The sequence below is a fragment of the Cytophaga sp. FL35 genome (assembly GCF_014349235.1).
In the GTDB taxonomy this organism is placed as follows: Bacteria; Bacteroidota; Bacteroidia; order Flavobacteriales; family Flavobacteriaceae; genus Euzebyella.
In genome coordinates this window covers 57,672-115,342 of the sequence record NZ_JACSOH010000012.1, presented here as the reverse complement: position 1 = coordinate 115,342, position 57,671 = coordinate 57,672, and the positions used below count along the sequence as shown (strand labels likewise).

Annotated in this window: 50 protein-coding genes (2 of these 50 cut by a window edge); 31 read left to right on the top strand and 19 right to left on the bottom strand. The window is 40.7% G+C overall.

Features of this window, described 5'->3' with window-relative positions; all coding sequences use genetic code 11:
- On the bottom strand, nt 1-1,299 hold the 5' portion of the coding sequence (locus tag BIZ36_RS11575; protein ID WP_187458067.1) for a cation:proton antiporter. 555 nt of this gene lie to the left of the window's left edge; 1,299 of the gene's 1,854 nt are visible here — the first part of the coding sequence; it begins with the start codon at nt 1,297-1,299; its stop codon lies beyond the left edge, outside the window.
- A gap of 206 nt (nt 1,300-1,505) precedes the next feature.
- On the opposite strand from BIZ36_RS11575, the gene BIZ36_RS11570 reads away from it, so the two are divergent.
- The 6 genes from BIZ36_RS11570 (at nt 1,506) to BIZ36_RS11545 (ending at nt 8,990) form a co-directional block, all read left to right on the top strand.
- Complete coding sequence (locus BIZ36_RS11570) at nt 1,506-2,369, top strand: MBL fold metallo-hydrolase (protein ID WP_187458066.1); 864 nt, start codon at nt 1,506-1,508, stop codon at nt 2,367-2,369.
- A complete protein-coding gene (locus BIZ36_RS11565) occupies nt 2,350-3,252 on the top strand; it encodes an SMP-30/gluconolactonase/LRE family protein (RefSeq protein ID WP_187458065.1) in 903 nt (300 codons plus the stop codon). The genes BIZ36_RS11570 and BIZ36_RS11565 overlap by 20 nt, the downstream gene beginning before the upstream one ends.
- Nucleotides 3,253-3,267: 15 nt before the next feature.
- Nucleotides 3,268-4,899 carry a S8 family peptidase gene (locus BIZ36_RS11560; RefSeq protein WP_187458064.1) on the top strand — a complete coding sequence of 544 codons (1,632 nt, stop codon included), beginning with the start codon at nt 3,268-3,270 and terminating at the stop codon, nt 4,897-4,899.
- Nucleotides 4,900-4,943: 44 nt separating this feature from the next.
- Entirely contained in the window at nt 4,944-6,803 is a 1,860-nt protein-coding gene (locus BIZ36_RS11555; protein WP_187458063.1) for a M1 family metallopeptidase, read from the top strand.
- A gap of 86 nt (nt 6,804-6,889) precedes the next feature.
- Nucleotides 6,890-7,282 (top strand): ribonuclease P protein component, encoded by a 393-nt coding sequence (gene rnpA / locus BIZ36_RS11550; RefSeq protein WP_187458062.1) that lies wholly within the window; start codon nt 6,890-6,892, stop codon nt 7,280-7,282.
- Nucleotides 7,283-7,358: 76 nt separating this feature from the next.
- Entirely contained in the window at nt 7,359-8,990 is a 1,632-nt protein-coding gene (locus BIZ36_RS11545; protein WP_187458061.1) for a S41 family peptidase, read from the top strand.
- A gap of 74 nt (nt 8,991-9,064) precedes the next feature.
- On the opposite strand, the gene BIZ36_RS11540 is transcribed toward BIZ36_RS11545, so the two are convergent.
- Nucleotides 9,065-11,692 carry an MGH1-like glycoside hydrolase domain-containing protein gene (locus tag BIZ36_RS11540; RefSeq protein ID WP_187458060.1) on the bottom strand — a complete coding sequence of 876 codons (2,628 nt, stop codon included), beginning with the start codon at nt 11,690-11,692 and terminating at the stop codon, nt 9,065-9,067.
- A gap of 400 nt (nt 11,693-12,092) precedes the next feature.
- On the opposite strand from BIZ36_RS11540, the gene BIZ36_RS11535 reads away from it, so the two are divergent.
- The 4 genes from BIZ36_RS11535 to gloA2 are packed head-to-tail and all read left to right on the top strand — an operon-like array spanning nt 12,093 to nt 15,584.
- On the top strand, nt 12,093-13,475 hold the full coding sequence (locus tag BIZ36_RS11535) for a purple acid phosphatase family protein (RefSeq protein WP_187458059.1): 1,383 nt from the start codon (nt 12,093-12,095) through the stop codon (nt 13,473-13,475).
- A 42-nt stretch (nt 13,476-13,517) separates the two neighbouring features.
- Nucleotides 13,518-14,411, top strand: coding sequence for an SMP-30/gluconolactonase/LRE family protein (locus BIZ36_RS11530; protein ID WP_187458058.1), 894 nt, complete (start codon nt 13,518-13,520; stop codon nt 14,409-14,411).
- Complete coding sequence (locus BIZ36_RS11525) at nt 14,411-15,193, top strand: SDR family NAD(P)-dependent oxidoreductase (protein WP_187458057.1); 783 nt, start codon at nt 14,411-14,413, stop codon at nt 15,191-15,193. The genes BIZ36_RS11530 and BIZ36_RS11525 overlap by 1 nt, the downstream gene beginning before the upstream one ends.
- Nucleotides 15,194-15,197: 4 nt before the next feature.
- On the top strand, nt 15,198-15,584 hold the full coding sequence (gene gloA2, locus BIZ36_RS11520) for an SMU1112c/YaeR family gloxylase I-like metalloprotein (protein ID WP_187458056.1): 387 nt from the start codon (nt 15,198-15,200) through the stop codon (nt 15,582-15,584).
- 86 nt (nt 15,585-15,670) lie between these two features.
- Here the strand turns inward: gloA2 and BIZ36_RS11515 are convergent, their stop codons facing one another.
- The 5 genes from BIZ36_RS11515 to BIZ36_RS11495 all read right to left on the bottom strand — a co-directional run bounded on the left by BIZ36_RS11515 (nt 15,671) and on the right by BIZ36_RS11495 (nt 19,941).
- Complete coding sequence (locus BIZ36_RS11515; RefSeq protein WP_187458055.1) at nt 15,671-16,759, bottom strand: alpha/beta hydrolase; 1,089 nt, start codon at nt 16,757-16,759, stop codon at nt 15,671-15,673.
- A 269-nt stretch (nt 16,760-17,028) separates the two neighbouring features.
- Nucleotides 17,029-17,490, bottom strand: coding sequence for an RES family NAD+ phosphorylase (locus BIZ36_RS11510; RefSeq protein ID WP_187458054.1), 462 nt, complete (start codon nt 17,488-17,490; stop codon nt 17,029-17,031).
- The gene (locus BIZ36_RS11505) at nt 17,487-17,927 is read right to left on the bottom strand and encodes an Xre family toxin-antitoxin system antitoxin (protein WP_187458053.1); all 441 of its coding nucleotides are present in this window, start codon (nt 17,925-17,927) and stop codon (nt 17,487-17,489) included. The genes BIZ36_RS11510 and BIZ36_RS11505 overlap by 4 nt, the downstream gene beginning before the upstream one ends.
- A 78-nt stretch (nt 17,928-18,005) precedes the next feature.
- On the bottom strand, nt 18,006-18,806 hold the full coding sequence (locus BIZ36_RS11500; RefSeq protein WP_187458052.1) for a 3-keto-disaccharide hydrolase: 801 nt from the start codon (nt 18,804-18,806) through the stop codon (nt 18,006-18,008).
- A 28-nt stretch (nt 18,807-18,834) separates the two neighbouring features.
- Nucleotides 18,835-19,941 (bottom strand): acyltransferase family protein, encoded by a 1,107-nt coding sequence (locus BIZ36_RS11495; protein ID WP_187458051.1) that lies wholly within the window; start codon nt 19,939-19,941, stop codon nt 18,835-18,837.
- Nucleotides 19,942-20,001: 60 nt separating this feature from the next.
- Here BIZ36_RS11495 and BIZ36_RS11490 point away from each other — a divergent pair, with 60 nt between their 5' ends.
- The 3 genes from BIZ36_RS11490 to BIZ36_RS11480 all read left to right on the top strand — a co-directional run bounded on the left by BIZ36_RS11490 (nt 20,002) and on the right by BIZ36_RS11480 (nt 23,520).
- Complete coding sequence (locus BIZ36_RS11490; protein WP_222937359.1) at nt 20,002-20,898, top strand: fructosamine kinase family protein; 897 nt, start codon at nt 20,002-20,004, stop codon at nt 20,896-20,898.
- Nucleotides 20,899-20,981: 83 nt separating this feature from the next.
- Nucleotides 20,982-21,326: a pyruvate kinase gene (locus BIZ36_RS11485; RefSeq protein WP_187458050.1), complete on the top strand. Its 345-nt coding sequence runs from the start codon at nt 20,982-20,984 to the stop codon at nt 21,324-21,326.
- Between the two features lie 58 nt (nt 21,327-21,384).
- Nucleotides 21,385-23,520 (top strand): outer membrane protein assembly factor BamB family protein, encoded by a 2,136-nt coding sequence (locus tag BIZ36_RS11480; RefSeq protein WP_187458049.1) that lies wholly within the window; start codon nt 21,385-21,387, stop codon nt 23,518-23,520.
- 6 nt (nt 23,521-23,526) lie between these two features.
- On the opposite strand, the gene BIZ36_RS11475 is transcribed toward BIZ36_RS11480, so the two are convergent.
- Nucleotides 23,527-24,267: an SOS response-associated peptidase gene (locus BIZ36_RS11475; protein WP_187458048.1), complete on the bottom strand. Its 741-nt coding sequence runs from the start codon at nt 24,265-24,267 to the stop codon at nt 23,527-23,529.
- A gap of 79 nt (nt 24,268-24,346) precedes the next feature.
- On the opposite strand from BIZ36_RS11475, the gene BIZ36_RS11470 reads away from it, so the two are divergent.
- On the top strand, nt 24,347-25,885 hold the full coding sequence (locus BIZ36_RS11470) for a carboxylesterase/lipase family protein (RefSeq protein ID WP_187458047.1): 1,539 nt from the start codon (nt 24,347-24,349) through the stop codon (nt 25,883-25,885).
- A 651-nt stretch (nt 25,886-26,536) separates the two neighbouring features.
- On the opposite strand, the gene BIZ36_RS11465 is transcribed toward BIZ36_RS11470, so the two are convergent.
- From BIZ36_RS11465 to BIZ36_RS11450, 4 genes are all read right to left on the bottom strand, one after another.
- Nucleotides 26,537-28,768: a GH92 family glycosyl hydrolase gene (locus BIZ36_RS11465; RefSeq protein ID WP_187458046.1), complete on the bottom strand. Its 2,232-nt coding sequence runs from the start codon at nt 28,766-28,768 to the stop codon at nt 26,537-26,539.
- A gap of 251 nt (nt 28,769-29,019) precedes the next feature.
- The gene (locus BIZ36_RS11460) at nt 29,020-31,410 is read right to left on the bottom strand and encodes a TonB-dependent receptor (protein ID WP_187458045.1); all 2,391 of its coding nucleotides are present in this window, start codon (nt 31,408-31,410) and stop codon (nt 29,020-29,022) included.
- 110 nt (nt 31,411-31,520) lie between these two features.
- Nucleotides 31,521-32,165, bottom strand: a complete 645-nt coding sequence (locus BIZ36_RS11455) for a bifunctional 4-hydroxy-2-oxoglutarate aldolase/2-dehydro-3-deoxy-phosphogluconate aldolase (protein ID WP_187458044.1) — start codon at nt 32,163-32,165, stop codon at nt 31,521-31,523.
- Entirely contained in the window at nt 32,158-33,108 is a 951-nt protein-coding gene (locus BIZ36_RS11450; protein WP_187458043.1) for a 2-dehydro-3-deoxygalactonokinase, read from the bottom strand. The genes BIZ36_RS11455 and BIZ36_RS11450 overlap by 8 nt, the downstream gene beginning before the upstream one ends.
- Before the next feature lie 164 nt (nt 33,109-33,272).
- Here BIZ36_RS11450 and BIZ36_RS11445 point away from each other — a divergent pair, with 164 nt between their 5' ends.
- From BIZ36_RS11445 to BIZ36_RS11430, 4 genes are all read left to right on the top strand, one after another.
- Nucleotides 33,273-34,298, top strand: coding sequence for a Kelch repeat-containing protein (locus BIZ36_RS11445; protein ID WP_187458042.1), 1,026 nt, complete (start codon nt 33,273-33,275; stop codon nt 34,296-34,298).
- Between the two features lie 93 nt (nt 34,299-34,391).
- Entirely contained in the window at nt 34,392-35,453 is a 1,062-nt protein-coding gene (locus tag BIZ36_RS11440) for a pyridoxal-phosphate dependent enzyme (RefSeq protein WP_187458041.1), read from the top strand.
- A 10-nt stretch (nt 35,454-35,463) separates the two neighbouring features.
- The gene (locus tag BIZ36_RS11435) at nt 35,464-36,537 is read left to right on the top strand and encodes an N-acetyltransferase DgcN family protein (RefSeq protein WP_187458040.1); all 1,074 of its coding nucleotides are present in this window, start codon (nt 35,464-35,466) and stop codon (nt 36,535-36,537) included.
- Nucleotides 36,534-37,595 (top strand): mandelate racemase/muconate lactonizing enzyme family protein, encoded by a 1,062-nt coding sequence (locus tag BIZ36_RS11430; protein ID WP_187458039.1) that lies wholly within the window; start codon nt 36,534-36,536, stop codon nt 37,593-37,595. The genes BIZ36_RS11435 and BIZ36_RS11430 overlap by 4 nt, the downstream gene beginning before the upstream one ends.
- Nucleotide 37,596: 1 nt before the next feature.
- On the opposite strand, the gene BIZ36_RS11425 is transcribed toward BIZ36_RS11430, so the two are convergent.
- The 3 genes from BIZ36_RS11425 to BIZ36_RS11415 all read right to left on the bottom strand — a co-directional run bounded on the left by BIZ36_RS11425 (nt 37,597) and on the right by BIZ36_RS11415 (nt 42,653).
- The gene (locus BIZ36_RS11425; protein WP_187458038.1) at nt 37,597-40,161 is read right to left on the bottom strand and encodes a zinc-dependent metalloprotease; all 2,565 of its coding nucleotides are present in this window, start codon (nt 40,159-40,161) and stop codon (nt 37,597-37,599) included.
- Nucleotides 40,162-40,462: 301 nt separating this feature from the next.
- A complete protein-coding gene (locus tag BIZ36_RS11420; RefSeq protein WP_222937358.1) occupies nt 40,463-41,839 on the bottom strand; it encodes an AGE family epimerase/isomerase in 1,377 nt (458 codons plus the stop codon).
- A 58-nt stretch (nt 41,840-41,897) separates the two neighbouring features.
- Nucleotides 41,898-42,653: a sulfite exporter TauE/SafE family protein gene (locus tag BIZ36_RS11415; protein WP_187458037.1), complete on the bottom strand. Its 756-nt coding sequence runs from the start codon at nt 42,651-42,653 to the stop codon at nt 41,898-41,900.
- A gap of 84 nt (nt 42,654-42,737) precedes the next feature.
- Here BIZ36_RS11415 and BIZ36_RS11410 point away from each other — a divergent pair, with 84 nt between their 5' ends.
- On the top strand, nt 42,738-44,549 hold the full coding sequence (locus tag BIZ36_RS11410; protein WP_187458036.1) for a sodium:solute symporter family protein: 1,812 nt from the start codon (nt 42,738-42,740) through the stop codon (nt 44,547-44,549).
- 3 nt (nt 44,550-44,552) lie between these two features.
- On the opposite strand, the gene BIZ36_RS11405 is transcribed toward BIZ36_RS11410, so the two are convergent.
- The gene (locus tag BIZ36_RS11405; protein WP_187458035.1) at nt 44,553-44,966 is read right to left on the bottom strand and encodes a hypothetical protein; all 414 of its coding nucleotides are present in this window, start codon (nt 44,964-44,966) and stop codon (nt 44,553-44,555) included.
- Nucleotides 44,967-45,149: 183 nt separating this feature from the next.
- Here BIZ36_RS11405 and BIZ36_RS11400 point away from each other — a divergent pair, with 183 nt between their 5' ends.
- Nucleotides 45,150-46,235 carry an acyltransferase family protein gene (locus tag BIZ36_RS11400; RefSeq protein ID WP_187458034.1) on the top strand — a complete coding sequence of 362 codons (1,086 nt, stop codon included), beginning with the start codon at nt 45,150-45,152 and terminating at the stop codon, nt 46,233-46,235.
- A 2-nt stretch (nt 46,236-46,237) separates the two neighbouring features.
- Here BIZ36_RS11400 and BIZ36_RS11395 read toward each other — a convergent pair whose 3' ends face one another.
- Nucleotides 46,238-46,828, bottom strand: a complete 591-nt coding sequence (locus BIZ36_RS11395; RefSeq protein ID WP_187458033.1) for a riboflavin synthase — start codon at nt 46,826-46,828, stop codon at nt 46,238-46,240.
- A 24-nt stretch (nt 46,829-46,852) separates the two neighbouring features.
- Between BIZ36_RS11395 and pdxA the strand changes: the two genes are divergently transcribed.
- The 9 genes from pdxA (at nt 46,853) to BIZ36_RS11350 (ending at nt 55,486) form a co-directional block, all read left to right on the top strand.
- On the top strand, nt 46,853-47,935 hold the full coding sequence (pdxA, locus tag BIZ36_RS11390; RefSeq protein WP_353616838.1) for a 4-hydroxythreonine-4-phosphate dehydrogenase PdxA: 1,083 nt from the start codon (nt 46,853-46,855) through the stop codon (nt 47,933-47,935).
- Between the two features lie 130 nt (nt 47,936-48,065).
- A complete protein-coding gene (locus tag BIZ36_RS11385) occupies nt 48,066-48,599 on the top strand; it encodes a YceD family protein (protein ID WP_187458032.1) in 534 nt (177 codons plus the stop codon).
- 6 nt (nt 48,600-48,605) lie between these two features.
- Entirely contained in the window at nt 48,606-48,803 is a 198-nt protein-coding gene (gene rpmF, locus BIZ36_RS11380; protein WP_072987484.1) for a 50S ribosomal protein L32, read from the top strand.
- 285 nt (nt 48,804-49,088) lie between these two features.
- Nucleotides 49,089-50,084 (top strand): beta-ketoacyl-ACP synthase III, encoded by a 996-nt coding sequence (locus BIZ36_RS11375; protein ID WP_187458031.1) that lies wholly within the window; start codon nt 49,089-49,091, stop codon nt 50,082-50,084.
- A gap of 30 nt (nt 50,085-50,114) precedes the next feature.
- On the top strand, nt 50,115-50,612 hold the full coding sequence (gene accB, locus BIZ36_RS11370; protein WP_187458030.1) for an acetyl-CoA carboxylase biotin carboxyl carrier protein: 498 nt from the start codon (nt 50,115-50,117) through the stop codon (nt 50,610-50,612).
- A gap of 85 nt (nt 50,613-50,697) precedes the next feature.
- Nucleotides 50,698-52,050: an acetyl-CoA carboxylase biotin carboxylase subunit gene (gene accC, locus BIZ36_RS11365; protein WP_187458029.1), complete on the top strand. Its 1,353-nt coding sequence runs from the start codon at nt 50,698-50,700 to the stop codon at nt 52,048-52,050.
- 75 nt (nt 52,051-52,125) lie between these two features.
- A complete protein-coding gene (locus BIZ36_RS11360; RefSeq protein ID WP_187458028.1) occupies nt 52,126-53,238 on the top strand; it encodes an NAD(P)/FAD-dependent oxidoreductase in 1,113 nt (370 codons plus the stop codon).
- 67 nt (nt 53,239-53,305) lie between these two features.
- Nucleotides 53,306-55,030 (top strand): IlvD/Edd family dehydratase, encoded by a 1,725-nt coding sequence (locus BIZ36_RS11355; RefSeq protein ID WP_187458027.1) that lies wholly within the window; start codon nt 53,306-53,308, stop codon nt 55,028-55,030.
- 3 nt (nt 55,031-55,033) lie between these two features.
- Nucleotides 55,034-55,486: a 3-oxoacyl-ACP synthase gene (locus tag BIZ36_RS11350; protein WP_187458026.1), complete on the top strand. Its 453-nt coding sequence runs from the start codon at nt 55,034-55,036 to the stop codon at nt 55,484-55,486.
- A gap of 5 nt (nt 55,487-55,491) precedes the next feature.
- Here the strand turns inward: BIZ36_RS11350 and BIZ36_RS11345 are convergent, their stop codons facing one another.
- Nucleotides 55,492-56,010, bottom strand: a complete 519-nt coding sequence (locus BIZ36_RS11345) for a COG2426 family protein (RefSeq protein ID WP_286174706.1) — start codon at nt 56,008-56,010, stop codon at nt 55,492-55,494.
- 143 nt (nt 56,011-56,153) lie between these two features.
- On the opposite strand from BIZ36_RS11345, the gene BIZ36_RS11340 reads away from it, so the two are divergent.
- Both BIZ36_RS11340 and BIZ36_RS11335 read left to right on the top strand, forming a co-directional pair.
- The gene (locus BIZ36_RS11340) at nt 56,154-56,303 is read left to right on the top strand and encodes a hypothetical protein (protein ID WP_187458025.1); all 150 of its coding nucleotides are present in this window, start codon (nt 56,154-56,156) and stop codon (nt 56,301-56,303) included.
- A gap of 115 nt (nt 56,304-56,418) precedes the next feature.
- Nucleotides 56,419-56,940, top strand: coding sequence for a PAS domain-containing protein (locus BIZ36_RS11335; protein WP_187458024.1), 522 nt, complete (start codon nt 56,419-56,421; stop codon nt 56,938-56,940).
- A gap of 6 nt (nt 56,941-56,946) precedes the next feature.
- Here BIZ36_RS11335 and pyk read toward each other — a convergent pair whose 3' ends face one another.
- Nucleotides 56,947-57,671: the 3' portion of a pyruvate kinase gene (gene pyk, locus BIZ36_RS11330; protein WP_187458023.1), read on the bottom strand. 718 nt of this gene lie beyond the right edge of the window; only the last 725 of its 1,443 coding nucleotides appear in the window; its start codon lies off the right edge, out of view — the gene reads right to left on this strand; its stop codon occupies nt 56,947-56,949.

Sequence of the window (57,671 nt, the reverse complement as noted above, 5' to 3'; positions counted from 1 at the left end):
ACGTTTGTTTTTCCTCAGATAATCGGCAATAATTCTGGAAACCTTGCTCGCTCCAATGATGACGATACCTTCGGACTTTGTCAAAAAGACTCCTATGGCCTTTGCGAACATACGGGCAGTGGTAGCATTCAACAAAACCGTACCCAAAACAATAACGAAAACCAAGGGAGTGATATATTCTGCGCCCTCTTCGCCCTTGGCCAATAATTTTGACCCAAATAGCGAGGCAATACCTGCGGCAACAATACCTCGTGGCCCAACCCAACCTATGAACAGCTTTTCATTAAATTTTAAATTGGAGCCTGTTGAACTCAAAAAAACACCAATGGGCCTGATTACAAAGACAATAATCAAGAAAAGTATAGCGGTATTCCAATTATAAATCAATTGTAGATCGGCCATATTAATATTGGCCGCCAACAAAATAAAAAGAATGGAAATTAAAAGTACACTTAAGGACTCTTTGAAATAGAGCAGTTCTTTAATATTGGGCAAATCTGTATTTCCCATTACCATTCCCATAATTACTACTGCCAAAAGGCCCGATTCGTGTGCAAAAACATCGCTCATTACAAATACTAGAAGCACTACGGATAAGGACACTACATTTAATAAATAATGTGGAATAAAGTTTCTTTTAATAACAAATGTAAGGGCATGGGCAAAGGTGAAGCCAAACGTAAAACCGAAAAGTAGTATTTTCCCGAATTCAATGAGGGCGGTCAAGGTGTAAGCTTGCCCCTCTCCAACACTTATAAATTCAAAGACCAAAACCGCGGCCAATGCCCCAATAGGATCAATAAGGATACCTTCCCATTTCAATACGGCAGAAAGATCTTTTTTCAAGGGAATGTTTCTTAAGATGGGAGTAATAACGGTGGGGCCTGTTACAATGATCAAGGATGAAAACAGAAAACAAATTTGCCAACTCAATCCAAAAATAAAATGGGCCGTGATTGCGGCACCAAAGAAAGTTACCAAACTACCCAATGTTATTAGTTTGGTAATTACGGGGCCCACGTTTCTAATTTCAGCACGTTTTAGGGTAAGTCCGCCTTCAAAAAGAATGATACTGATTGCTAGGGAAACAAAATAATAAAGTCCCTCCCCAGGAAAAAGTCCTTTTTGGCCGTTCCAGATAGGTTCAATTAATTTACTGCCGTCCTCTGTATAGAGCGTTGCAAAGGGCCCAACCAGCAACCCAATTAAAATTAAGGGTAAAATTGCAGGCAGTTTAAATCTCCATGCGACCCACTGCGCTATAATGCCCAAAATTATAATTCCTGCTAATTCAACCATGCCTTGCAATTTATCCAAAAATAGTAATTTTTGTTTCAGAAGGGAGGTGGTGGAATTATCTTATTAAAATTTTGTTTCGTACGTGTCAAAATGCATTTGTTGCTGGCTGAATCGGTATTTATTTGAACCCAATAACTGCAATGGTAGGAGTTGTTTGTTTGTGCTATGGCCTTTTCTTAATTTGCAATGCACGTTAATAACTAAATATGACGATATATCCCATAGAAACAGGAAATTTTAAGTTGGATGGAGGGGCCATGTTCGGTGTGGTACCCAAGACTATTTGGCAAAGAACCAACCCTGCTGATAACAAAAATCTAATAGATATTGCGGCAAGAAGTTTGTTAATTGAAGATGGTGATCGCTTAATCTTAGTAGATACAGGTTTAGGTAATAAACAATCGGATAAATTTTTTGGCTATTACTATCGATGGGGAGATTTTTCCTTGGATAGCTCTTTGGCCAGCCACGGCTTTCATAGAGATGATATTACCGATGTTTTTATGACACATCTCCATTTTGATCATTGCGGCGGTAGTATACAATGGAACAGGGATAGGACTGGCTATGAACCTGCGTTTAAAAATGCAAAATTTTGGACCAATAAGGAGCACTGGAAATGGGCCACCGAGCCCAATGCGCGCGAAAAGGCATCTTTTCTCAAGGAAAACTTACTGCCAATGCAAGAAAGTGGCCAGTTACACTTTATTGACAGACAGGATGAAAAGTTTATAAAAAACAGTGAATTAGGTTTTGATATACTTTTTGTAGATGGCCATACAGATAAGCAAATGCTTCCTTTTATTAAATATCAAGGAAAGACTTTAGTGTTTATGGCAGACCTGATACCTACGGTAGGGCATATTCCACTTCCTTACGTAATAGGTTATGATACAAGACCTTTGCTAACATTAGAAGAAAAGAAACTATTTTTGGACCAGGCCCTTGAAAATGAGTTTTACCTATTTTTTGAGCATGATGCACATAACGAAATTTGTACCTTGCAACAGACCGAAAAAGGGGCCAGATTAGACCAAATTTATTCATTTCATGAGCTTTTCAATTCATAGGATTCGTTTAGTACCGTGTGGTATTTTATTTATTGCCTTATTTTCCTGCAAAAACCAACAACTGAAGAGCACGGACTATACAAAAGAAGGGTCTTTTACCAAAGGAGTGGAAGGTCCTGCCGTTGATGCCGGTGGTGCAGTTTATGCAGTCAACTTTCAAAAAGAGGGAACTATTGGTGTTATAAATGACGTAGGCCAAGGGAAAATATTCTGCGAGCTTCCCGGAAACAGCGTAGGAAATGGCATTCGGTTTGATGTTCAAGGAAATATGTACGTGGCAGATTACGTAAACCATAATGTTCTAATCATAAAAAAAGGAAGCAGAACGTCTCAAGTACATGCGCACAATGCGAAAATGAATCAGCCCAATGATTTGGCTATTTCGCCTAGTGGAACCATTTTTTTAAGTGACCCAAATTGGGCAGAAAGTACGGGTAGCATTTGGAAAGTAAATTCAAACCGTGATATTGAATTGTTGGAAGATGGGATGGGTACCACAAATGGTATAGAAGTGAGTCCTGATGGCGCTTACCTGTATGTAAACGAGTCTGTGCAGAGAACGGTTTGGAGGTATAATCTGGACAAGGAAGGTAATATCAGCAACAAGACCATGTTCGCATCTTTTGATGATTATGGAATGGATGGCATGCGTTGTGATGAAAAAGGCAACCTCTACATTACCAGATACGATAAAGGCACTGTCGTCATCCTAAACCCCGATAAAAAAATCATAAAAGAGGTGCAATTGAAGGGAAAAAAGCCCTCAAACATTACCTTTGGGGGCAAAAATGGCAAAACCTGCTATGTAACTATGGCAGACCGTGGTAATTTAGAGACATTTCCGGCCTTGCATGCAGGTGCTTTTTATAAGCGAATACACTAATCTCAATTTATCTATATGACTAGAGTTTTATCAAAATCCGTACTAGGATTTACCATGGCATCCTTACTAGTAGGATGCGGAGCTACCAATTTGGTTTCCACCCCTATTGAAAATATAGACACTACTCCCCTTAAAATTTCGGATTTATCCGATGCGGAAAAAAGGAATTGGGGGCATCTGGATTTGGTTTCAGATACCATTCCCGGTATGAGTGTTGATAAGGCCTACGCCGAAATCATAAAAAACAAAAAAGGAGAAACTGTCATTGTTGCCGTGTTAGATTCAGGAATGGATTTGGAACATGAGGACCTTGACGGTGTACTTTGGACCAATAAAGATGAAAAGCCAGGTGATGGTATTGACAACGATAAAAATGGTTATATAGATGACATTCACGGCTACAACTTCCTAGGAGATTCTTACAATGAACAACTGGAGGTAGCTAGAATTGTTCGATTAAAATTGGGAGATGCTGCTTTGCAGTCTAAGGCAAAGGCCGAAGTAGAAGGGGAATATAACAAGGCACTACAGCAGAAACAGCAGTATGAGCAAATATTCCAAGCTGTAAAAAATGCCGATGCAGCGGTGAAAAAGGAATTGGGCAAAGAATCGTACAATGCAAAGGATTTGGCAAGTATAAAATCCACGGATCCAAATATGCAGCAAAATGTTGGTATCCTTACCCAAATGCTGACCTATGAAGATTCCATTCCAGAGGTAATGGAGCAAATTGAGGAAGGCATCAACTATTTTTCAGATCAGGCCAATTATAACTACAACGTTGATTTTAACGGTAGGGAAATTGTAGGTGATGACCCATATGATATCAATGATACGGATTATGGTGATGGCAACCCTCAAAGTCGTTCCAAGGACGAAAGTCACGGTACACATGTTGCAGGAATCATTGCTGCGGAAAGAAACAATGGATTAGGAGCCAATGGTGTGGCGAACAATGTACAGATTATGAGCATTCGTGCGGTACCTAACGGTGACGAATATGATAAGGATATTGCTTTGGGTATCAGATATGCGGTTGATAACGGAGCAAAGATTATCAATGGTAGTTTTGGTAAAAGCTACTCCCCAAACGCACAATGGGTGTATGACGCTATTAAATACGCCGCAGACAAGGACGTGCTTTTCGTGCATGCAGCGGGTAACTCTGGCGAGGATTTGGATGACCCTGCCAACCCTAACTTTCCTAATGACCAGGTCAACAATGGCCCAGAAATGTCAGATAATGTGATTACGGTGGGAGCCTTGGCCCCAAAATACGGTTCCGAGATGGTAGCAACCTTTTCCAACTATGGAAAAGTAAATGTAGATGTCTTTGCCCCTGGCGACGAGATTTATTCTACCATGCCCGGTGATGAATACGACTTTCAAGGAGGAACCTCAATGGCTGCACCAGCAGTTGCCGGTGTTGCGGCTTTGATTCGTTCACAATACCCTAAACTAACGGCCCCTCAGGTAAAGAAAATTATCTTGGAATCTGGATTGACCCCCAGAGCAAAAGTTATTCTTGCGGGAGACAGCGCAAAGACGGGTAACTTGGAGGAAATCTCAAAGGCCGGTACCATGGTTAATGCCTATAATGCATTGATTATGGCAGACAAGGTGGCTTCCGGAAAATTAAAACTTTAATAACAAGGCCCCAGGATGTGCTGGGGCAATTTTATACTTTTTATATGCATTCGATTTTAAAAATTCTTAGTGCCTTCTGTTTGCTAGTTACCTCCATTGTTGCCGCGCAAAGTTCTTCCTATTGGCAACAACATGTAGACTATACCATGGAGGTCACCATGAATGTAGATAACTATCAATACACCGGTACACAGAAACTGGTTTACACCAATAACTCACCGGAGGAACTTTCTAGAGTATATTACCACCTTTATTTTAATGCTTTTCAGCCAGGAAGCGAGATGGATATTAGACTACAAAATATTCAAGATCCAGACGGCAGGATGATGACGCAAGAAAAGAAGAGTAGGATAGCATCGCTTTCCGATGAGGAAATGGGTTACTTGCACGCTACTTCCTTGCTTCAGGACGGCGAGAAAGTAGATTTTCAAGAAGAAGGTACGGTTTTGGTAGTTGAGTTGGCCAAGCCTATACCTCCTGGAGGAAAGACCACTTTTGATATGGTATTTAGGGGGCAGGTTCCCTTACAGGTGCGTAGGTCCGGTAGAAATAGTGAAGAAGGGGTTGCACTCTCTATGAGCCAATGGTATCCAAAATTGGCGGAGTATGATTTTGAAGGCTGGCATGCAGACCCCTATATTGCTAGGGAGTTTCATGGAGTTTGGGGAGATTTTGATGTTAAATTGACCATAGACAAAAATTATACTGTAGGCGGTAGCGGTTATTTACAAAACCCACAAGAGGTAGGTCATGGGTATGAGACTCCGGGGACCAAAGTGAAAAAGCAAAAAGGAAAAACCTTGACATGGCATTTTAAGGCCCCCAAGGTTCATGATTTTATGTGGGCGGCAGATCCGGATTATTTACATGATACCCTACAAGTGGAGAACGGACCTATGCTCCACTTTTTATATAAGGACAATAAGGATATTATTGACAATTGGAAGAAGCTTCAGCCAAAAACGGCCGAGTTGATGAAATTTTTCAGTAAGAATATTGGAGAATATCCCTATGATCAATACTCCGTAATTCAAGGAGGAGACGGAGGTATGGAATATGCCATGTCTACATTGATTACCGGTGAGCGAAAATTTGGAAGTTTAGTAGGCGTAACCGCCCATGAAATGGCCCACTCGTGGTTTCAGCATGTTTTGGCAACCAACGAATCTAAACATGAATGGATGGATGAAGGCTTTACTACCTTTATTTCAAGTTTGGCAATGAACGAGGTTATGAAGGAAAACAAGCAAAACCCGTTTGAAGGCTCCTATAGAGGTTATTACAACTTAGTAGGTTCTGGAAAAGAGCAACCACAAACAACCCATGCCGATCGTTATCATTTAAATTTCGCATATGGAATTGCCGCCTATAGTAAAGGTTCTATTTTCCTTTCTCAATTGGGTTATATTATTGGGCAGGATAAATTGATGGAGACGGTGCGAAAATACTATGAAGAATTTAAGTTCAAGCATCCTACTCCCAACGATGTTAAGCGTATTGCAGAGAAGGTATCTGGTATGGAACTGGATTGGTATTTAACGGATTGGACCCAAACAACCAATACCATCGATTATGCCATTACCGGATTGGAGGGCGTAGACGGCAAAACAGAGGTAAACTTGGAAAGAAAAGGTTTAATGCCAATGCCATTGGATATTTTGGTAGTTTTTGAAGACGGTTCCCAAGAAACTTTTTATGCGCCCCTTCGTATGATGAGGGGAGAAAAGGAAAACCCCTACCCTCAATTTACCAGAACGATACTGGAGGACTGGCCTTGGGCATACCCAACCTATAGTTTTACCATTAACAAGCCTATGGAAAACATAAAAGCGGTTATGATAGACCCATCACAGTTAATGGCAGATATTGACCAAGAAAACAACGTTTGGCAAAAAGGGGAGTAAGCGCTGCTTTTTTACCATCGAACCATAATTAAAAAGCCATTGTTTCCTTTACAGGTGAACAGTGGCTTTACTGAATAAGATAACCATTGAGCCAAAAGGATTTTAAATATCCCAGAACCGAAAAGCTTAAAAGCAAAAAGTTAATTGAAGAGCTTTTTGCCAATGGCAGGTCTATCACCAATTTTCCCATTAAACTTTTCTATTACAAGACAGCACTGCCAAAAAACGTCAAATTTCAGGCGACCGTGGCGGTTTCAAAAAGGAATATAAAATCGGCCGTCGAACGCAATAGGGTAAAAAGGTTAATGCGGGAAGGCTACCGTTTAAACAAACACCAAGTTTTTAACAATAGTGAAGGGTCTTTTGCGTTTCTATTTTTATACCTTGGGAAAAAGATGCCTAACTTTAAGGAAACTGAGCATGCCATGAAAAAGATATTGGTCAAATTTCTGGATGCAGAAGGTAGAATCAAAGGTTAATTAATAGGTGTAAAAAAGTGGCATTTCAAGGGCAGTAAGGAACCAAACATAATTTCTTCAAAATACCATTTTAAGAATGAAGGCTTCAACAAAAAAAAGAATACTCATTCCCCTATTCGCTTTATCCGTATTTGTAGTGGGAACAGGATTTGTAAAAAGCGATTTTTTTGAAATTGCCAAGCAGATTGAGATTTTCACCACCTTGTTCAAGGAGTTGAACATGAATTATGTAGATGAGACCAATCCCGCAGAATTAATGGATACAGCCATTAAGAACATGTTGGATGATTTGGATCCCTACACCAAGTTTTTGAACGAACAGGATGTGGAGACCTACAGAATCAACAATGCCGGTGAGTACTCTGGTATTGGGGCATTGGTGCGTTCTTTTGACGACAAATTGCTGATAGTTGAGCCTTATAAGGGCTACCCCGCAGATAAGGCCGGTCTAAAGGCCGGAGATGAGATTTTAAAAATTGGCGACATAGATGTTGCCAAATTTCACGATAACGCCAGTGAGTTGCTTAAAGGAGCCAATGATACATCTGTTGAGGTAACGTTCAATAGACAGGGCGAAACAAAAACTGCGGTGATCACACGTGGTGCCGTTGAGGTGGATGCTGTTCCCTATTACAAGATGATAAACGATAAAACGGGATACATAGTCTTGGCTAAGTTCAATGCTAAGGCATCTAGCCAAACAGAATCCGCTTTGGAAGACTTAAAAGCGAAAGGGGCGGAGAAAATCATTCTAGATTTACGCAGCAATCCAGGTGGCTTACTCTCTGAAGCTATCAATGTTACCAATCTATTTGTGGAAAAAGGGGAGTTGATCGTAACGACAAAATCCAAGGTTAAAAAATTCAATAGGGAATACCGCACAAAAAATCAGCCTGTAGATACAGAAATACCGTTGGTAGTTCTTGTAAATGGCAGCAGTGCATCGGCCAGTGAAATTGTATCCGGGGGATTACAAGACTTAGATCGGGCGGTAATCATGGGTGCCAGAAGTTTTGGTAAAGGGTTGGTGCAAAGGCCCTTAAAACTTACTTATGGTACACAGTTAAAGGTGACCATTAGCCGTTATTACACACCTTCCGGTAGGTGTATACAATCCTTGGACTATTGGAATAGGGATGAAGACGGCAATGCGGTGAAGAAAACTAAATTCAACGATTTTACCACGCGCAACGGCCGCAAAGTTCAAGATGGTGGAGGTGTTCTACCAGATGTGGAGATTACATCGGCGAAAGCAAATGAATTGACCATTGCCCTTTTGAACAACCATATTATTTTCGATTATGCAACGGATTATTATTACAATCATTCGGTAGCAAATATGGAGGATTTTACTTTTTCCGAGGCGGACTATCAAGATTTTAAAAACTATGTTTCCAAAAGTGATTTTTCCTTTGAGACTAAAACGGAAAAAACGCTAAAGGCTGCTATGACCGATCGTGAGGAGGTAATCTTTAATCCCACCATAGAAAGCGATTTTGTAGCCCTTCTCCAAGATATAGAGCAAAGCAAAATCGCTGCTTTGGAGGACTATAAAAAGGAAATAAAAAGTAAGTTGGAAGATGAAATCGTCAAGCGTTATTTCTACAGGGAAGGATTGTATGATTACTATCTAAACAATGACGAAGCCATTACTTCTGCCACAGAATTATTGGCCAATGAAAATGATTATTTCAATATTTTGAAATAAACTTCGCTATTTGGATTATTGGTAACAAACGCAATTGTAAAGCAGGTTCATGGTTCAAACCATCAACTGATACGCTACTCGTTTTCTTCCATTTCCATGATTAAATTGGCAATCAGGGCCGTCCATCCCGTTTGATGGGAAGCCCCTAAACCTTTGCCGGAATCCCCATCAAAAAACTCATAAAAGAGATGTTCATCTTTAAAATGGGGGTCTTTGGTATAAAGGTGAAGTGGGTCACTTGAATGGTATTGGTATTTACCTTCTTCATTTCGTTCAAAAAGACGTACCAAGCGCTGGGTAATCTCATTGGCAATTTGGTTCAGGTTCAGTTTTTTACCGGATCCTGTTGGAAATTCGTAAACATAGGTAGGCCCGTAGAAGGTGTAGTATTTTCTAAGGGACTGTACGATCATATAATTGAGGGGCATCCAAATAGGTCCTCTCCAGTTACTATTGCCTCCAAACATATTGGAGCGGCTTTCACCAGATTCATAGGAGATGGTATGATGGCCATGATGGTCAAAAACATAGGGGTTTTCTTTATGGTATTTGGATAGGGATCTAATACCATAATCGGAGAGGAATTCATTCTCGTCCAAAAGGCGCTTGAGTAAATGCTCCAACCTAAAACCTCGCATAATGGCAAAAAGGTAATTGCCGTTTTCGTTCATTTCTTCAATCCTTGATATGAGCGAAGCCAGATCGGGCCTGGTGAGCACAATTTTTGCCACTCTGGCATTAAATTCCTTAAGGTTTTTAAAAAGATCCTTATGTATTACTTCTACAGCGAACATAGGAATGATTCCCACTAGGGACCTAACTTTTAAGCGATGCGAGGTTCCGCTGGACATTTCTACCACATCGTAATAAAAATTATCCTTATCGTCCCAAAGGGAAATATCCTTTTGCCCAATGTGGTGCATGGCCCAGGCAATGTTTAGGAAATGCCTGAAAAATTTTGCAGCAGCCTCTTCATAAGCATCGTTTTCTTCCGCTAGTTCCAAAGACATGCGCAACATATTGATGGTAAACATGGCCATCCAGCTAGTGGCATCTGCCTGTTGCATTCTGGTAATCCCTGGGGGCATATGGTTTCGGTCAAAAACCCCAATGTTGTCCAAACCTAAAAAACCGCCCTCAAACAAATCGGTTCCGTGCTTGTCCTTTTGGTTTACCCACCAAGTGAAATTCACCATTAACTTCTGAAAGGCCTTTTCCAAAAATTTAAAGTCGCCCTTCCCCTTTAGTTTTTTTTCTTTTTCATAGACCGTCCAAACTGCCCAAGAGTGAACAGGAGGGTTTACATCACTAAAATTCCATTCATATGCGGGAATTTGTCCATTAGGGTGCATATAGCTTTCCCTAAGTACCAATAATAGCTGTTCCTTGGCAAAATAGGGGTCTATTTCCGCAAAGGCCGCAGTGTGAAAAGCAAGGTCCCATGCGGCGTACCAAGGATATTCCCACTTGTCTGGCATAGAGATAACGTGCCTGTTGGTCAAGTGCTGCCAGCTGAAATTTCTGGGGTTTGAGCGATAGGGTTTTAATTCTCCCGGCCCGCCAAATAGCCATTTATAAACATCATAGTAGTAAAACTGTTTGGTCCACAGAAGCCCGGAAAAAGCTCTTTGGGCAATGTGCTTGTGTGCTACAGGGAGGTGAGACTGCAAGGTTTCATTATAGAATTCTTGGCACTCCCGCTGTCTTTGATTTACAATGTCGTCAAAATCTTCCCAAGGCTTTAGCACCTTCTTTTTTGAAAGTCTCACCTTAATGGATTTTTCTTGTCCCGGCCGCAGCCTTAGTTTATGCCAAACGGCGAATTTAGAACCGGTTTTATCCTGGTTCACCGTTTTTCTCTTTCTATTGACTACGCGGTCATTAATACCATCCTTTACAAAGGGCGTTTCGTTTTCTGAATCATAGATCTTTTTATTGTTGGTTTCGTTTTCACAAAAAAGCTGCTTCCCTCCTTGATGATACAAATAATACCTACCATTTCTGGTGCTTCTGGATTCAACGCTATTGGAACCAGAAGAGGTAATAGCTGGCCTAGAAAATCTATTGTTGTGTTTCCAAAAATTACGGAACCAGAGGTGTGGCAATACATGAATATTTGCAGGTTTCTTTCCGCGATTTATCACGGTTATTTTCATGAGGATGTCGTTTACATCTGCCTTCGCATATTCTATATAGCAATCAAAATAAGCATTGTCCTTAAATATGGCTGAATCTAATAGTTCATATTCAGGTTCTTCCCTACTTCGCTGGTTCTTTTTTATTAGTTCTTCATAGGGAAATTCATTTTGCGGATACTTATACAAAAACTTACAATAAGAATGGGTGGGAGTGGATTCTTGGTGATAATAGAGTTCCTTTACATCCTCTCCGTGGTTTCCCTGATTGTTGGTGAGGCCGTACAAACGTTCCTTTAAAATTGGGTCCTTGCCATTCCAAAAAGCGGGCGCCAAACACAGAATTTCGCGAGAATCACAAAATCCAGCTATTCCTTCCTCTCCCCAGCGGTATGCATTACTACGCGCTTTTTCATGGTTAATAAAATCCCAGGCATGCCCGTATTCACTATAATCTTCACGTACGGTTCCCCACTGCCTGTCCGCCAAATAGGGTCCCCATTTTTTCCAATTTCGATAGTTGTCAGGTACGGCTAATCTTTGTGCCTCAATGCCCTTTTGAACCATGTAGTGCGCTTAATTTAAATTAATATACCTAGGAGCGGTATGATAAATAGTGAATAAGTTACGGTAAAATTAGTTCATAAATTAAAGGACCCTAAAATAGTAGACCTTAAGTTTTTATTAATTATCAAATCCCAAAAACTCTATTTTAAAATTTAAATAATAAGGATTTATAAATAGGGCTTTTTGTAATTTTTACAATCAACTCTTTAGTTAGCAAGCAAATACTTCTTGATTCGCCCTGTTTTTCACAGTTCAAAGGTCAAATCCCCCAATTGATAAATTTCTTTACAATAAAATCAATATTCCATAACCCCTTGCTTTGCGAACTTTGTAGTTTTACCAAATGTCAAGATACTAAACCAAAAGACAACAGCTGTTTACCAAAACCTATAAAATAGAAATGAAAAATTTTGTTTTCCTCTTTTTCGCATTATTGGCGCAACTAACTATACATTCTCAAGAACACGACCACGGAATGGGAGTTCATAGTCATTACGGACAGACAGATACCATTTTGGACCATAAATTACTTTTTCCCTCAAGAACACCAGATCGTATCATTACCAATTTATCTGTAGACCCTTCAAGTAGCTTTGGGGTCAATTGGAGAACCAATCAGGAAATATCAAAAGGACTGGTTGAAATTGCGAAAGCTACCGATGGCCCTGAGTTTCTTTTAGGCGACATCAAGACCATTACGGCCAACACTCAAATTTTTGAAAACCAAAATAGGAGGGAGCCGCTTGTTAAAGCCAATTTTCACTCTGCTTTGGTGACAGGTCTGGAGCCCGAAACCGTTTATATATATCGAGTGGGAAGCGGAGATCAAGAAAACGGCTATTGGAGCGAGTGGTTCCAGTTTAGCACTGCCAGTGCGAAAGGAGACAGACCTTTTAGTTTTATCTATTTTGGGGATGCACAGAACAATGTGAAATCACTATGGTCAAGGGTAATCCGTAATTCATACAAACAATATCCAAATGTGGATTTTATGCTCCATGCCGGGGACCTCATTAATGACCGCGATGCGAACATGGAATGGGGGGAGTGGTTTTATGCGGGAGGATTTATTCATGCGACCGTACCTAGTATCATGACTCCCGGTAACCATGAATATAGGGATGGAGAGCTTTCTTCGCTGTGGAGGCCACAATTTACACTGCCGGAAAACGGACCAACAGAAGCCTTGAAGGAAACATGTTATGCAGTAGAGTATGAAAACATGAAACTTATTTCCATTGATGCCGAAGGTTTTGACGAACATGAAGAAGCTAGATTGTCTCAAGTAAAATGGTTGGACTCTGTTTTAAAAAACAACAAAAAGAAATGGACGGCCATTACCATGCACTACCCTATATTTTCAACTGCTAAAGGCCGCGATAACAAAGAGTTAAGGGAAGCTCTAAAACCTTTGATTGACAAATATGGAGTGGATTTGGTGCTACAAGGCCATGACCACACCTATGCTCGGGGTTATGAAAAAAATGAGGGACAGGGCCTAACGGTGGTTAAAGACGCCGGAACGGTTTATGCCGTATCAGTAAGTGGGCCAAAAATGTATGAATCCCAAGATCAAGGTTGGATGGTTCGCCGTGGCGAGTTCACGCAGTTGTTTCAGATAATTTCCGTTTCCCAAGATACGATCACTTATGGCGCCTATACTCCTATGGGCTCTTTGTACGATGCTTTTGACCTTATTAAAAAAGATGGTAAAAAAACTTTAATCAATAAGGTGCCCGATAGTAATATCAGATTGCGAAAGGATTTCGTAAAGGAAAAGTAGTTTGGTCTAAATTTCCGTAACTTTCTCAAGGAATACATCGGAATGAAAACTACTAAAACCAACAAAGCCCAGCTCCTATTGGATTCGCAGTGTACCCTGGGCGAAGGTCCTATTTGGGATGCCGAATGCCAAACTTTGTATTGGGTGGATATTGAAGGAAAAAAACTTCATAACTATAACCCTAAAAGGAAGAATCATCAGATGTGGGAACTAGCGTCCATGGCCGGAGCTGCCGTACTTAAAGCGGATGGTAACCTTTTATTGGCTTTGGAGGAGGGACTGTCAACCTTTGACATTCAATCGGGAAACATCACTTCTCATAAAGTGTTGAAGAATACCAATCCAAAAATGCGTTATAATGATGGTAAAGTGGGGCCCAATGGACATTTTTACATCGGGAGTATGCACAAAGAGTTCGAGCCGGGAAGCGGAAATTTGTATCGGATATCTAGTAACTGGGAAACTGACACCCAGGTGCCAAACACCACTATTTCCAACGGAATGGCATGGACCAAGGACCAAAAAACCTTCTATTTCAGCGATACGGAGGAATATCGTATTTATCGCTTCGATTTTGATATGGCATCCGGCAATTTGCTTAACCGTACTATCGCCTTTGAAGTCCCGAAGGAAATGGGCGGTGCCGATGGAATGTGTATAGACGAAGAAGACATGCTGTGGATTGCCCATTGGGGAGGAAATTGTATTAGACGTTGGAATCCAAAAGATGGAGAGGTTTTGGAAGAAATAGAAGTGGATGCCCCTCAAGTGACTTCCTGTTGTTTTGGAGGAGAAAACTTGGATACCCTTTTTATCACCACGGCCCGAAGTGGCATGACTGTAGAGGAGCTCGATAAATACCCTAAAAGTGGCGGGCTATTTACATTTAGGACTAAAGTAAAAGGAACATCCATTAACCTATTTAAAACAGAATAATGGCCTACACGGGAATTAAAGGTAAGACAGCAATTGTGACCGGTGCAGGAGAAGGTATAGGTTTTGCCATTTCTAAAGCTTTGGTCAAACAAGGGGCGAATGTTGTTCTCAATGATTTGGATACGGAGACAAGTAAAAAAGCAGCTGCGGAGATAAACAACATCGGGCCTGGAAAATGTAGTCCCTTTGCTGGGGATGCGGGAGATGTAAACTTTTTGGATCAACTCATCGATTATACCGTTTCCGAATTCGGGAGCATTCACTTTGTGGTGCCCAATGCCGGAATTACGCTTTTTGGTGATTTTTTGGAGTTTTCTCCAGAGTCTTTCAATAAAGTGGTTCAACTGAATTTACAGGGCGCCTTTTTCTTGGTTCAAAAAGCTGTCAAAAAAATGATTGCCCATAAACATACGGGAAAGGTAGTGCTTATTTCCTCTCAAGTAGGAATTAGGGCTTATCGAAATTTGACGACCTATGCCATGACCAAAGCGGCATTGCGAATGATGGCCGTTAACTTGGCTTATGAATTGGATACGTATAGAGTGAATATAAATGTGGTAGCTCCCGGTGCTACCCTCACGGAGCGCACCCAACAGGAACAACCGGATTATGAAGGTATTTGGGGGCAACTGAATCCAAATGGGCGTGTGGGGAAACCTGAAGATATTGCCAATACCTGCCTCTTTCTACTATCTGAGGAAGCGGATCACATTAACGGGCAAACCATTCCTGTGGATGGTGGGTGGACTACGGCTGGAAAATATCCCGAAGATTTAAAATAAAAGGATGGGACTGAAAAAAGTACACCACATCGCTATTATTTGTTCCGATTATGAGAAATCAAAGGCTTTCTATACTGAGGTGCTAGGTTTAGATATCATTCGGGAAGTCTATCGTGAGGAACGCCAATCTTTCAAGTTGGATTTAGCGCTTAACGGGGAATACATCATAGAACTGTTTTCTTTTCCAAATCCACCAAAAAGACCTTCAAGGCCTGAAGCAATGGGCTTGCGGCATTTGGCTTTTGGAGTGGAAGATGTTGAGAAAGAAAAGTCGCGCTTGGAAAAACTAGAGGTGGAAGTTGAGGACATTCGTACGGATGAATTTACGGGCAAGCGATTTACCTTTTTTGCAGACCCCGATGATTTGCCTATTGAGCTGTATGAGGAGTAGTCGTTTATCCTTCATTCCAAATAATGTACAAAGTGGTTTGAACTTTCCTAAATCGGTTAAAAAATGGCCGTTTTGCATCCCTATTTTTAATCTTTCAATTGCTTTAATATTTGCTTTCCGTTTTCATTATTGGGGTTCAGTTCAATAGATTTCTCATACATCTCTATGGCCTCCGATTTTCGATTTGATTTCATTAGGGCTTCGCCGTAGCTATCATATGTATTGAAGCTTTCTGGAAATAGAATGGTAGCTATTTTAAAAACTTCTAAAGCCTTATCCAATTCTTCATTTCCCAGAAGCGTATACCCTAAATTGTTCAAATCCTGCTCTGAACGATTTTTTGTCCTAGTTTCAATAGATGATACGATGGCGTTATCCAGAACGTTTTGTAACAGGGCATTTTGTTTCTCTTTGCTCAGTGTTTTTGAATACGCTTTTGCAATTGCGTTAACCACTAAATCCAGATTATCTTGAAATACGGCATGACCGCTTCCGCGAGCCACTATATTGGTTACATAATCCTTTTGAGTGCCAAGCTCATCGTGAAGTTTTCTCCATCTATTTGAAAGCATCTCGGGAAAGCCCGGGAAGGAATTTTCTGGAAAAATGTTTAAAATAGGGATGTCTTCTGGGAAATTCATGCCCCTTACATAGCGCATGGTTTCGTTGTAATTGGTATTCAAGTAATAATCACCTGAAGGTTTTGGTATGGAACTTATGTCTACGTTTTGATTCCTTATAGCAAGCAATTCTTCGTTCCAAAAATCGCTAGGCGTGGCATCTATTAAAATAATTGATTTTACTTTTTGGGGATATTTGCGGGCGTATAGCAAATTATATAATCCTCCATAAGAATGTGAAACCAGAATTATTTCCTTATCGAACCCTAATTTTGAAAGGCCTACTTCCAATTCCTTTATTCCATTTTGTATACCAAAATCCGCATCTTTACTTAGGTTGGGGTTTAATTCACTTTGCCCAAAACCAGACCTGTCATAAGAAAGTAATGTGGTTCCGGTAACTTTATAGGTTTTTTCCAAAACTTCGTTCCAAACGGAAGCATCATTGCCGGCCCCAGCCTCAAAAAGAATAGGGGTTCCCTCCCCCAGCATTATTTTAAAGTGCATTTTATATCCTCCAATGTCTACCAAAGTGTCCAGTTTTTGAGAATACATGGAGATAGTTGAAAATAAAAAAACTGAAAATCTTAAGATGTGTCGCATTTGAATTTGGAATATAGTTTAAAAAAGAAGCTGGCCTAAAAATTTATGGGATACTGTAAATTCTAACTGTTTTCGGACCGCGTGTTAAGAAAAGTAAAGTCAGGGATTACAAAACGTAATATAAATGTATTGAAAACCAATCAAATATTGTTCCACAAAATACAAATAGCTTGGTTTGCAAATTCAAATTTATCCATCAAGGTAAATTTTAAATCCACCATTTATGGCCTAAATAAGCGCTTATCAAAAGAAAACAGTTCGGAGGAAAGCACTTTGATTTTATGGATGTCTGAATGTAACGGATTGATCAAAAAATTATAATCCCCTTGTACAATGGCCGAGGGTACTTTCATGGCCAGTATGTTACCAGTCCTTATAAATTTATCCCCTTCTAGTTGTGTAAATGAAGATGGTGGGTGGGTTTTCCAGTTTTTACCTTGAAGTTTTTTTTCTGGATAGTCATGTATAAGCTCATCAGGAATTTCTATGGAAGTCAAATAATAATCCTTGGGAACCAGTTTTAAAGTTAAATGTACCGCGACCTCCAAATTGGCCAAGGCCCTTGATTGCGAAGTATAAACCATTCGTACCCCTTTGCTGTTCCAACGGCCGCCAAATTTTTCGGCGCCAATGCCAGAAAGGTCATTTTTGTACTTCTCCTTGCCCAGCCTATAGACTATCATGCCAATACTCCATGTTCAAGACGGCCCAGTTCATCTTTTACCATGTGAATACCAATACTGGTATCTAAAAGTTCTTTGGGTTTGATACCGCCGAGCGCAATACTTTCAGAGCCCAGCCATTCAAAAAAGTTTTCTTGGTGACCAAAGACCGCCTTGCCATAATTAAGTAATTGATATATGGAAAGTATTCTTTCGCTTTGTTCTTGACGGAAAATCTTGTTTTCTTCTCGGTGTCTTTCCAAGGTCCTAACGGATATATTCAGGAAATTGGCCCACTCTTGCGAACCAAAAGGAGCCATATTTAAAACCTTGTTGAAATCACTGTAAGGAATGCCCTCCCTAACCAATTTGATAAGCAAATAAGACCGCTTATCATCATTCCAGTCATAAGAAAAATCCCCGTTTTTAGATTCAAATAATTTAAACGCCGTTGCCATAAGGAACTTTTAAATAAAATTACAACATTTGTCGTAAACGTAACGACAAAATTACGTTAAAATTATTTCTCTTCTTTTTTACTTTTTAAGGTTCTTGATCTTAATATTTCTGAAATCTATAGGCTGTCCTTCACTCTGTAGGGCAATCATACCTTGTGTAAGAGGCGTACCGTCAATTTTATATTTTGGGTCGTAACGGTTGGCTACATCGCCACCCACCCTAGGTTTGGTGTATTCCAACACTTTTTTTCCGTTGATGATATGTTGAACTAGGGAGTCGCCATAAACTATTAATTCCGCTTTCACCCATTGGTCCCCATACAAAGTCTCCGAAGTAGAATTTAAACAGTGGCCTGGATATTGTTCCCCTTGAAAATCTATGTCCGTTCCTGGGCTGCACATATTTCCTGTTGGTCGGTCCACTCCTTCCTCTATACCTGCTAAAAATTGCATTTCTACGGATATTGGCCAGTCCTGTTCTTTCAGCATGGTTCGGGGATCTTGTGAATGGTACATAACCCCGCTATTTAATAGTGTATAGGAGGGCGCTCCTGGATGTAATTCGCCCACAAATCGGTATTCCATCGAAAGATGAAAATGGGAGTAGGGCGTATCAAAATATAAATGCCCAAAACGGTCGTTAAAATCCCCTTCGTATTGATCATAACGAACTTTAATGATTCCGTCTTCCGCTCGAAAAGTATCGCCATGATTGTCCCCGGTTTCGTAATGGTGGATTTTAGTGGTCCAACCATCCAGATTTTTCCCATTAAAAAGATGAACCCATCCATCTTCAGTGGTATTGGATTTTTGAACGCCACAGGCAATCAAGATTAAAGTAAAAAACGATAAAAGAATAAGACCGGATTTGATTTTCATGAATTTGATATTGATTGGGTTGCAGGTGCTACACCTTAAAATAGATTTTGTGTTGGTCTAAAAAGTAGGTAATGTACCAAAAGATAAAGAGTACCGCAAGTGAACTCCAAACCATTATGGCAGGTTCAGGCACTCCCAAAGGAGATAAAAGCCCGCTGACCCAAATCTTGCCGAAACCCCTGAACCATTGTGCACCTACAGTTTCGGCGAACAAATAGATAAAAATGGAGTTGGTACCTACCACCGAAAATATTCTGAGCCATTTCGGGTGATGGTTACGAACATCAATGGCCCAGTAAAAAAAGGCCAACGTAAGAATGGCAATACCACCAGAAGCCAATGTGAAAGAAGTGGTAGCAATTCGCTTTACGATGGGAGTAATTCCTAATAAATCCAAAGCAAATCCTAACACTAAAACAATACTTCCCCAAATAACGAATTGTCTTATTTTTTCTTTTTCAGGAAGATGTTCCAACAACAATTTTCCACAGACCACCCCCCAAATGGTATGTGCAGCTGTAGGAATAAAATTGACGAACACCCAGTACCCGCCGTTTACTTGGCCCATAACCAATTGATCCACAAAAGACCCAAAACTGTCATGACCTTGGGCATAGGGCGCCTCAGGATTGTAAGCCCGGTAAAGCACTTCCGTCAGTAATAAAAGCCCAACAGAAATCCCTATTTGGGTTTTATTGGGCAGATGCATGATAGCGTAGGCAATTAAAATGGTAAAGGCCAATTGCACTAGTACGTTCCAAAGCTCCCACACCAGTTCATAGCTGTACACACAATGTAGGAGCGCCCCAAAAGCGAACAACAGAAAACAGCGTCTAAGGATGTGTTTGTTTACACTTTTACGGTCTCCTTTAGCCAATCGTTTTCTTAGGGAAAATGGCATGGCAACACCCACTATAAACATAAAAAAGGGCTGTATCAGGTCCCAAAACCGGAGCCCGTTCCATGGGTGATGGTGCAATTGATGGGCAATTCCTTCGAAAATGCCACCCTCTGCCCATTCCGAAAAATAATGGTGAAAACCGGCCGCTTCTGCGATGAGCAAAAACATGGTGAGTCCGCGAAATACATCAAGGGAAAATAAGCGTTTGGAGACGTTATCTGCTAGTTGAGACATGGTTGGTAGTTATGGGTTGATTCTTCTAAAATAGCGAAAAAACACGTATAATTTTTTCCTATGAAGACCGATGCCTATCTTTCTTTTCGTATGGATAATGCCCTAAAAGAACAAATTGAATACCTCCTCTGTATTAAGATTTTAACTACTCGAGCTATTTCGGGTGGAGATATTTCACAAGCTTACCTTATTGAAACCGAAAGCGAACGCTTTTTTTGCAAAGTACAACGGTCCAAGAACGCTTTTGATATGTTCCAGGCAGAAATAGAAGGGTTGAAGGCCCTCAAAGCAAGCAACACTATTGGCGTTCCTCAAGTTTTGACCTGCAACAGAACCGATAACGGAGCCCTTTTGATCCTGGAATATATTGACCGAAAAACGCCCAATATCGTTGACTTTGAAAATTTAGGATTTCAATTGGCCGCACTGCATAAGATGGGTGACAACAAGACCTTTGGTTTTGAACGGGATAATTTTATTGGTAGTTTACCACAATTCAACAAAAAGTCTGATAATTGGGTGGATTTTTATGTGCAGGAAAGGTTACAACCACAATTAAAAATGGCCATGGATTCTGGTAGATTGAATGCGGCTGAAATTCCGGCAGAATCGAAGCTTTTTAGCAGGTGTACTAATTTATTTCCCAATATCAAACCTTCCCTATTACATGGGGATTTGTGGAGCGGCAATTTTTTAATTGCTTCCAATGGGCAACCGTATCTCATTGACCCGGCCGTCTATGCAGGTCACAATGAGGTGGATTTGGCCATGACCAGATTGTTTGGCGGATTTGAAGAACGGTTCTATGATGCTTATCATGAAATAATTCCGAAAGAAACAGGCGAAAAAGAGCGTTGCGAAATATATCAACTGTATTATCTCTTGGTGCACCTTAATTTGTTCGGTACTTCTTATAAATCATCCGTTAACCACATACTTCAGCGGTACTTTCATTAGTTTTAAAATGTATTTGTTAATAAGAAAAGCAACAAAACTTAGCGAAAAAAAGAAGCCTTTTTAATTTTGTGGGTCTTTAGCCTATGAGACCTTTAGAAGTTGGAGATAAAGTTTACAATGTAACCCAAGACGGGTTTGATGACTTTAAACGTTACACTTTTTCCGTGGTGGTAAAATTGACCAAAACCTTGGCCATTTTAAAAAATGATGTGCGCCTGGTAAACGACCCCAAACCATCTTATATTATGGAAGATGTGGGCTATTCGGTCTATAGACAGCGCGGAATCCATTGGCACTTGGTTTCTCTGGACGCCATTCGGCAAGCGCAAATTGAGAACAAAAAGATTGAAGCTCACGATTGGTTTCAGCATAAGAAATTCACGCTTAAGGAAAAGCAATACATCTACGAGCTTTTTACCAAGAATTAAAATAGACTAATTCAATTTTTAATTTTTTAGTTACTTTTAAGAATACTACAACTCAACCATGTATTCTAGAAAAATAAGTATTCCATTGGCTTTAGGCTCGTGCTTTTTGCTGCTGTTCACCTCATGTAAAAAACCAGCTTCAAAGGAAGTTTCAAAAGAACACTACCAAACATGGTCTTCTTATCTTGGGGATCCCGGAAGGAACCATTTTACCACCCTATCCCAGATTACCCCAAAAAATGTTCATGAATTGAAAGTGGCCTGGACCTACGAGGCACAGGATTGGGGGCAAATGCAAATGAATCCGTTGGTCGTAGATAGTATGGTCTATGGGGTAACCGCTGCCTTGCGCGTCGTAGCCTTACATGCGGGAACCGGAAAAGAAATTTGGCAATATGGAGATTCAGTAAAAGTCTGGCATTCTACCAGTCGGGGCCTTTCCTATTGGAAAAAGGACACTGATCAACGCATTCTTTGTACGAGAGGTTCTGACCTCATCGCCCTCAACGCCTTGACAGGTGAACCGATTTTAACCTTTGGCAATAACGGCAAAGTTGACATGCGTAAGGGACTTCCGGAGAGTGAACAAAGCAAGTTTTTGATATCCAATACCCCGGGAACGATCTACAAAGACCTTATTATAATGTCTTTAAGGGTTTCTGAGGGAGCCGGTGCCGCTTTGGGAGACGTAATGGCTTTTAATGTTGTGACGGGAAAGCATGAGTGGAGTTTTAAAACCATACCAGATGTAGGTGAAGAGGGTTCGGAAACATGGGGAAATACCCGAATAAGAGAAAGCGAAATCGTAGGTGCCGCCAACAATTGGTCAGGAATGGCGGTTGATGAAGAATTGGAGATCATATATGTGCCTACCGGTTCCGCTGCACCAGATTTTTACGGCGGTGTAAGGCCGGGAAACAATCTTTTTGCAAATTCTCTAGTGGCATTAAATGCCAATACAGGTGAAAAATTATGGCACTTTCAGTTTACCCATCACGATATTTGGGATCGTGACCCACCAGCGCCCCCCAATCTAATTACGGTAGAAAGGGATGGTGAAAAAATTCCGGCGGTGGCGCAAGTGACCAAACAGGGTTATGTGTTTGTTTTTGACCGAAGAACTGGCGATTCACTTTTTGAGATTGAAGAGCGACCCGTTCCCGCTTCCACCCTGGAGGGTGAAAAAACGTCGCCCACCCAACCCTTTCCTGTAAAACCGAAGCCTTTCGCGCGACGATCAAATTCGCTCACGGAGGACGATATGAGTCCGTTTTCGGAAAATAAGGAAGAGTTATTAGAGGTTTTTAAAGAGGCGAACACCCAAGTGTATGCCCCTCCCAGTTTGGATCCCGTACTTTTATTGCCCGGTTATGATGGTGCTGCGGAGTGGGGCGGAGCCGGTGCCGACCCTGAAAATGGCATTATCTATGTAAATTCCAATGAAATGCCCTGGATTCTTAGAATGGGAGAGTCAGATAACAATACTTCCGGATTGCCCAAAGGGCAGGCAATCTACCAGCAAAATTGTGCAACCTGCCACCAAACCGATCGTAGCGGCGCTGCCGCAAGTGGTTTTCCTTCCCTCATCGACCTACAGTTTAGAAAGGACAAAGATGAGGTAACTTCCATTATTACCCAGGGAAAAGGAATGATGACGGGCTTTCCACAAATAAAAGGTGATGATATGGAGGCGCTATTACGTTTTTTATACGACCAAGAAGTTCAGCACTCCGTGGAGGAGGAAATTGTTAAAAAGGACAGCCTCCCCCCAGTTCCCTATAAGCATTTGGGATATAATAAGTTTTTGGATTCAAAGGGATTGCCGGCAATTGCTCCTCCATGGGGTACATTACATGCCATTGATTTAAATTCGGGCGATTTTCTCTGGAGCGTTCCTTTCGGGAATACCCCGGAATTCGGGGAAGATGGAATTGGTACGGGGACCGAAAGTTATGGCGGACCCATTGTAACCGAAAACGGACTCCTGCTCATTGCCGGTACCAGAGATGGGTTTTTTAGGGCCTTTGATCGTTATACCGGGAAGATACTTTGGGAATACCAGTTGCCTGCTCCAGCTTTTGCCACTCCGGCAACCTATGAATTTGAAGGAAAACAGTATATAGTTTTGGCCTGTGGGGGTGAAAAGCTGGGAACTCCAAAGGGAAATAAGATAATGGCATTTGCCTTGGAATAGCAGAAATTAATAATCTATCTCCATTTCGGCATAGTCCACTCGATCAACGATATTTTCCCGATTGGAATCCACTTTTGGACTGTAAAGGTCCTTGCTAATGGGGTAGGCGTTAAAATGATAATCCTGTAGGTCGTTTTGAATAACATCCAAAATATCTTCTTGCTCCAAGTTGTTATCCAGCCAATACGCCACTTCCTCCTCGGCTAAAATTACCGGTCTTCTGTTTTTGGTGTTATGAATTTCAGAAAACATTGGAGTTGCTTCTTGGGTCAATACCGTAAATGTTACAAAGCCGTCTTTGCTAATATTATATAGACCGGCCAAGTTCATGATTTCATGGTCTTTCAATTCAAAATAAAAGGGAATCTTAAATTTTTTAGGCGCTGTATGAGGTTCGTAAAATCCGTTTACGGGAATGATACAACGCCGGGTGTACACCTGATGCTTGTAAATAAAATGGTCAAAAAGTTTCTCGCTTTTGGCATTAAGTCCCGCGCCAAAACGAACCGCCTCTTTGTAGTATTCCTTACGGTCCGCACCTAATTTATTACTGGGCATAATGCCCCACATGGCCGGGGTAAAAGTCTCGGGTTCTTCTTGGGGTATGATCCACATGAGCGGGTGTGCGAAACCATTGGCATGATGGTGAATGAGTTCCCCAGGGTCTCTTGGCCCAACATTCTTGGTTTTTTGGTAATGTTCTTGAAGCTTATCCGCTTTTTCCTTCATTCTGGCACTAAAACACATGGCAGTCACTTATTTAGGTGAACATACACAAGGTACTAACAAATTTTTATACCTATTTTCATAGGAAATATAAAGAGCCATGAAATCAATGCTTCCGGTATTAATTGTGTTGTTTATTGCTTGCACAAAACCTGAAACTCCAAGAACAATAGTGCATACAGATAAGGGAATGGTTGAAGGATATAAAAATGCCGATGGAAATATCAGGATTTTCAAGGGGATTCCTTTTGCAGCGCCTCCGGTAGGCGATCTACGATGGAAAGCTCCGCAGCCAGCATCTTCATGGGAAGGAGTAAAAAAAGCGACGGAATTTGGCCCAAGCCCTATTCAGAACCCTCCGAAACCTTTTTACTGCTGGACGGAAGAATTTATAGCCCAACCCGATCCTCTAAGTGAAGATTGCCTTTATTTGAACGTATGGTCCGGTGTGCAAGAGGCGGAAGAAAAGCAACCGGTTTTTGTTTGGATATATGGGGGCGGACTCTCAAGCGGTTCTGCCAATTGTGCCATTTACGATGGTGAGGAAATGGCCAAAAAAGGTGTTGTATTCGTTAGTCTCAATTACAGGGTGGGCGCACTTGGCTTTATGGCACACGAGGAATTAAGCTCTGAAGCCGATAGTGGTACTTCCGGCAATTACGGTTTTTTAGACCAGATTGCCGCTTTAGAGTGGGTACAAAAAAACATTGATCGGTTTGGGGGTGACCCAAAAAACATAACCATTGCCGGTCAATCTGCAGGAGCCTATAGCGTGAACACCTTGATCTCATCGCCATTGGCAAAGGGGTTGTTCCATAAGGCTATATTACAAAGTGGCGGATTGTTCAACGGGTCTTTGCAAAAAGGTTTGGAAGAGGCAGAGCAGCAAGGAAAGTCATTTATGGATTTGGCCGGAGTGACTTCGCTTACTGAACTAAGGGCGCTTCCAACGGAAAAAATTCTGGAATTGAGTAAGCAAGAAAGTATAGGAAGGTTTGAAGTGACCAGAGATGGATATGTACTTCCAAGAGATATACATAAGGCCACTGCCAGCGGAAAATTTAACCAAGTGCCCATAATGGCCGGTTGGGTAACCGGAGACGGCTCCTTTATGGGAGAGTTTAATCAAACAGTGAAAGAATACAAGAAGGAGGCTGATTCTCTTTATGGAAAGGAGGCACCCACGTTTTTAGAGCTTTTTCCTGTAGCAGCAGAGGAAGATGTAAAAAAACAAAAGGCCAAATTGACCATGTTACGATTTGCCGGAATGACACCCCACATGTTAGCTGGGTACAATGCTAAGCCCACCTATGTTTACGAATTTGCCCATGTACCACCGGATAAACCCAATTTCCCCAACTACGGTGCTTTTCATACTTCGGAAGTTCCTTTTGTCCTGCATACCCTGCATACCTGGGAGCGTCCATGGAGACCTGAGGATAGGGATATAGAAAAAATGATGGCCACCTATTGGACCAATTTTGCAAAAACAGGGGACCCCAATGGTTTGGGTGTACCGCTTTGGGAACCCTATAAAAAGACAGCCGGAAATGTGCTGCGTATTTCAGACGCTACCCAAATGCAAAAGGAATACGTAAAGGCAGAACTGGATTTTTTGGAAAACCATATTACCTTTTAATAAGGCCAAAGAAAAAAATAGCCCAGAGCTAAAAGTATGGCAATGGTAACTCCAAAACAGCCCACAAAAAAACAACTTTTAAAAACATCCTTGGAACGGACAACTTCTTCTTTCATAGGTGGAAGATAATGCAACCGAATCAATTATAGATTGGGAGAATAAACAATTTAGGGATGTTTTTTTGGAAGCTTTCGGAATTTTTTTCCAAAGAATTCTCCAGGAAGCAAACCTTCCCGGAAAACCTTTGGTGACTAAAAAGAAATACTAACAAATTATGGTAAGATCATTTAAATTATAGGTTGCCTGAATTTGGGGGAAAGGCACCTTTTGATGATCTGTATGTTTCTTTTTTTGACTAAAAGATAATTGCGTAGCTGATTTCAACATCAACGTTTCAATTTCTTCTTGTAATATCCATTACGAACATTGCAAATTTACCAATAGTAAATCTTAGGAAGTTAAGCGAAGGTTATACTAACTTTATCAAATCTAATACAGCAGGCTTGAAGACAAAATAATAGTAGTAAATGCCCATATAATAGGGGTTATTTTCAATTGGGACAGTGAAAATTTACAAACCAAAAGGTTTTTACTATTTGTAAAAGGAAGATACGCTCCGGTTACCTTACTTATCTTTAAAAAATCACCTTTTTATTTGATGATAGTTAAGCGCTTGCCATTGATTAAGTCCTCATGTGAGATAAATGGTGTTTTCATCTTTTTTCCGTTTAGGAAAACCTCCCTTTCTAGGTTCACAGCTTTTGAAGATTCCTTTGTAATTACCAATTCTCCACCTCCATAATAGGATGGGTCCAGTTTTATGGTAACGGTATCAAAGGTTGGTATGGTAATGGTGTAAATGGGTGTGGCCGGACTCACAGGATAAATTCCCATCATACTAAAAACCGCCCATGCACTCATAGTTCCCGTATCGTCATTTCCGGGCAGACCTGCTGGTTCATTTTTAAAATACGTTTCTAAAAGCTTACTGACCAATTGGTCCGTTCGCTGGGTTTCTCCTTTTACATAATTGAACAAATAGGGATAAGCGATATCTGGCTCATTGGCCATATCGAACTGATTTTTGTCAAAAACCTGCTGTAATTTATTCGTGAACGATTTTGAACCTCCCATTAAATTCATAAGACCTTTTACATCATGGGCCACCATAAAGGAGTATTGCCAAGCATTTCCTTCTATGAACCCAAGGTTTTTTACAAAATTAGCTCCGGTCTCCGGGTTGTATGGGGTAAGCCAACTACCATCATCGTTTTTAGGGCGAAGTAAATTAAACTCCTTGTCAAACAACTTTCTATAGGAAATGGAACGCTTGGAAAAACGTTTGTAATCTTCTTTTTTACCTAAGGCTTTGGCCAATTGCGCAATGGCATGATCAGAAATATTATATTCCTGCGTGGTTGACACGGAACCACTTTTGGTAGTTTTAGTAGTGAGGTAGCCTTTTTCAATATAATCCTTAAGACCTGGCCGTAACGGATTCCCTTCTAACTGTTCCGCACTTTTTAACATGGCCTCGTAGGCAAGTTCTATATCAAAATCCTGAATTCCCTTAAGGTAGGTATCTGCCAGAACAATACCCGCCGGATCACCTACCATGGTGGTTGTTTCCGTAGCATTGAGTTCCCATTTGGGCAGCCAACCAGACTCATCATACACTTGTAACATACTTTTTACCATATCTGATTGCTGTTTTGGATACACCAAACTCATTAATTGATGGTAATTCCGGTAAGTATCCCAAAGTGAAAAGGCAGTATACCGCGTGTCTTTGGTCTTTAGGGTTTCCCTGGTTTGCATTTTAGGATATTCCCCATTGGCATCGTTCAGCGTACTTGGGTGGATCTGGGTATGGTATAATGCCGTGTAGAAAATGGTTTTATCCTCTTCTGTTCCGCCCTCAACTGTTATCGTAGACAACTGTTTGTTCCATTTATCATGGGCTTCTGCCAATAGGGTTTCAAAATCTTTATCCTGCGTTTCTACCTTTAAATTTTCACGTGCATTTTCAATGCTTACATAGGACACCCCCACTTTAACGGATACCGTTTTGGGTTGTTTAAAATTATATCGCATATACGCACCTATACTGTCTCCTACTACAGCCTGCCTAAAACCTTTTTTGACACGGGTTTCGCCATTGGTTACCATCCATTGTGACTCCAGACCGTTATATTTACGGGGCTTTTTCCAAACACCGTATTCTTCTGCAGGCTCTGAGAATTGTGCCACAAAATAGATGGGGTAGCTTTCTTCTGATTTGTAATAACAAAAAGAACCAACCATGCGCATACCTTCTATTTCGGTTGGGGAAACAACCTTTACTTGGGCGCCTTCTTCATTGGTCAATCCAAGGCCTAAATTCAACAGAACATTAGCCTCCCCTGCGGGGAAATGGTATTTACTTACCCCCGTTCTTGTAGTTGCCGTAGCCTCTACCTTTACCCCGTACTTATCTAAGGTATTGGTATAATAACCTGGTTTTGCAGCCTCATTACTATAAGTAGATCCGTATTGCTCGTGATCGGTAACCAAAGCTCCAGTTGTTGGCATGGTAATGATTACTCCCAATTCCGGACAACCAACCCCACTAAGGTTTACATGACTAAACCCCGTTAAATAGGGATTCTCATTTACGTAGGGTGTAGAAAACCATCGGCTATCCTTCTCCATAGGTAAATTTTGTGGCCCGGCCACATTAAAGGGAGAGACGTTGGCCATTCCCCTAACAGCAATAGGCCCCGGGTTAGTGGTGCCAAAATTAGAGGTGCCAATAAACGGATTTACATAGTCTACTGGTTTTTTTTGTGCTATGGAAACGGTTGTTATAAGACAGGATATGACAAGAAAAAATCTAATTTTCATTAACTAAGATATAAGGGTGTTCAACTATACGTGAATTGGCAAATATAGTAGATTGAAGGAGAATTCATTTTTGTCCAAAGTATATGAAACCCTTTAAAACCCTTATAACCTTTGTTGATTTATGGTTTACGAATAAATCAGCACCACATTAAGTAGCAATGAAAAAATAGTTAGCTAATAAATGCTAAATTTTTAATTGACTAGGTACTCAAAACCGTATGTAATAACTCTCTATTAGTTAGTAAAATTGATTAAAATCGCTTTTGCCCTGAAAACTCCATTGCCTCCCCTTTTCCAAACCCAAAGCTGATTCCAAAAGTGATAAAACGCCCTTGCTGGCTAAAATCACGACGGTAAAAAGCATCATTAAAGGTTTGTGACTCCCTAATTCTCGAAGCGAAGACATCGCGCACGCTTAAATTTAAAATAGCCTTACCCTTGAAAATCTTTTTTCGTGCACCAAAGTCCATAAAAAGGTTTTCGGTAACTTCTTGCTGTAGGGTTCTATAGTCCGATTGATAATTACCAACTAATTCAATATCCACATCGGCAGGTAACTTTATTTTGGTCATTAGCCTATTGGTCCATTGATTGCCCGAAAAGTCGAAAGAACTTCCATCAAATTCACCTTCCCTAGAAAAGTGGCTGTAGTTAAAGTCATTGGTAAAAGAAAGCCAGCGCACTGGAATATACTTGGCGTTGAACTCCACCCCTGTTGTGTTGTTGGTGCCAATGTTCTCCGGTCTTGAAAGGGTTGCATCCTTTCCATCTTCCAAGACTATGTTTTCTACAATGGTCTCTACTACATCTTCCGTTACCCTATAAAAAGCTCCTATATTCATGTTTAAGTTGCCAATTTTATAGATACTGGTTACCTCAAAACTGTCTGTATATTCCGGTAAAAGATCAGGGTTACCAGACCGTCTGTTAATATTGTTCCTAATATTGATAAATGGATTTAAATCCCACAATCTGGGTCTAAATATCCGCTTGGAATACCCTGCTTGCAACGAAAGGTTGTCACTGAATTTGTAGGATGTATGACCGCTTGGGAAAAAGTTGTTGTAATTCTGGTCATTGCGCTCATTGGTATTCTCGAGTAAGGTGTTTACTTGAGTGTCCTCAAAACGCATTCCCATTTTTAGGCCCCATTTTTCACCTTCGTAGGCCGCGGTTCCATATAGGCCCAGAACTTTTTGTGTCCATTCAAAAACATTGGTCAGATCCGGGTCTTCAGTATAGGAGGAACCATTAAAATTACTGATGGCAAAATCATTCTCCACGTCATTGATTTGATATTGAGAACCTGTTTCAATGGTATACTTTTCTGCCCAAGGGTGCGTATAATCTATTTTAAAAATATAGTCCGCCTGCCCAAAATCGGTTCTACTACGCTGTAATTCATCCGCTAGGCCATCGGTAACATACAGGTTTTCAAAATCAGAAGTCTGGTCTTTTGCAAAGAGGTTTCCTGTGGCGCTCACCAATAACATTTGATCTTCATTACCTTCAAAATCTTTTTTGTACTGTAGCTCATAGGCATACTTAGGATTGGTAGCCTCCGTTTTCTCGTTACGATCATAGGCTTGGGTAAGGCTGTTACTGGAGTCAAAAGTGCTAAAGAGGGCAGCTGCGTTCTCCGTTTCCCATTCATAGGCGAAATTTCCGGAAAGTGTGAGCACATTGTATTCGTTTATGTGGTAATCCGTACCCAATATTAGATTAAAAAAGGTTTCGTTTTTGTCGCTTTCCCCAAAACTATTGGTGTAATTTCCGGTTTCCAAATTGCGGTTTTCGCTTTCGTTATCGCTGGGAAAAGTTCGGTGTCCAAAACCAATCTGACTAAAAAGATTGAATTTTTCGGTACGGCTATTTAGGCTAAAACCAACACTATGGTTATTTGGGGTTCCGGTATTAAGGGTAACAGCGCCGTTCAATCCCCGCTTTTCCTCCTTTTTTAAAACGATGTTGATAATCCCCGACGTTCCCTCTGCATCATATTTGGCAGATGGATTGGTAATGACCTCTATTCGTTCGATCATATCCGCAGTTAAGGTTCCCAAGGCGTTTCCCTGCTCATTAGCAATGACCGAAGGTTTTCCGTTCACCAACATTTGAACTCCTTGGCTCCCCCTAAGACTTACTTGTCCCTCAATATTCACGGTTACGGATGGTACATTGTTCAATACTTCCAAAGCACTGGCGCCTGTGCTGCTTAAATCTGCTCCCACATTAAAAACCCTTTTATCGAGCTTAAATTGGGTTTGGGAAATTTCGCCTTCAACCACCACTTCGCTCAATTGTTGCGCATCTTCCTTTAAGGTAATTGTGCCCAATTCTATTTGTTTTTGGCCTAAGGGAATATCATCTAAGCGCTTGGTGGTAAATCCCATAAAACTTACCTCTACATAAAAATCATTGGAATCGACTTCTAGTTGAAAACTTCCATCTTCAACAGTTGTGGTGCCGCTAATTGGTTTGTTATCCGATGGATTTCCCGCTAAAACCGTAGCAAATTCAATAGGTACTCCAGAAGCATCTACAATTTTACCAGAGATTAATTTAGGGTTGGTTTGTGACAATGCACCGTTTGAAATAAATAAAAAAGCAAGAATTAGAGTGTAAAAAGCGTATTTGGTCATGTTTTTAATAGAAAAGTTGAAGTCTCAAATATAAAGACCCACGGGTAGAAAGCCACTTTATTTTATCTGAACGACCATCTAAGCCAAGTAAACGACCAAAACTACACTCTTTAGTGTTCTTTAATTTTGTCAACAATCTCCTTGAATTCCATTAAATGGTTTTCCAAAGCTGTCAAATCATCTCGTTCTATTAATTCTTTTGGAAAGAGATGTCCGCCCATTCCGGCACCAATGGCACCAGCCTTAAAGAAGTCCTTAATATTTTCCTTGTTTACGCCTCCTGTAGGAAGTAGTTTTATTTGGTCAAGTGGTGCAAGAACATCCTTAATATACTTTGGGCCCAAGGTTGCGGGAAAAACTTTAACTGCCGAAGCCCCTAAAACCCATGCCTTATAAATTTCAGTAGGGGTATAGGCCCCAGGGAATATTGGAATATTGTTCTGTTTACAATGAATGATAACCTCTTCATTAATGATGGGCGTTACAATAAATTGCGACCCGGAAGAAATAGCTATATTTAAATCGTCCATAGAGCATACCGTACCAACACCAACGTTTAATTCAGGAAATTCCTTGAGTAGGGATTGTACGGTCTCCGGTACCTGGGGAGAATTCATGGTTACTTCAATAGTGGTAAACCCGCATTTTAGATAGCTGCCCGCTAACCTTAGTACTTCCGTAGTGTTCAAACCGCGAAGAATGGCCACAATAGGGGTTTGGTAAAAACGCTCCCAAGAGAAAACGGGGTTATCCATGATTTTGTAAAAGTTTTAATTGACCAACCAAGAGGGCTTTTTGCATATCTTCCCCACTAATACAGGTCAGATAATCCTTTGGTAAGATATAAGTTAGGGCTCGTTTGTAAAGTTCTGCGCTAATTCCTGAAGCTCCTAAATACACGGGCTCATACTTATCCGCTATTAATTTAAGTTCACTTCCTATCAATAGACCGGAAAGAAAAAACGAATTTTCAATAGGGTTGGCCTCATTAAGAAGGGTATTGGCCCTAATGGAAAAAAAATAGGACATGGCATCTGCGCTCAATGCCCTTTTTACTCCATCTAAAAAGACACCCTCAAATTGTGGCTTCCATTCACTTTGCTCCAAGGAGGTGGCTAGAATACTGTTTTGGGATATGATTTCAAATAGCTCTCCTGTCATATAGGTTTTAAAATGACGGAATTCACTATTGAAGAAAGAGATGTGTTTAGAATGTGTCCCCGGCAATATTAAAAGCCCTTTTTCTGTCTTTGGGAGAAGGTCGGCAAGACCAAGGGCTTGTGTTTCCTCTCCCCTGATAACATCGTTGTCCGTCTTAACCCCGGATACCAAAATTAAGGGCTGTCCTCCGGTACACTCAAGATATTCGCTGGACAAAGTACTCCCGTTAAAGTTCATGGGCATTTGGGCATACGGTAGCTCTTTCATTCCAATGGAAGAGGATAGCATACCGGAAGCTACCACGGGAATGGTTTCAGGGTTTTTCCCATTTAGGGAAGTTATCTCCTTGATTAAATACGAACAATAAAAGTCTGTTCGTGATTGGGCCTGTTGATGGGTGAAGTCCCTAAAATGCTTTTTTATTCCTTGATTGCTGGTGTGTTGGGAAATTATCTTAAGCGTATCGGTAGCTACCAACCGAAGTCTAAAATTACTGGTTCCCCAATCGCAGCTAATAAATTGTTTTGGCAATCCCATTTTTAAGTTGGTATGCGCTAAAGATAACAATTAGCCCTAAATACGCATGGGTGATTATCGTTCAAATATGGATATATATGCGTCTCACACATTTATGAACTATTCTTGTTAGCCGCATGAATTAATGTGTATTTTTAATTGATGAATTTTAAAATTAAACAGGTATGTTCCACTTTAGAACAATGCTTCTTATAATGTTTGTGATGGCCAGTTGCAAAGAAGTTAAGAAAGACGAAAGCGTAGAAACCGAATCAAATAACACTCCTGAGGAATATGTTTGGAAAGTGGTTGAACCTGAAAAAGGAAGTCTTCCTGTAGCTCGTCATGAAGCCGCCTTTGTTCAAGTAGGAGACAAATTCTACCTTTTAGGAGGAAGGGATATAAGGCCCGTAAGCATCTATGATACAAAAACTAAAATTTGGACAAAAGGTGAACAACCTCCCATTGAACTGCATCATTTTCAACCAGTGGTTTATAAGGATAAAATCTTTGTAATTTCTGCCCTAACGGGCGGATGGCCAGACGAAACTCCTACGGAGTATGTGTATATTTATGACCCTGATACCGATAAATGGAGCCAAGGTCATGAAATTCCGGAAGAAAGAAGAAGGGGTTCTACCGGAAATGTACTGCATGGAGATAAAATTTACGTAGCATGCGGAATTAAGAACGGGCATATAGGGGACCATAAAAATTGGTTGGATGTCTACCATCCAGAAACTGGGGAATGGGAAGTTTTGGCAGATGCCCCGCGACCAAGGGACCATTTTCAAGCGGTTTTGGCCAATGGAAAAATTTATGCTCCCGCAGGAAGGAATACGGGTATTGAACCGGAAAACCCATTTGGAGGTACGTTGGCAGAAGTAGATGTCTATGACATTGAAAGCAATACGTGGGAAACCCTTAACAACCCTTTGCCAACCATGCGTGCCGGTAATGCCGCCCTATTGGTAAATGATGAGGTGTGGGTAGTTGGCGGTGAATCTTCCACCCAAGAGAAGGCACATGAACATGTGGAGGCCCTTAACCTTAATTCCAATGAGTGGCATGCGCTACCTCCCTTAAATCAAGGAAGACATGGCACCGGACTTATCTTGTTCAAAGATGAGGTTTATATAGCCTCGGGGTGTGGAAACAGAGGGGGAAATCCCGAACTGGACACTATGGAAAAATATGGTCCCAAAATCTAATTTTCAGCCATTAAATTTACTGTTAATTTGGATGGGCATATCTAAAAAGAAATTACTTTTGGTACGTTTATCCTACAAAATCATCACCATGAAATGGACCTAAGGGACGGGGTCAAAACATCACAGAACAAAGTATCTTCCGAGGCGCAAAAGCTTAGTGTTTTTGTGAAGGACGGAAGCAAATCATTGGTAGATCGACTGGAATCCTACGAAGATATTATCAACTTGGAAGTTGGTGATACCGGATTGCATAGGGCAAAGGGTTTTGAGCGCGAATTTGATATTCGCCAACTGTACATTAAATATGAAGGTGACAATCCTACGGGAACCCAAAAGGACCGTATTGCGTTTGCTCAGGTTTATGATGCCCTTCGTAGGGAGTTTGGTACCGTTTCCTTGGCAACCTGTGGCAATTATGGTGTGGCGGTGGCCCTTGCAGCTAATTTAGCGGGTGTTGATTGCCGCATATATATCCCCGAAAGCTACCATACAGATCGTGTTGAGGAAATGTCACATTTAGGGGCAACCATAATAAGGCTTCCCGGTAATTACGAGGATGTTGTTAAAGCAAGCAGCTTATTGGCAGTAGAACATGGTTGGTATGATGCCAATCCCGGAGGGTCAAACACACCTTTGCAGATTTCGGCCTATTCCCAGATTGCAACGGAGATTTTTGAAGATTTAGGAGACGCTCCAAAATATTGCGCCGTTCCCGTATCCAACGGTACGCTGTTCGCGGGCATTTATAGAGGCTTCGTCAATTTGTATAAAAGAGGAAAAACATCGCGCATTCCAAAAATGATCGCTGCTTCTTCGGCAAAAAAAAATCCTATAATCCAGTCCTATCTCCAGGGGCTTGACTATTGCAAGGATTTAGACCCCAAAAGTATTAAAGAGACCAAATACAACGAACCTTTGATCAATTGGCATAGCTTTGATGGGGAGGAGGCCCTATACGCGTTGAGGGAATCAGCGGGAGAAGCGTTTAATATAAGTGATAAAAAATTACGGGACATGACGGCCTTATTGGCCAAAAAAGAGGGTTTTCGTATACTTCCGGCATCTACGGCCGGGTTGATAGCTCTTTTGGAACTGGATGAAAAACTAAACTTTGAACCGGATAGGTTCGTGGCGGTGTTGACCGCTAAACATTAAAAAGGAATCAATGAAAAATTCGATAGATGGAAAGGCCCTAGTGTATTGCGAGGGTGCATTTAATACTCCCAATGGAAAAACCGCCCATGGCTTGGTTCGCTTTACGGAGCGCTATGATATTGTGGGTGTATTGGATAAAAAATATGAGGGTAGGGATGCTGGTGAAGTCCTTGACGGAAAACCAAATGGAATACCTGTGTTTAAAAACTTTGAGGATGCAGTTGAGAAATTGACCGCTTGGGACAAACTTCCTAAATCCCTGGTAATAGGTTTGGCTCCGGACGGAGGCAGACTTCCCGTGGAGGCAAAGGATACTATTAAGAAGGCCTTGCAAATGGGGTGGAACGTTGATAGTGGTTTGCACGACTTTTTGACCAATGATGCCGTACTCACCCAAATTGCGGCAGAAAATAAGTGCCGTATTAGAGATGTGAGAAAAACGCCAGATAGAGATCAACTTCACTTTTTTACCGGTGACATTGAACAGGTAGATTGTTTAAAGCTGGCGGTATTAGGAACAGACTCCGCATTGGGAAAGCGTACGACGGCTTGGCTATTGGTACATGGTTTTAGAAATGCCGGACTTAAAGCCGAAATGATCGGAACAGGACAGACCGCATGGATGCAAGGTGCCAAATACAGTATGGTCATGGATAGTTGCATTAACGATTTTGTCTCCGGTGAAATTGAACATGCTGTAGTGAGCGCCTATAAAAACGAACAACCGGATGTCATCGTAATTGAAGGTCAGGGAAGTTTGATGAATCCGGCATACCCCGGTGGTTTTGAGATTTTGGCGGCAGGCAGACCGGATTTTGTGGTGCTGCAACACGCTCCCAAAAGATTGGAGTATGATGGTTTTCCAGGTTATAAATTACATTCCTTGTCGGAACAAATAAACGCCATTGAGGTGATTTCCGGAAAGCAGGTTATAGCTATTACCGTGAACCATGAGGATATGGAAGAAGATGAAATTTTGGAGGTGTGCAAACAGATTACCTTGGAAACCAAATTACCGGCATTTGATGTATTAAAATATGGTGCCGAAGGTCTTGTTGAGGTATTAAGGGAAAAACTGAAATGAAAATAGTTCATATAAGTTATGAGCGTTGGGACTTAAAATTGTCCCAACCTTACACCATAGCATATGAAACCATTGACAGTACTGTCAATTTTATCCTAAAACTTGAAACGGATGGTAAAATAGTGGGTTATGGCTGTTCCGCACCGGATGTTATCGTTACGGGGGAATCTGCACACGATGTGGATCAAGCAATTAACCAAACCATCATCCCATATCTCAAGAACAAAGACCCATTTAATTATGCCTTTATCTTGGCAGAATTAAAAGTGCTTTTGGGTAAAAAATCCTCCTCTTTGACCATGGTTGATATGGCCTTGCATGATTTAATTTCCCGAAAGGCAGATGTACCGTTGTACAAGTTCTTGGGCGGATTTCAAAATAATATTGCCACAAGTATTACTATAGGTATTTTACCGCTTCAAGAAACATTGAAACAGGCCGATGAATTTGTAAAAATGGGTTTTTCCATCCTCAAGATAAAAGGGGGACATAGTTTGGAAGAGGATATTGAGAAGATGATGCGTTTACATGAACTACATCCTAATATCACCCTGCGTTTTGATGGCAATCAGGGTTATTCCGTAGTAGATTCGGTCGCATTCGTTAAGGCTACAGGGCATATTGGTATTGAAATCTTTGAACAGCCTACCAAGGAAGAAAAAGAGGAGCGACTTGGAGAGGTGATGAACCAAGTAGAAATACCTGTTATGGCAGATGAAAGCCTCAAAACCTTGACGGACGCCTTTCGTTTGGCCCAGAACGAACGTGTGGATATGGTAAATATTAAACTCATGAAAGTGGGTGGAATTATAGAAGGTATGCACATAAATTCTGTTGCAAAATCTGCCGGAATTGAAAGCATGATCGGTTGTAATGATGAATGTTCCTTGGGTATCTCTGCAGGACTGCACTTTGCCCTTTCGAGACCCAATATCAGGTACGCAGATCTAGATGGACATCTAGATGTTTTGGACGATCCATTTCAAGGATTATTCCAGCTTAAAGACGGTATTTTATATCCTACGGCAGCTCCAGGTCTGGGAGAAATAAAACTTTAGCTTACTCCTCGCCCTGTTGTTCCTTTATGGAAATATCCCTTCTAAACGGAATGAATAACGGGTCTACTTCCCGTGTTTGACCAATAACCGATTCAATTTCCCGCTTTAAGTAATTAAGGTGGGCAATGGTTAACCGATCTGTCATTACAGGAATGGTTCGTTTAATCTTGCCCTGTAAGGTGAGTAAATTATCCAAAGCCAAGGAGCGTACATCTGTATTGGACGTATATCCTTCGGATAGTTTTGCTAAAATTCCCTCGACCAATCCTTCGGCCTCGTCTGGTTTATATAACGTAATCAAGTTATTCACGTATGCCTTTTGTAGCTTTCTACGATAGGCGTCGGTTTGGTAAAAAACGTTCATATCACCCCACACCAACTGGCTAAGGTCATCCATATACTCTTCTGGAAGGTAAGGGTCTTCATTTTCATATCGCTCCGAAATAAAGGTCATTCGGCTCAATCGGCTACCCCCCAGTAAGTTCATCATAACGCTCTCCATGGTCTTGGTGACCGATTCTTTGGATTGGGGCGATTGAATGGCATTAAGAATATCATTTCGTAACAACCATTTGGGTTCCTTAAAAATATAGTTGTTCAAGAACAACAAAGCTTGTTTTTGTTTTTCCTTTTCTACGGGTCTGTATACTTCGCCCTCTTCTCCCATAGTTTTTGGAGTTACATAAATTCCCCCAATATTTTTGGCAACATGAAAAATGTAATCACTGTATTGGCCTACCATATCCTTATAGACTTGGTCTAGGTTGGCAAAATCATCACTGGTACTGGTCTGTGTCCATTTTTTCAAATAAGGGGCAATCCGCTGTAAGTTCAAAATGCCATACATGCTGGCTTGCATAGCGTCATCACCTAAATCCTCCGTTTGAGAACGGGGGTCAAAATCGCGGCCCTCCCCACCAAACCAAAGCCTTGGATTGGCACTAACACTATCCGTCACCATTTGGCTCAAGAGTTCTTTTTCGTCTTTTACGGACATGTCCTCTGGAAATCTGGAATAGCCCCATTGTATGGCCCATTTGTCATAATCCCCAATTCTGGGCATTAGGTCTTTGTGCGGAATACTATCCTGTGGTTGGGCCACATAGTTAAAACGAGCGTAGTCCATGATGGAACTGGTATGCCCGTTTTTCTCCAACCATTGGGCATCCCTTAATTTTTCTACCGGAGTTGCATGGCTGGCACCCATATTGTGACGTAAACCCAAGGTATGGCCCACCTCGTGACTTGCAACAAACCGAATGAGTTCTCCCATCAATTTGGTGTCATATTGCATTTTACGGGCCCTTTCATCAACAGCACCTGCCTGTACCATGTACCAACTATGCAGTAAGCTCATAAGGTTGTGGTACCACCCAATATGACTTTCTAAAATCTCACCACTTCTGGGGTCTACCACATTGGGTCCGTAGGCATTTTTAAAAGGGGAGGCAAAATACCTAAGCACGGAAAACCTAGAGTCTTCCAAGCTCATGTTAGGATCGTTTTCAGGCCACTCCTTGCCTATAATGGCATTTTTAAAACCGGCCTGTTCAAAGGCCACTTGCCAATCATTAATTCCTTGTATTAGGTACGGCCGCCATTTTTTGGGAGTAGCTGGGTCTATGTAATAAACAATAGGCTTTTTAGGTTCCACTAGTTCGCCCCGTTTCCATTTTAGGGAATCTTCCGGCTTAGGCTCCAAACGCCACCTGTGAATATAGGTGTTACGGTCAACCTTTTGTTGGTCATCACCGTACTCCAAATAGGAGCTGGCAAAATAACCTACCCGTGCATCATAGAGCCTTTTTTGCATGGGTTTCTTGGGTAAAAGGATAAAGGAATTGTTGATTTCCAAGGTAACAACGCCCGCAAGAATGGCGGCAGGCAATTCCTTGCGTTTATCGGACCCGGACTTGGCTCTATAGGTTTTTACCGATTTAATTTCAGTATTTACGGGAAAGGAGTTGATTTCTTGAATATAGGATTTGTCCTTTTCCAAGGAAAGTAGCTTGTAATCGTCCTTGGCATCTGAACTCAAGGCCAGTAGAGGGTTTTCACTATTTACAAAACTGGTCACATCAAAAAGGTAGGTCTGCTGGTCTTCATTTTCGGCCTTAATTTCAAAGGTTTCCAAAATGGGCGTGATATTGGAGTTGTTAACTGCTTTTGAAATGGCATCATCCTCACTTGCGGAACTAACGAGGGTAGAAATCCTAAGAAATAGATTGTTAGAAGGACCTTTTTCAAAAATTATGGTATTTTCAGAAATCTTTTCGCCTCCATAATTACTGGCCCCCGATGGTGTTTTAATAAATCTGGTAACTACTAGGAATTCTCTGTTGAGCAGGCTGTCCGGAAGTTCAAAATAATATTTGTCACCTACTTTGTGAACATCAAAAAGGCCTTTTTTAGTAATGGCTTCGCTGGTAATGATCTTGTCATAGGCCTTGGCACTATTAACGGAAACATCCTTTGAAGCAGCTTTTTTTGATTTCCCTCCTAATCCCACGCTGGCACAGGAAGCGAACAATAACAATACAAATATATATGATAGGCAATGTCTCATTGTCAATTTTTTAAATGTATTTGGTCTGTTGTTGATGGTCTGGCGAGGGTACTTAGCAAGGTACAAATGAGAACCTTACATAAGTAGCCAACGTCTCAATCAAAACTTTAGTATGAAACTGGCTGGGTCGGGGTTTCTTTTAACAGAAATAGTACTGTTCAAGCGGATTGGAACTTCGGTCTGTTATATATACGAAGTTTTACGCAAGAAAGACTAGATGACAATATACAACACAGGAGATTTGGAACCAATCTTAAAAAGTGAAAAATAAGATAATCGTCTATTAAAAATCTCCTAAAAATCAATGCGCGGTAAGTTGAAATTCTCCCTTTATCATATGGATGACATTGATTAATGACCTGATATTGTGATAGTTTACTTTCCAAATATGAGCTTTTGCCTTTGTTTTAGCATTAGGGTCCGTATCCAAACCCTCCACATACCAACCTCCATATTCCGTATCAATAAGATAATTGGAAATGTATTCCCATTGTTTTGTAAAAAGAGTATAATAACTTTTTTCTTCAGGAAATAACCCTGCCATAAGCAATAAGGAATTGAGGGCTTCTGCTTCTGCCCACCATACCTTGGCCTCATTTTCTATTTTTCTGGTACCATCCTTATGGTAATACCCCCCATCAAAAAAACCTCCTTTTTCATGGTCCCAACCCCATTCCAAGGCATGGTCCACCATTTTTTTTGCCTTTCGCCGGGTGATGGAATCATTTTTAATCCTTAATCGATGTGAAGCTTCCAACATTAGAAAAGCCGTTTCAACATCGTGACCAAATGACACGTGGTCCAAGTAAAAGTTGTCTTGCCGATATGTTTCTGAGGAGTCCCTAAAGCTTACTGGCGTCCAGTCCCTTTCTTGATGTAAATAAAGATATCCCTTGTTCGAAGTAATTGTGTCGCGCACGAGTACCAATAATTCTTGTAATCGTTCCTTAAGCAGTTGGTTGGGCCAGACCTCATATAGAGCCGTAAAACTTTCCAAAAGATGGATAGAAGAATTTTGGTCTTTCCAGTTTTTGCGAATAAAATTGTCATAACCAAGGTCTTCTCCCTGTTCCAGAAGCCAGTCACCATTTTGGGCCATTACATCAAAATATCCCCCATAAATGGAATCATGAGAGTGATTTTCCAACCAGCGAAAGGTTTCCTTTGCCAATTCTAGTGCTGCAGTATCTTTGGAGGCCTTGTAGTAAGTGGCCAAACCATATATCGCAAATGAATTTCCATAGGCGCTTTTTCCTTTGGAAACCAATTTTAAGCTGTTGGTGTCAATTTCAAAAAGCGTGTGAAAGCCACCATATGCCTTATCCCACATAACATCCCTAAGAAACTCAAAACCATGTTGGGCCATTTGTTCGTAAACATGATCTTTATAGTACATACTTAAGGTTGCTGTTGTCCAAATATGCCGGGCTTGGCTTACCAACATTTTATGCTGTTTGCCTTCTTTTTCCCATTTATAATTAAAATCGGACCAAAATCCGCCATGTACACTGTCCATACTTTTTGGGTACCAGACTTGTACCAATTCCTCCAATGATTTTTCAAGTTCAGGTAAAAGTGTTGTGGTAGACTTTTGATATTTTGGTCGGTCTCCGTTTTTGCAGGAGAAAATCGTCATCAGCAATACTAAAGCAACTGAAGACCTAATGAAAGTTTTCACAAATAGTAGTTTTAAGGCTTGCTCTAAAGCTACTTATAAAAATTTTAGGTTGATAGGCTTATTTGATTAGAATCATAAATGCGCCCAAAGCGGTCAATACCAAGATCATTTTTCTGTAGAAGTCCTCTTTGATGATCTTTACCAAACGAATGCCCAAAAATACCCCAAGAAAAATGCCGGGAACAAGCTTAAGGTCAAACATCAGTGTTTCCATGGTAACCGTTTCCCAAACAAAAATGTGAAAGGGAAGTTTAATGACATTAATAATAAGAAAAAGCCATGCTGCGGTACCTATAAACTCATTTTTTTGAACTCGCATTGCCAAGAAGTAAATATTACTGAACGCTCCTCCTAGGTTTCCGATCATAGTTGTAATACCCGCAATGGTTCCTACAAAACCCGCAAAAGCCCAATGGGTGGGTACTCTTTTAGATTTGCGTCTATCCCACCAATACATCATAATGACGCTCATTAAAATAATAATGGCCATGGCTATCTTAAAAAGCGTTTCATTTAAATCGTTTCCTATAAAAACCCCGATTAAAATACCGAACAGTATCCACGGTAAGAACTTGGCAATGTGTAACCAATTGGCATGTCTGTTATAGTAAATAACCGCAAAAATATCGCCAACTACCAATAATGGAACTACAATGCCCGTAGAAGCTTTGGCGTCAAAAGCGAGTGCCATAAGTGTTACGTTGATGATTGCTATACCTTTTATTCCGGCTTTAGAGAGTCCTATTACAATGGCGGCGGTAAATGCAAGGGCCCAAGCGGTAAGGGAAATATCAAAAGAAGGTGCTAAGAGCATGTCTCGTGTTTCGTTGGCAAATGGCAAAAGTATCTCAAAAAAACAATATCTTTATCGGCTAACCAAAATACCAACTACCATTCTATGCAGTTATCTACCCTTGACTACAGTTTTATTATCGTCTTTTTCTCCATTGTATTGGGGATAGGGATCTATGTTTCAAAAAAATCCGGAAAAGATTCTTCGGAGTTTTTTCTTTCAGGAAGAACCATGCCATGGTGGCTTTTAGGGCTATCCATGGTTGCTACCACTTTCTCGACCGATACCCCCAATTTAGTAACCGATATTGTAAGGACCAATGGGGTCTCCGGAAACTGGGTTTGGTGGGCGTTTTTAATTACCGGACTTTTGACCGTGTTCGTTTACGCAAAATTATGGCGTAGGTCTAATGTGAATACGGATTTGGAATTTTATGAGATGCGTTATGGAGGTAAGGCAGCTAGTTTTCTTAGAAAATTTAGGGCCATTTACTTAGGCGCGTTGTTCAATATTATTACTATGGCCTCCGTTACCTTGGCCGCAATTAAAATTGGCGGAATTATGTTAGGGCTGGAACCATGGGAAACTGTGGTGGGTGCCGGATTGATTACCGTTACATTTTCCGCTCTTGGTGGATTTAAAGGTGTAGTTTACACGGATTTCTTACTATTTTTTGTAGCTATGGCAGGAGCGATCGGCGCGGCTTATTATTTGGTAAACATCCCAGAAGTGGGGGGGATTGATGCTTTGATGGCCAATGAGGTTGTAAAATCTAAATTGGACATTCTGCCTGATTTTAGTGATCAGAATGCATTGATTATGTTATTTATAATACCACTGGCTGTACAGTGGTGGAGTTCTTGGTACCCTGGGGCAGAGCCCGGGGGTGGAGGCTATATTGCCCAGCGAATGTTAGCAGCTAAAGATGAAAACCATGCCATTGGTGCCACGTTCTTTTTTAATATCATGCATTACGCCTTGAGACCTTGGCCGTGGATTTTGGTAGCCTTGTCTTCCTTAGTTGTTTTTCCTGATGTAGCCAGTATTCAAGAGGCTTTTCCAAATATTGCAGAAAGCAAGTTGGGACATGATTTGGCCTACTCGGCCATGTTGACCAAATTGCCTAGCGGATTGTTGGGGGTGGTATTGGCTTCTTTGATAGCAGCATATATGAGTACCATTTCTACCCAATTGAACTGGGGTTCCTCCTATATTGTTTTTGACTTTTATAAGCAACAAATAAATCCGGACGCCACAGAAAAGCAGATGGTTGCTATTGGAAGGATATCTACTGTAGTACTAATGGTGTTTAGTGCCATCTTGGCCTTGGCTTTGGAAAACGCATTGCAAATTTTTGACATACTTCTAACTTTTGGAGCGGGGACAGGTCTAATCTTTATTCTGAGATGGTTCTGGTGGAGAATCAATGCGTGGAGCGAAATTGCTGCCATGTTCGCTTCCGGTATCATTTCAATTTTGTTAAAAACAACCGCTCTAGGCGCAATGCTTTTTAATGCTGAAGACGGAGTGTTCCCAAGTTGGTTTGAATATCCATTTGTGGTTATTGTAACGTCTGCTATTTGGTTGACCGCTACTTTTATGACCCAGCCGGAATCCAAAGAAACCTTACGTTCATTTTATAGAAGAATTCAGCCGGGTGGCCCTGGTTGGAGTAAAGTGGTTAACGAAGCTGAAGCGGAGGGAGAGGAAATTAAGAAGGACAATGAAAAGTGGAGTGTGCCACAAGGCATAACGGCCATGCTTTTAGGCTGTATCCTAATATATACCATTATGTTCTCAACCGGCTATTGGATTTATGGAAGAACCATGCCCGCATTAATTCTCACGGGTGTTGCATTGGTGTCTGCCTTCTTGCTTATTAAAGCCTGGGGCAGGATGAAGGATAACATTCTTTAAAAGTTATTGCTCATCCAAGAGAATCCTAAGGATTTCTTCGTTAGTGATTTTAATGATGGAGGTGGATGATACTTCGGTAGATTCACCTCCTTCCTCATTTATAAAGGCCTTAAACGGTATTTGTTCCCCATCTTTATAAACTTCAATTTGGTAGATGGTTTTACTTCCTTCCTGCATTTCATTGTAATTATAGCCCAATAAACTTTGTCCGTACTCTTTTTCTATTCCGGTCCCTATACGCAGCTTATAGGAAACATAATCGGCAGAAAAGCCGGATGAATTAATGAACGATAATCCGGTATCATTGGCAATTTGGGCTTCGCCGCTTACGACGGTTAGTGTTTCCTCATCTTTGGAACAACTAACCAAAAAGGTAATGCCTACTGCCAACAGTAGGTTTCGTAGGTTTTTTGTCATGATAGTTTTTTATGGAGTTTTTTAACCTCCTGATTTGGGTACAGACCAAAAAGGTCTTATTTATAAACGATTTATTTAGAAGGGTATTGTATGAAAGTTATTGCCATCAAATGTTGTTACTTGATTTTTTGGAGCATTAGCTTATCTTTAAACAGATTTTAACCAACCGCCAGATTAATTTTCATGAAGGACCGAATTCTATCCGTTGACATTTTTAGGGGAATGACCATTGTTTTAATGATATTGGTAAATACCCCGGGAACGTGGAGGGCCGTATATGGGCCCTTAAAACATGCGCAATGGCATGGTTACACTCCCACAGACCTCGTTTTTCCTTTTTTCCTTTTTATTGTAGGAACTTCTATCGTGTTTGCCTATAAAAACAAAAAGGCCACTGCTGAAACGTATAAAAAAATTAGCATTAGAGCTTTGAAACTAATAGCGCTCGGCCTGTTTTTAGGGGCATTCACCCTTAATTTTCCTTTCATAAAGGATTTTGCGGATATTAGATTTCCTGGTGTACTTCAAAGGATTGGAGTGGTTTTCTTTTTTGCTTCCATTCTATTTTTAAATCTTAACTGGAAATCATTGATTGGCGTAGCAATCATTCTTTTGGTAGGCTATTGGTTGCTTATGGGTTATGTTCCGGTAAACGGTGTGGAATCTACTTTCGAAAGGGCTCCCAATAATTTGGCCAATTACGTAGATGTACAAGTATTCGGGACCCATAACTACAAAGAAGATTATGATCCTGAAGGGCTTTTGAGCACTTTGCCCTCTATTGTAAGTTCCTTATTGGGAATTTTTACCGGACTTATTTTGACGTCCAAACAAGAAAAGAAAGCTACCATTCTTTTTGGACTTGGTGGTGCCTTCCTCATCATTGGATATTTATGGGATTTGGTTTTCCCTATCAACAAGGCCTTGTGGACAAGTAGTTTTGTGATGGTCACCGCAGGTTGGGCCAATCTTATTCTTGCTTTGATCTATTACTTGACCGATGTAAAAAAGATTCAATTTGGCACTATTTTTAGATATGCCGGTGCCAATGCCATTGTACTATACTTTCTTTCCAGTTTTATCAGTAAGCTTTTGGGAATGATCAAAATGGGTGAAACATCGTTACATGGTTGGTTGTTTCAAACCATTTATGTTCACGATTTTATGTCATTGCAAATGTCTTCGTTGCTATATGGGCTTACTGTAGTGGCTTTCTATTGTCTTTTGGCGTATGTTCTGTATCAGAAAAAGATATTTATAAAGGTGTAATATTAAACCCTAAGGGATAAAAGCTTTGCCACGTATTTGCCTATAACATCAAACTCAAGATTAACCGTTGTGCCTACTTGATATGTATTAAAACGGGTATGGTCATATGTGTAGGGAATAATGGCCACACTAAAGGTATTGGAACCGGAATCAACTACGGTCAAACTCGTACCGTCTATAGTAATGGAACCTTTCTCTATGGTTGTGTTTCCAATAGCGGCATCGTATTCAAAGGTAAAAAACCAACTACCGTCTTTTTCGTTTATATGGGTACAAGTTGCCGTTTGGTCTACGTGACCCTGAACAATATGACCATCTAATCTAGACCCCATAATCATTGCACGTTCTAAATTTACCATATCTCCCTCCTTTAATTCGTCTAAATTGGTTTTTTGGAGGGTTTCTTCAATGGCGGTAACCGTATACGAATCTTCTTCTAAGGAAACCACGGTAAGGCACACACCGTTATGCGCTACGCTCTGGTCTATTTTTAGCTCGCTGGCAAGGTTGGTCTGTACGGTGATGTGAAGGTTTCCGCCCTCATTTTTAAGTTGCTTTACCTTACCCAAGGTTTCAATAATACCGGTGAACATAATCCGTAGAAATTAAGTAGTTTTGTGCTTACAATTTATGCTGTAAAGGTAAAGAATAACATGGAGGAAGAGGAAAAAATTAAATTGGGAATCTCTATTGGGGATTTAAACGGAATAGGTTGTGAAGTAGTTCTTAAAACCTTTGAAGATAGCCGTATGTTGGATTTTTGCACGCCGGTTATCTTTGCCTCCAACAAGACAGTTTCTTTCCAAAAAAAGGAACTGGGGATTGAAGTGAACTATCACGGAATTCAGGAAGCCTCCAAAGCTCTGGATGGAAAAATAAATGTGGTAAACGTTTGGAAGGAGGTCCCCACCGTAACCTTTGGAGAATCTAACAATGAGGGGGGCAAATACGCTATCAAGTCCTTGAGAACCGCTGTTAATGCTCTTAAAAATGATGAAATAGATGCTTTAGTGACGGCACCTATCAATAAGAACAATATTCAGGCGGATGATTTTAAATTTCCTGGACATACGGATTTTCTTGCCCAACAATTGGAAGGTGAAAGTTTGATGTTCATGGTTACCGATGAGCTCAAAGTAGGGTTATTAACGGATCACGTGGCCGTAAAGGACGCGCCAGCGGCCATAAATGCCATACTAATTAGGAATAAGGTTCGTACTATTGAGAAGTCCCTTCGGATGGATTTTAAAATACGGGCTCCTAAAATTGCCTTATTGGGTATTAACCCACATAGTGGGGATAATGGGGTAATTGGCAAAGAGGATGACGAGGTTTTGAAACCAGTAATCAAGGAGATGTCAGATGCCGGGCACTTGGTTTTTGGTCCTTATTCTGCGGATAGTTTTTTTGGGTCTGATTCCTATAAGAATTTTGATGCCGTTCTTGCGGCATATCACGATCAGGGACTTATTCCTTTCAAGACGTTATCCTTTGGTAAAGGGGTGAATTTCACAGCTGGATTATCAAAGGTTAGAACCTCACCAGATCATGGTACGGCATACGAAATAGCAGGTAAAGGAAAGGCGGATCACAGTTCCTTTAAAGAAGCTGTTTTTATGGCTTTACAAATTTTTAGAAATAGAAAGGAATATCAGGAACTTACGGAAAATCCATTGCAAAAACAGCGTGTAAGAAGGTGATGTTGTTGATATTTTCTTGAAAAGTTATACAGTCCCTTGAAATACAATTAAAAAGGGTTGTTGGTTTATTAAAAAAGAGTATCTTTGCACCCGCCTTTGAATGGGCGGGTATATTAATTATAGTGTTGAAATGATGAAGCAAAAGGAGTTTAGTATTCCTTTCTCAGGGTTGAAGCAAGGAAAACACGATTTTGAGTATACCATCAACAACCAGTTCTTTGAGTCTTTTGGGTATGAGGAGTTCAATGGTGCAAATATTCACCTTAACGTAGAGCTAAGAAAATTGAGCAATATGCTCGAGTTCTTTTTAAATGCAGACGGTACGGTAAATGTAAATTGCGATTTGACCAATGAGCCCTACGAGCAACCAATTTCTTCAGAATTGAAATTGGTGGTAAAGTTTGGTGAGGAATACAATGATGAGGATGATGAAATTTTGATTATCCCACATGGTGAACACCAAGTGAATATTGCCCAATATGTATATGAAATGCTGGTGTTGGCTGTTCCGCAAAAAAGGGTTCACCCAGGTGTTATAGATGGTTCCTTACAATCTGAAGCGCTTAAAAAATTGCAGGAACTTCAACCTAAGGAGAAGAAAGAAGAAATTAAAGAAAACGATCCCCGTTGGGACGAATTAAAGAAACTGTTAACGGATAAATAAGTTAAAATGGCACATCCTAAGAGAAAAATTTCGAAAACCAGAAGGGATAAAAGACGTACGCACTACAAAGCGGTTGCTCCTACTTTAGCTACCGATCCTACTACTGGAGAAATGCACCTTTTCCACAGAGCCCACTGGCATGAAGGAAAACTTTATTACAAAGGTCAAGTCTTAATTGACAAAACAGAAGAAGTAGAAGCATAATTGTGCCTTCTTACACCGTATATAACTCCCGTATGTTCAAATCAACGGGAGTTTTTTTATGGATTAAACCTGTGATTAGGTAATTTTGTACCCTAATATTAGGGTTCTTTCTTAAGTTCCTATGTTACGGGTTTTTAACCCTTCAGGGTTTTTAAAGGGTAATCAGGCCTAGAATTAAAATTTCAAAAACGAGAGTGTTTCAGGAAATTTTTGCTGAAAAATGTTTAATTTTCACCAATTTTCAAGCATTTTTGATGGTTTTTTGGATATCAAAGCAACTTTATAATGACTAAAATAACAGCAGCCATTACCGCTGTAGGAGGTTACGTTCCCAAATTTGTACTTACCAACAAAATGCTGGAAGGTATGGTGGAAACCAATGATGAGTGGATCGTTTCCAGAACTGGAATTAAAGAGAGACGTATATTAAAACCGGAAGAAGGAGAGGGAACTTCCTATATGGCCATTAAGGCGGCTAATGAGCTTATTGAAAAAAGAGATCTTGACCCCGCAGAAATTGATTTGGTTATTGTGGCAACGGCCACACCGGATAATATGGTAGCCTCTACTGCAGCTTTTGTTGCTGCTAAAATTGGTGCTAAAAATGCCTTCGCTTATGATTTACTGGCCGCTTGTTCCAGTTTTCTTTTTGGCATGTCTACGGCAGCTAGTTACATTCAATCAGGAAGGTATAAAAAGGTGTTGTTGATCGGTGCCGATAAAATGTCCTCTATTATTGATTATACGGATAGAACCACCTGTATAATATTTGGGGATGGTGCTGGTGCCGCTTTGTTCGAACCTAATGAAGAAGGCTTGGGCCTTCAAGATGAATATCTTCGTTCAGATGGCAACGGAAGACAGTTTTTGGGGATGGATGCAGGAGGATCAATAATGCCTGCAACAGAGGAAACCGTAAAGAACAGAAAACACTATATTTATCAAGATGGTAGAACGGTATTTAAATTTGCCGTTTCCAACATGGCAGATGTGGCCGAAAAAATTATGCAACGTAACAATTTACAAGAGTCCGATGTTGCATGGTTGGTTCCACATCAAGCCAATAAGAGAATTATAGACGCCACGGCAAACAGAATGGGCTTGGACAGTTCTAAGGTTCTTATGAACATACACAGGTACGGAAATACAACCTCTGCCACCTTGCCATTGCTATTGGCAGATTTTGAAGGGCAGCTTAAAAAGGGAGACAACTTAGTATTTGCCGCGTTTGGAGGCGGATTTACCTGGGGTTCTATTTACTTGAAGTGGGCCTATAATTAATTTATAAGATTTCAAAACAAACTTAAATTCATGGATATAAAAGAGATTCAAAGCCTTATTAGATTCGTAGCAAAATCTGGTGCTAGTGAGGTGAAGTTGGAGATGGAAGACATTAAAATCACCATCAAAACAGGTTCTTCAGATGCTGGTCCGGAGACAACCTTTGTTCAACAGATACCCATGGCCCAGGCACCAATGCAACAGGCGCCTGTGCAAGCTGCACAACCAGCTGCTGAAGCGGCCTCCTCAGGAGCTGGTTCAGATGCTAAGAAAGAGGACGATTCTAAGTACATTACCATCAAGTCCCCAATTATTGGTACGTTCTACAGAAAACCATCTCCGGATAAGGACGCATTTGTCGAAGTGGGAAGTAGTATTGGTAAGGGCGATGTTCTTTGTGTTATTGAAGCAATGAAGCTTTTCAATGATATAGAATCTGAAGTCTCTGGAAAAATAGTGAAGATTTTGGTAGACGATTCTTCTCCGGTAGAATTTGATCAACCATTGTTTTTGGTAGACCCTTCCTAGTTAAGAATTTCCAAATAAATGTTTCGGAAGCTGCTTGTTGATTTAGGCTCCGGGACCTAAAATTTGGCTTTTAATTTTAAAAGTTATGTTCAAAAAAATACTCATTGCCAATAGGGGAGAGATTGCGCTGCGTGTTATTCGTACGTGTAAGGAAATGGGCATCAAAACGGTGGCCGTCTATTCCAAGGCAGATGAAGAAAGTTTACATGTTCGTTTTGCGGATGAGGCCGTATGTATAGGTCCAGCACCTAGTAGCGAATCATACTTAAAGATACCCAATATCATTGCTGCAGCCGAGATCACCAATGCAGATGCCATTCACCCTGGTTACGGATTCCTTTCCGAAAATTCTAAGTTCTCCAAAATTTGTGCAGAGCACGATATTAAATTTATTGGAGCTTCTGGGGAGCAGATAGATCGTATGGGCGACAAGGCCACCGCCAAAGAAACTATGAAGCAGGCGGGTGTTCCTGTTGTACCGGGATCGGAAGGATTGCTTAAGGATGTTGCCCATGCCAAAAAGGAGGCAAAGAAGATGGGATATCCTGTTATGATAAAAGCTACTGCCGGTGGTGGTGGTAAAGGAATGCGTGCCATTTGGTCCGAAGATGAGATGCAAAGCAATTTTGAAAGTGCAGTTCAAGAAGCCAAGGCCGCTTTTGGAAATGGTGGTATGTACATGGAGAAATTGATTGAAGAGCCAAGGCATATTGAAATTCAAGTTGTAGGTGATCAGTATGGAAAGGCTTGTCACTTATCCGAAAGGGACTGTTCCGTTCAACGCAGACATCAAAAGCTCACGGAGGAAACACCTTCTCCCTTCATGACGGATAAACTACGTGAAGATATGGGGAAAGCTGCAATCAAGGCAGCGGAGTTTATTAAATATGAAGGAGCGGGAACTATTGAGTTTTTAGTGGATAAACACCGTAATTTCTACTTTATGGAGATGAACACCCGTATTCAAGTAGAGCATCCAATTACGGAGCAAGTTATAGACTATGACCTTATTAGGGAGCAGATTTTGGTTGCAGGTGGCGTTCCAATTTCGGGAAAAAATTACCTTCCAAAACTACATTCAATTGAGTGTCGTATCAATGCCGAAGACCCATACAACAATTTTAGGCCATCCCCAGGTAGAATTACCACATTGCACACGCCGGGTGGGCACGGGGTACGGATGGACACCCATGTTTATAGTGGATATAGTATTCCACCAAACTACGACTCCATGATTGCAAAGTTGATTACCACTGCGCAAACGCGTGAAGAGGCAATTAACAAAATGAAAAGAGCATTGGATGAGTTTGTAATTGAAGGAATAAAAACAACCATCCCTTTTCATAGGCAATTGATGGATCACCCAGATTATTTGGCTGGAAATTATACCACCAAGTTCATGGAAACCTTTAAAATGGCTCCAGAAAAAGAAGATTAGAAATACAGCCTCGATTTTTCGGGGCTTTTTTGTGCGCTGTATTTTTTACCTTCATCCAATGGAAATGTAAAGGTTATGAATCTCAGCTATTGGGAATATAAAACATGGTTGGCCCACATAGACTTTACCGTGGTGGGTAGCGGCATTACAGGCCTTAATTGCGTCCTTCAGTTACGGGAACGATTTCCCAATGCCAAAATTTTGGTGCTGGAGAAGGGTGTATTGCCTCAAGGGGCGAGTACTAAAAATGCCGGTTTTGCCTGTTTTGGAAGTATCTCCGAAATACTGGATGACTTAAAAGACCATACCGAAGATGAGGTGGTAAATCTTGTGAATAAAAGATGGCAGGGGATTCAATTTCTGCGGAAAACTTTGGGTGACACCGCTATGGATTTTCAACAACTTGGGGGATTTGAAATTTTCTCTAAAAACGACAAGGAACTTTTTGAAAGTTCCATGGCCCAGATAGATTATATCAATGGACTGCTCTTATCCGTCTTTGGACAGAAGGCTTTTGAACTTCATTCCAACACTTTTGGTTTTGGAAATTGTCTGGATCAATGCTTGGTAAACTCTTTGGAAGGTCAATTAGATCCGGGAAAAATGATGGTTGCATTGCTCAAAAAAGTCAGGGCGGCCAATATCGGCATTTTAAATGGGGTTGAAGTACAGCACCTAGAAGATAAAAGCAATTCGGTAGTAGTAACTACACCTGAATTTGAATTTTCCTCCAACTATGTTTTCATTGCTACCAACGGCTTTGCGGCTCAGCTCACGGGAGAAAAAATAAAGCCAGGAAGGGCTCAAGTGCTTTTGACTAAACCATTGGAGAATTTAAAAGTCTTGGGTACCTTTCATCTAGATAGAGGTTATAGTTATTTTAGAAATTTGGATAACCGTATTTTATTAGGTGGAGGTAGAAATCTAGATTTTTCAGGGGAAGAAACTACTCATTTTGGCAACACGGAGTTAATTCAGCTTCATTTGGAAAAAGTACTTACTGAAATAATCCTACCCAAACAGCCAATAGAAATTGATCGTAGATGGAGCGGGATAATGGGAGTGGGAAATTCCAAAAAGCCCATTGTCAAACAACTTAGCGATCATATGTTCTGTGGAATTAGGTTAGGAGGTATGGGCGTGGCCATAGGCAGTTTGGTGGGGAAGGAAATGGCAAACTTGGTTTAGCTTTTTTAGATTGCTTCTGTTGTTGAGAATCGCTATTTTAATCGTTTGTAACACCAACTAAAACTACATGTCCAAAAAGAAAAAGCTTCGCAGTTCAGAATGGTTCAATAGTGATAATAAAAAAATGAATTTTGTACACCGTTCGTGGTTGCGAAATCAAGGGTATCCTGATGATTATTTTGAGGGAAAGCCTGTCATTGGCATCTGTAATACATGGTCCGATTTAACGCCTTGTAATGGTCACTTAAGGCAATTTGCCGAAGTCGTAAAAAGGGGCATTTTGGAGGCAGGAGGTTTTCCTATGGAATTCCCTGTGATGAGTTTGGGCGAGACCATTATGAAGCCCACCACCATGTTATTTAGAAATTTGGCCAGTATGGATACTGAGGAATCCATTAGGGCCAATCCCTTGGATGGGATAGTTCTTTTAACCGGATGCGATAAAACTACTCCATCTACTTTAATGGGGGCCTGTAGTGTAGATTTACCCACCATCGTAGTTCCAGGAGGCCCTATGTTGAGTGGGCGTTTTAGAGGCGAGCAAATAGGTTCTGGATCCATGAATTGGATGGTGAAGGAAAAGCAGAACAATGAAGCCTTTACGGATGCGGACTTTAGGGAAGCGGAAGTCTGCTTGGCCAGAAGTATCGGTCATTGCAATACGATGGGAACAGCTTCAACTATGGCAACTATGGTAGAAGCCTTGGGCTTAACACTGCCCGGATTTTCTTCTATTCCGGCTGCTGACGCCAGAAAGAAAATGTTCGCGCAGCTTTCCGGCAGACGTATTGTAGAAATGGTCAAGGAAGATTTAACTCTATCAAAAATACTTACTAGAGAGGCATTTGAAAATGCTATTGTAACCAACTCCGGGGTTGGCGGCTCTACCAACCTTATTATTCATTTAACGGCCATAGCGGGCCGTATTGGCGTTGATTTAAGGTTGGAGGACTTTGATATATATGGAAGCAAGATACCTTTGCTGGTCAATTTAAAACCGTCCGGGAAATACCTAATGGAAGATTTCTACTATGCAGGTGGTCTTCCTGTGGTTTTGAAGAACTTGATGCCCTTGCTGCATAAGGAGGTTATTACTGTAAATGGGGCCACAATGGCGGAGAATTATAAGGATGCCGTTTGTTATGAAGAAGACGTGATACGTACCTTGGAAAGTCCCTTAAAAAAAGAAGCTGGAATTGCGGTTTTGAAAGGAAATCTGTGCGAAAACGGCTCCGTTATCAAGCCCTCCGCGGCTTCATTACATCTAATGAGGCATACGGGTAAGGCAGTAGTTTTTGAAACAATGGAAGACTACCATGAACGCATAGATGATCCTCATCTTGAAATTGATGAAAATAGCGTCATTGTTTTAAAAGGAGTGGGTCCTAAAGGATATCCGGGAATGCCGGAGGTAGGTAATGTAGACCTGCCTGCTAAATTGATCAAGAAAGGGGTGAGGGATATGGTTCGCATCTCAGATGGTAGGATGAGCGGTACCGCTGGAGGCACCGTAATACTTCATGTTTCCCCAGAATCATCAGTAGGTGGCACTTTGGCATTGGTTGAAAATGGGGATATGATTTCTTTGGATGTGGAAAAAAGAAGTTTGGAGTTATTGGTTTCAGAGGAGGAATTACATAAAAGAAAACAGTCTTGGAAAGCACCTGAACCCAGAGCGGATAGAGGCTATGTAAAGTTGTACATAGACCATGTGGAACAAGCGGATAAGGGTGCGGATTTAAATTTTCTAGTTGGAGGTTCCGGCTCTAAAGTGGAACGTGATTCACACTAATTGATGAATACGTTAAAAGAAGAGCTTTTTAGGTTTTGTACAGAATTTGTAAAGAGTAGAATTTCTCGTATTACAAGCTCAATAGATGAAATTGAGGAATCATTACAAAGTGAAACCAAAAGCTCTGCTGGTGACAAACACGAGACCGGTAGGGCCATGATTCAGCTAGAGAGGGAAAAGTTGGGTGCTCAATTGGCAGAGGCAGAGCGAATGCTCCAGATTGTATCACGCATAGTAAAGACCGGTGACTCTAATAAAGTGGTATTGGGGAGTTTGGTTTTTACCAACGCGGGTAATTATTATTTGTCCGTTTCTGCGGGGGAATTTAAAAATTCAGAATTAAGTGTATTCTGTATATCCGCTGCCACACCTATAGGAAAATTATTATTGGGGAAGGAGATAGGAAATCAAATATCCTTCAGGGATAAAAATATCACTGTTTTAGAAATAAAATAGGCGGCTTACACTTGTCCCGTTCCTTTCATGGACAAATAAGTAGCCGTCCAAACGATTACAGATGATAAGAATATGCCTATGGTATTGGCCCAAAAAGCTTTGCTTTTTTCAATTCTAAAAAGATAGGTTGCAATGCTCCCAGCATAAACGCCTGTACCCGGCAATGGAATCATTACAAAAAGAATAAGACCCCAAAAGCCATATTTTTGGATTTTACCCCCTGATCCCGTTTTGGCACGTCTAGCAACGTAAATGGCCGATTTCTTATAAAAAAACCAACGTAAGAAATACTTGTTAATCTTTTCCAAGAAGAATATCATAATAGGAAAAACAAGTACATTGGCCGCAAAGCAGGCAATGAAAACAAGGTAGATATTGTGTCCGTTGAGCATTCCATATGGGATTCCCACCTTGGCTTCACCAAAGGGCGATAAACTCCACAAAACAGCTATTATAAAATCTATGATAACAGTAAAATTAAATTCAGCAAAGCTAGCATTATCACAGTTTTGTACCAATTTCAACTCTTAAAAATTGATTAAAGTTTAGCTAAAGCCGATAAATGGTCTTTAGGTCATGGCTTTTAAACCGTTGAACGAATTTTTACAATAAATAGTAAGCTCCTAAGTTTTCTTGAAAACGTTTTGTACCCCCAAATCATTAGAATATGAAACAATTTTTTATCAAGCTTGCCCTTTTGGCATTTTTTTCCCTAACAACGTTTTCATGTAGTGTAGAATCTGAATTAGAAGATCTTACAGATGAAATTGAAAGAGTAAACCATTTGGAAACCAATAGCTTAGAAACAGCCAACTAACATTTTATTTGTAAAGAGTATGAGAGCCCCAATGGGGCTTTTTTTTGTAGCTACATCTTACTGTCACAATAAATCGTTTAAAAATTATTAACTTAGTTTAAACAAAGTTCACGGTATGAGAGAGATATCCCACTATGATAAAGCTATAATGGCTTTCTTTAAGAATAGAAAAATAACGGCGGCACCATTGTCATCTTGGGATATGTCCAGTGTACATTTTCAATTGTTCAGGGATTATTTTAAGAACGAGGAAGAACTCAAGCAACTGGCAAAAGAAGTCAAATGGAAAAATTATAAAGCTATTAGGCCCTCTAATATTGATTTGGATCGTGTAATAGTGGTTACCAATACTGAGTTGGAAATTGTGTATGCCACGGACAACATTAAGCGGATGTCCGGTTTTGAAAGAGATGAAGTTATTGGTAAAAAACCGAGTATGTTTCAGGGTGCACTAACAAGTGAATCGGTCAAAGCTAGAATTAGAAATTCCATTATAAATGAAGTGACTTTTGAAGAGACCATTACCAACTACAAAAAAAATGGCTCCCCCTATTCTTGTTGGATCAAGGGAGAGCCTATATTTAATAAAAAAGGAAAGCTGGTCAACTTTATAGCCTTTGAAAAGGAAGTTGCCTAGCTGCCTTTATAGGGAGCAACTATCAATTTCCGTTACCCTTAAGGTGTTTACCATACCTTTTTCCTTGATTGGCATGGCGGCGAGGCTAATGAGCATATCACCTTCTTCTAAATAGCCCTTCTGGCAGGCAATTTTATTCACATCCTCAATGGTCTCATCCGTTGTTACGTACCTATCGTAATAAAATGCCCTAACACCCCACAGTAGATTCAGTTGGGTAAGAATCCTTTTGTTTGAGGTAAACACTAAAATATGGGCACTTGGTCTCCAAGCCGAAATTTGGAATGCCGTGTAACCACTATTGGTCAATGTTGAAATGGCTTTTGCCTTGATTTCATTGGCCATAAGTGCTGCATGGTAACAAATAGATTTGGTAATGTATCTTTTTGTCTTAATGTGTGGTGGATCATGTGGAACTTTGATTAATTCCGAACCTTCCACACTTTGTAAAATACTCGCCATTTTATTGATTACCTGAACTGGATAATTTCCAACGGAAGTTTCTCCGGAAAGCATAACGGCATCGGCGCCATCCATAACAGAGTTGGCAACATCATTTACTTCCGCCCTTGTTGGGGTCAGAGAAGTAATCATGGTTTCCATCATCTGAGTAGCGATAATTACTGGAATTCGGGCTTTTTTCGCCCTCAGAACCAATTGTTTTTGGATCAACGGAACTTCTTGAGCAGGAACCTCAACTCCTAAATCCCCACGAGCAACCATTAAACCAT

Excerpts from the sequence above, each read along its gene's own strand:
- BIZ36_RS11570 (WP_187458066.1), top strand. The coding sequence starts at position 1,506 with ATGACGATATATCCCATAGAAACAGGAAATTTTAAGTTGGATGGAGGG.
- BIZ36_RS11565 (WP_187458065.1), top strand. The coding sequence starts at position 2,350 with ATGAGCTTTTCAATTCATAGGATTCGTTTAGTACCGTGTGGTATTTTA.
- BIZ36_RS11560 (WP_187458064.1), top strand. The coding sequence starts at position 3,268 with ATGACTAGAGTTTTATCAAAATCCGTACTAGGATTTACCATGGCATCC.
- BIZ36_RS11555 (WP_187458063.1), top strand. The coding sequence starts at position 4,944 with ATGCATTCGATTTTAAAAATTCTTAGTGCCTTCTGTTTGCTAGTTACC.
- BIZ36_RS11545 (WP_187458061.1), top strand. The coding sequence starts at position 7,359 with ATGAAGGCTTCAACAAAAAAAAGAATACTCATTCCCCTATTCGCTTTA.
- BIZ36_RS11540 (WP_187458060.1), bottom strand. The coding sequence starts at position 11,692 with ATGGTTCAAAAGGGCATTGAGGCACAAAGATTAGCCGTACCTGACAAC.
- BIZ36_RS11535 (WP_187458059.1), top strand. The coding sequence starts at position 12,093 with ATGAAAAATTTTGTTTTCCTCTTTTTCGCATTATTGGCGCAACTAACT.
- BIZ36_RS11530 (WP_187458058.1), top strand. The coding sequence starts at position 13,518 with ATGAAAACTACTAAAACCAACAAAGCCCAGCTCCTATTGGATTCGCAG.
- BIZ36_RS11525 (WP_187458057.1), top strand. The coding sequence starts at position 14,411 with ATGGCCTACACGGGAATTAAAGGTAAGACAGCAATTGTGACCGGTGCA.
- gloA2 (WP_187458056.1), top strand. The coding sequence starts at position 15,198 with ATGGGACTGAAAAAAGTACACCACATCGCTATTATTTGTTCCGATTAT.
- BIZ36_RS11515 (WP_187458055.1), bottom strand. The coding sequence starts at position 16,759 with ATGTATTCTCAAAAACTGGACACTTTGGTAGACATTGGAGGATATAAA.
- BIZ36_RS11510 (WP_187458054.1), bottom strand. The coding sequence starts at position 17,490 with ATGATAGTCTATAGGCTGGGCAAGGAGAAGTACAAAAATGACCTTTCT.
- BIZ36_RS11505 (WP_187458053.1), bottom strand. The coding sequence starts at position 17,927 with ATGGCAACGGCGTTTAAATTATTTGAATCTAAAAACGGGGATTTTTCT.
- BIZ36_RS11500 (WP_187458052.1), bottom strand. The coding sequence starts at position 18,806 with ATGAAAATCAAATCCGGTCTTATTCTTTTATCGTTTTTTACTTTAATC.
- BIZ36_RS11495 (WP_187458051.1), bottom strand. The coding sequence starts at position 19,941 with ATGTCTCAACTAGCAGATAACGTCTCCAAACGCTTATTTTCCCTTGAT.
- BIZ36_RS11490 (WP_222937359.1), top strand. The coding sequence starts at position 20,002 with ATGAAGACCGATGCCTATCTTTCTTTTCGTATGGATAATGCCCTAAAA.
- BIZ36_RS11485 (WP_187458050.1), top strand. The coding sequence starts at position 20,982 with ATGAGACCTTTAGAAGTTGGAGATAAAGTTTACAATGTAACCCAAGAC.
- BIZ36_RS11480 (WP_187458049.1), top strand. The coding sequence starts at position 21,385 with ATGTATTCTAGAAAAATAAGTATTCCATTGGCTTTAGGCTCGTGCTTT.
- BIZ36_RS11475 (WP_187458048.1), bottom strand. The coding sequence starts at position 24,267 with ATGTGTTTTAGTGCCAGAATGAAGGAAAAAGCGGATAAGCTTCAAGAA.
- BIZ36_RS11470 (WP_187458047.1), top strand. The coding sequence starts at position 24,347 with ATGAAATCAATGCTTCCGGTATTAATTGTGTTGTTTATTGCTTGCACA.
- BIZ36_RS11465 (WP_187458046.1), bottom strand. The coding sequence starts at position 28,768 with ATGAAAATTAGATTTTTTCTTGTCATATCCTGTCTTATAACAACCGTT.
- BIZ36_RS11460 (WP_187458045.1), bottom strand. The coding sequence starts at position 31,410 with ATGACCAAATACGCTTTTTACACTCTAATTCTTGCTTTTTTATTTATT.
- BIZ36_RS11455 (WP_187458044.1), bottom strand. The coding sequence starts at position 32,165 with ATGGATAACCCCGTTTTCTCTTGGGAGCGTTTTTACCAAACCCCTATT.
- BIZ36_RS11450 (WP_187458043.1), bottom strand. The coding sequence starts at position 33,108 with ATGGGATTGCCAAAACAATTTATTAGCTGCGATTGGGGAACCAGTAAT.
- BIZ36_RS11445 (WP_187458042.1), top strand. The coding sequence starts at position 33,273 with ATGTTCCACTTTAGAACAATGCTTCTTATAATGTTTGTGATGGCCAGT.
- BIZ36_RS11440 (WP_187458041.1), top strand. The coding sequence starts at position 34,392 with ATGGACCTAAGGGACGGGGTCAAAACATCACAGAACAAAGTATCTTCC.
- BIZ36_RS11435 (WP_187458040.1), top strand. The coding sequence starts at position 35,464 with ATGAAAAATTCGATAGATGGAAAGGCCCTAGTGTATTGCGAGGGTGCA.
- BIZ36_RS11430 (WP_187458039.1), top strand. The coding sequence starts at position 36,534 with ATGAAAATAGTTCATATAAGTTATGAGCGTTGGGACTTAAAATTGTCC.
- BIZ36_RS11425 (WP_187458038.1), bottom strand. The coding sequence starts at position 40,161 with ATGAGACATTGCCTATCATATATATTTGTATTGTTATTGTTCGCTTCC.
- BIZ36_RS11415 (WP_187458037.1), bottom strand. The coding sequence starts at position 42,653 with ATGCTCTTAGCACCTTCTTTTGATATTTCCCTTACCGCTTGGGCCCTT.
- BIZ36_RS11410 (WP_187458036.1), top strand. The coding sequence starts at position 42,738 with ATGCAGTTATCTACCCTTGACTACAGTTTTATTATCGTCTTTTTCTCC.
- BIZ36_RS11405 (WP_187458035.1), bottom strand. The coding sequence starts at position 44,966 with ATGACAAAAAACCTACGAAACCTACTGTTGGCAGTAGGCATTACCTTT.
- BIZ36_RS11400 (WP_187458034.1), top strand. The coding sequence starts at position 45,150 with ATGAAGGACCGAATTCTATCCGTTGACATTTTTAGGGGAATGACCATT.
- BIZ36_RS11395 (WP_187458033.1), bottom strand. The coding sequence starts at position 46,828 with ATGTTCACCGGTATTATTGAAACCTTGGGTAAGGTAAAGCAACTTAAA.
- BIZ36_RS11385 (WP_187458032.1), top strand. The coding sequence starts at position 48,066 with ATGATGAAGCAAAAGGAGTTTAGTATTCCTTTCTCAGGGTTGAAGCAA.
- rpmF (WP_072987484.1), top strand. The coding sequence starts at position 48,606 with ATGGCACATCCTAAGAGAAAAATTTCGAAAACCAGAAGGGATAAAAGA.
- BIZ36_RS11375 (WP_187458031.1), top strand. The coding sequence starts at position 49,089 with ATGACTAAAATAACAGCAGCCATTACCGCTGTAGGAGGTTACGTTCCC.
- accB (WP_187458030.1), top strand. The coding sequence starts at position 50,115 with ATGGATATAAAAGAGATTCAAAGCCTTATTAGATTCGTAGCAAAATCT.
- accC (WP_187458029.1), top strand. The coding sequence starts at position 50,698 with ATGTTCAAAAAAATACTCATTGCCAATAGGGGAGAGATTGCGCTGCGT.
- BIZ36_RS11360 (WP_187458028.1), top strand. The coding sequence starts at position 52,126 with ATGAATCTCAGCTATTGGGAATATAAAACATGGTTGGCCCACATAGAC.
- BIZ36_RS11355 (WP_187458027.1), top strand. The coding sequence starts at position 53,306 with ATGTCCAAAAAGAAAAAGCTTCGCAGTTCAGAATGGTTCAATAGTGAT.
- BIZ36_RS11350 (WP_187458026.1), top strand. The coding sequence starts at position 55,034 with ATGAATACGTTAAAAGAAGAGCTTTTTAGGTTTTGTACAGAATTTGTA.
- BIZ36_RS11340 (WP_187458025.1), top strand. The coding sequence starts at position 56,154 with ATGAAACAATTTTTTATCAAGCTTGCCCTTTTGGCATTTTTTTCCCTA.
- BIZ36_RS11335 (WP_187458024.1), top strand. The coding sequence starts at position 56,419 with ATGAGAGAGATATCCCACTATGATAAAGCTATAATGGCTTTCTTTAAG.